At 62.6% G+C, this 56,438-nt stretch carries 53 protein-coding genes (2 of these 53 cut by a window edge); 15 read left to right on the top strand and 38 right to left on the bottom strand.

Features of this window, described 5'->3' with window-relative positions:
* Positions 1-506, top strand: the 3' portion of a protein-coding gene (locus tag MESS4_RS23180; RefSeq protein WP_006336266.1) for a class I SAM-dependent methyltransferase. It extends 172 nt beyond the left edge of the window; 506 of the gene's 678 nt are visible here — the last part of the coding sequence; its start codon lies beyond the left edge, outside the window; it ends in the stop codon at positions 504-506.
* Positions 507-524: 18 nt separating this feature from the next.
* Here the strand turns inward: MESS4_RS23180 and MESS4_RS23185 are convergent, their stop codons facing one another.
* Positions 525-1,904, bottom strand: a complete 1,380-nt coding sequence (locus tag MESS4_RS23185) for a serine hydrolase (protein ID WP_006336267.1) — start codon at positions 1,902-1,904, stop codon at positions 525-527.
* 226 nt (positions 1,905-2,130) lie between these two features.
* Between MESS4_RS23185 and MESS4_RS23190 the strand changes: the two genes are divergently transcribed.
* Together MESS4_RS23190 and MESS4_RS23195 are read left to right on the top strand one after the other, a co-directional pair.
* Positions 2,131-2,925 carry a GH25 family lysozyme gene (locus MESS4_RS23190; RefSeq protein WP_006336268.1) on the top strand — a complete coding sequence of 265 codons (795 nt, stop codon included), beginning with the start codon at positions 2,131-2,133 and terminating at the stop codon, positions 2,923-2,925.
* A gap of 111 nt (positions 2,926-3,036) precedes the next feature.
* The gene (locus tag MESS4_RS23195; protein ID WP_006336269.1) at positions 3,037-4,215 is read left to right on the top strand and encodes a lytic murein transglycosylase; all 1,179 of its coding nucleotides are present in this window, start codon (positions 3,037-3,039) and stop codon (positions 4,213-4,215) included.
* 155 nt (positions 4,216-4,370) lie between these two features.
* Here MESS4_RS23195 and MESS4_RS23200 read toward each other — a convergent pair whose 3' ends face one another.
* Positions 4,371-5,591 (bottom strand): alanine racemase, encoded by a 1,221-nt coding sequence (locus tag MESS4_RS23200; protein ID WP_006336270.1) that lies wholly within the window; start codon positions 5,589-5,591, stop codon positions 4,371-4,373.
* A 315-nt stretch (positions 5,592-5,906) separates the two neighbouring features.
* On the opposite strand from MESS4_RS23200, the gene MESS4_RS23205 reads away from it, so the two are divergent.
* Entirely contained in the window at positions 5,907-6,851 is a 945-nt protein-coding gene (locus tag MESS4_RS23205; protein WP_006336271.1) for a DMT family transporter, read from the top strand.
* A gap of 435 nt (positions 6,852-7,286) precedes the next feature.
* Here MESS4_RS23205 and metF read toward each other — a convergent pair whose 3' ends face one another.
* Positions 7,287-8,204, bottom strand: a complete 918-nt coding sequence (gene metF, locus MESS4_RS23210; protein WP_006336273.1) for a methylenetetrahydrofolate reductase [NAD(P)H] — start codon at positions 8,202-8,204, stop codon at positions 7,287-7,289.
* Positions 8,204-9,226: a metalloregulator ArsR/SmtB family transcription factor gene (locus MESS4_RS23215; RefSeq protein WP_006336275.1), complete on the bottom strand. Its 1,023-nt coding sequence runs from the start codon at positions 9,224-9,226 to the stop codon at positions 8,204-8,206. The genes metF and MESS4_RS23215 overlap by 1 nt, the downstream gene beginning before the upstream one ends.
* A 166-nt stretch (positions 9,227-9,392) precedes the next feature.
* On the opposite strand from MESS4_RS23215, the gene tsaA reads away from it, so the two are divergent.
* A complete protein-coding gene (gene tsaA, locus MESS4_RS23220) occupies positions 9,393-9,953 on the top strand; it encodes a tRNA (N6-threonylcarbamoyladenosine(37)-N6)-methyltransferase TrmO (RefSeq protein ID WP_036241923.1) in 561 nt (186 codons plus the stop codon).
* Positions 9,950-10,264, top strand: a complete 315-nt coding sequence (locus MESS4_RS23225; RefSeq protein WP_006336286.1) for a DUF2293 domain-containing protein — start codon at positions 9,950-9,952, stop codon at positions 10,262-10,264. Before tsaA ends, MESS4_RS23225 begins: the two co-directional genes overlap by 4 nt.
* Before the next feature lie 30 nt (positions 10,265-10,294).
* Here MESS4_RS23225 and MESS4_RS23230 read toward each other — a convergent pair whose 3' ends face one another.
* From MESS4_RS23230 to ettA, 7 genes are all read right to left on the bottom strand, one after another.
* Positions 10,295-10,912, bottom strand: coding sequence for an MOSC domain-containing protein (locus MESS4_RS23230; RefSeq protein ID WP_006336287.1), 618 nt, complete (start codon positions 10,910-10,912; stop codon positions 10,295-10,297).
* Positions 10,913-11,298: 386 nt separating this feature from the next.
* Positions 11,299-12,420 (bottom strand): beta-ketoacyl-ACP synthase III, encoded by a 1,122-nt coding sequence (locus MESS4_RS23235; protein ID WP_006336289.1) that lies wholly within the window; start codon positions 12,418-12,420, stop codon positions 11,299-11,301.
* A gap of 121 nt (positions 12,421-12,541) precedes the next feature.
* Positions 12,542-12,877 carry a hypothetical protein gene (locus MESS4_RS23240; protein WP_006336290.1) on the bottom strand — a complete coding sequence of 112 codons (336 nt, stop codon included), beginning with the start codon at positions 12,875-12,877 and terminating at the stop codon, positions 12,542-12,544.
* Positions 12,878-12,994: 117 nt separating this feature from the next.
* Complete coding sequence (gene tam / locus MESS4_RS23245) at positions 12,995-13,783, bottom strand: trans-aconitate 2-methyltransferase (RefSeq protein ID WP_006336291.1); 789 nt, start codon at positions 13,781-13,783, stop codon at positions 12,995-12,997.
* Positions 13,780-14,046, bottom strand: a complete 267-nt coding sequence (locus MESS4_RS32585) for a type II toxin-antitoxin system RelE/ParE family toxin (protein WP_081609833.1) — start codon at positions 14,044-14,046, stop codon at positions 13,780-13,782. The genes tam and MESS4_RS32585 overlap by 4 nt, the downstream gene beginning before the upstream one ends.
* On the bottom strand, positions 14,043-14,291 hold the full coding sequence (locus MESS4_RS23250; protein WP_006336292.1) for a DUF6290 family protein: 249 nt from the start codon (positions 14,289-14,291) through the stop codon (positions 14,043-14,045). The genes MESS4_RS32585 and MESS4_RS23250 overlap by 4 nt, the downstream gene beginning before the upstream one ends.
* A gap of 60 nt (positions 14,292-14,351) precedes the next feature.
* On the bottom strand, positions 14,352-16,001 hold the full coding sequence (ettA, locus tag MESS4_RS23255) for an energy-dependent translational throttle protein EttA (RefSeq protein WP_006336293.1): 1,650 nt from the start codon (positions 15,999-16,001) through the stop codon (positions 14,352-14,354).
* A 261-nt stretch (positions 16,002-16,262) separates the two neighbouring features.
* Here ettA and MESS4_RS23260 point away from each other — a divergent pair, with 261 nt between their 5' ends.
* Complete coding sequence (locus tag MESS4_RS23260) at positions 16,263-17,558, top strand: GGDEF domain-containing protein (protein ID WP_036241925.1); 1,296 nt, start codon at positions 16,263-16,265, stop codon at positions 17,556-17,558.
* Between the two features lie 23 nt (positions 17,559-17,581).
* On the opposite strand, the gene MESS4_RS23265 is transcribed toward MESS4_RS23260, so the two are convergent.
* On the bottom strand, positions 17,582-18,595 hold the full coding sequence (locus tag MESS4_RS23265) for a ribonuclease (RefSeq protein WP_036241926.1): 1,014 nt from the start codon (positions 18,593-18,595) through the stop codon (positions 17,582-17,584).
* A gap of 182 nt (positions 18,596-18,777) precedes the next feature.
* On the opposite strand from MESS4_RS23265, the gene MESS4_RS23270 reads away from it, so the two are divergent.
* The 3 genes from MESS4_RS23270 (at position 18,778) to MESS4_RS23280 (ending at position 22,942) form a co-directional block, all read left to right on the top strand.
* The gene (locus tag MESS4_RS23270) at positions 18,778-19,710 is read left to right on the top strand and encodes an alpha/beta hydrolase (RefSeq protein WP_006336297.1); all 933 of its coding nucleotides are present in this window, start codon (positions 18,778-18,780) and stop codon (positions 19,708-19,710) included.
* 410 nt (positions 19,711-20,120) lie between these two features.
* Complete coding sequence (locus tag MESS4_RS23275; protein WP_006336298.1) at positions 20,121-21,296, top strand: CaiB/BaiF CoA-transferase family protein; 1,176 nt, start codon at positions 20,121-20,123, stop codon at positions 21,294-21,296.
* Positions 21,293-22,942 carry a thiamine pyrophosphate-binding protein gene (locus MESS4_RS23280; RefSeq protein ID WP_006336299.1) on the top strand — a complete coding sequence of 550 codons (1,650 nt, stop codon included), beginning with the start codon at positions 21,293-21,295 and terminating at the stop codon, positions 22,940-22,942. Before MESS4_RS23275 ends, MESS4_RS23280 begins: the two co-directional genes overlap by 4 nt.
* Before the next feature lie 27 nt (positions 22,943-22,969).
* Here MESS4_RS23280 and MESS4_RS23285 read toward each other — a convergent pair whose 3' ends face one another.
* From MESS4_RS23285 to MESS4_RS23310, 5 genes are all read right to left on the bottom strand, one after another.
* Positions 22,970-23,413, bottom strand: a complete 444-nt coding sequence (locus MESS4_RS23285) for a CHRD domain-containing protein (protein ID WP_006336300.1) — start codon at positions 23,411-23,413, stop codon at positions 22,970-22,972.
* A gap of 179 nt (positions 23,414-23,592) precedes the next feature.
* Positions 23,593-24,564, bottom strand: a complete 972-nt coding sequence (locus MESS4_RS23290) for an ABC transporter substrate-binding protein (RefSeq protein WP_006336305.1) — start codon at positions 24,562-24,564, stop codon at positions 23,593-23,595.
* A 39-nt stretch (positions 24,565-24,603) separates the two neighbouring features.
* A complete protein-coding gene (locus MESS4_RS23295; RefSeq protein ID WP_085987833.1) occupies positions 24,604-25,722 on the bottom strand; it encodes an ABC transporter permease in 1,119 nt (372 codons plus the stop codon).
* Between the two features lie 14 nt (positions 25,723-25,736).
* Positions 25,737-26,615, bottom strand: coding sequence for an ABC transporter permease (locus MESS4_RS23300; protein WP_006336307.1), 879 nt, complete (start codon positions 26,613-26,615; stop codon positions 25,737-25,739).
* 403 nt (positions 26,616-27,018) lie between these two features.
* On the bottom strand, positions 27,019-27,810 hold the full coding sequence (locus tag MESS4_RS23310) for an ABC transporter ATP-binding protein (RefSeq protein WP_006336309.1): 792 nt from the start codon (positions 27,808-27,810) through the stop codon (positions 27,019-27,021).
* Positions 27,811-27,923: 113 nt separating this feature from the next.
* On the opposite strand from MESS4_RS23310, the gene MESS4_RS23315 reads away from it, so the two are divergent.
* A complete protein-coding gene (locus MESS4_RS23315) occupies positions 27,924-28,328 on the top strand; it encodes a cupin domain-containing protein (RefSeq protein WP_006336310.1) in 405 nt (134 codons plus the stop codon).
* Positions 28,329-28,345: 17 nt separating this feature from the next.
* On the opposite strand, the gene hydA is transcribed toward MESS4_RS23315, so the two are convergent.
* From hydA to MESS4_RS23340, 5 genes are all read right to left on the bottom strand, one after another.
* Positions 28,346-29,797: a dihydropyrimidinase gene (hydA, locus tag MESS4_RS23320; RefSeq protein ID WP_006336311.1), complete on the bottom strand. Its 1,452-nt coding sequence runs from the start codon at positions 29,795-29,797 to the stop codon at positions 28,346-28,348.
* 83 nt (positions 29,798-29,880) lie between these two features.
* Complete coding sequence (locus MESS4_RS23325; RefSeq protein WP_244441190.1) at positions 29,881-30,261, bottom strand: endonuclease domain-containing protein; 381 nt, start codon at positions 30,259-30,261, stop codon at positions 29,881-29,883.
* Positions 30,262-30,505: 244 nt separating this feature from the next.
* On the bottom strand, positions 30,506-31,756 hold the full coding sequence (locus tag MESS4_RS23330) for a Zn-dependent hydrolase (protein ID WP_036241927.1): 1,251 nt from the start codon (positions 31,754-31,756) through the stop codon (positions 30,506-30,508).
* Positions 31,757-32,197 carry an endonuclease domain-containing protein gene (locus tag MESS4_RS23335; protein WP_036241928.1) on the bottom strand — a complete coding sequence of 147 codons (441 nt, stop codon included), beginning with the start codon at positions 32,195-32,197 and terminating at the stop codon, positions 31,757-31,759. It abuts the gene before it with no gap.
* Positions 32,198-32,309: 112 nt separating this feature from the next.
* On the bottom strand, positions 32,310-33,638 hold the full coding sequence (locus MESS4_RS23340) for an aspartate aminotransferase family protein (RefSeq protein WP_036241929.1): 1,329 nt from the start codon (positions 33,636-33,638) through the stop codon (positions 32,310-32,312).
* A gap of 254 nt (positions 33,639-33,892) precedes the next feature.
* Between MESS4_RS23340 and MESS4_RS23345 the strand changes: the two genes are divergently transcribed.
* Positions 33,893-34,522, top strand: coding sequence for a TetR family transcriptional regulator C-terminal domain-containing protein (locus MESS4_RS23345; RefSeq protein ID WP_006336323.1), 630 nt, complete (start codon positions 33,893-33,895; stop codon positions 34,520-34,522).
* Positions 34,523-34,763: 241 nt separating this feature from the next.
* Here MESS4_RS23345 and MESS4_RS23350 read toward each other — a convergent pair whose 3' ends face one another.
* From MESS4_RS23350 to MESS4_RS23375, 6 genes are all read right to left on the bottom strand, one after another.
* Positions 34,764-35,117 carry a DoxX family protein gene (locus MESS4_RS23350; RefSeq protein WP_244441191.1) on the bottom strand — a complete coding sequence of 118 codons (354 nt, stop codon included), beginning with the start codon at positions 35,115-35,117 and terminating at the stop codon, positions 34,764-34,766.
* Positions 35,118-35,212: 95 nt separating this feature from the next.
* On the bottom strand, positions 35,213-35,671 hold the full coding sequence (locus MESS4_RS23355) for a carboxymuconolactone decarboxylase family protein (protein ID WP_006336325.1): 459 nt from the start codon (positions 35,669-35,671) through the stop codon (positions 35,213-35,215).
* Between the two features lie 19 nt (positions 35,672-35,690).
* Positions 35,691-36,209 carry an Rrf2 family transcriptional regulator gene (locus tag MESS4_RS23360; RefSeq protein ID WP_006336326.1) on the bottom strand — a complete coding sequence of 173 codons (519 nt, stop codon included), beginning with the start codon at positions 36,207-36,209 and terminating at the stop codon, positions 35,691-35,693.
* Between the two features lie 389 nt (positions 36,210-36,598).
* Complete coding sequence (gene preA / locus MESS4_RS23365; protein WP_036241930.1) at positions 36,599-37,912, bottom strand: NAD-dependent dihydropyrimidine dehydrogenase subunit PreA; 1,314 nt, start codon at positions 37,910-37,912, stop codon at positions 36,599-36,601.
* Positions 37,913-37,914: 2 nt separating this feature from the next.
* Complete coding sequence (locus MESS4_RS23370) at positions 37,915-39,279, bottom strand: NAD(P)-dependent oxidoreductase (RefSeq protein ID WP_006336328.1); 1,365 nt, start codon at positions 39,277-39,279, stop codon at positions 37,915-37,917.
* Positions 39,280-39,394: 115 nt separating this feature from the next.
* Complete coding sequence (locus tag MESS4_RS23375) at positions 39,395-40,114, bottom strand: gamma-glutamylcyclotransferase (protein WP_006336330.1); 720 nt, start codon at positions 40,112-40,114, stop codon at positions 39,395-39,397.
* A gap of 192 nt (positions 40,115-40,306) precedes the next feature.
* Here MESS4_RS23375 and MESS4_RS23380 point away from each other — a divergent pair, with 192 nt between their 5' ends.
* Entirely contained in the window at positions 40,307-41,083 is a 777-nt protein-coding gene (locus MESS4_RS23380; RefSeq protein WP_006336334.1) for a VOC family protein, read from the top strand.
* A gap of 103 nt (positions 41,084-41,186) precedes the next feature.
* Here MESS4_RS23380 and MESS4_RS23385 read toward each other — a convergent pair whose 3' ends face one another.
* Positions 41,187-41,807: a hypothetical protein gene (locus MESS4_RS23385; RefSeq protein WP_244441192.1), complete on the bottom strand. Its 621-nt coding sequence runs from the start codon at positions 41,805-41,807 to the stop codon at positions 41,187-41,189.
* 66 nt (positions 41,808-41,873) lie between these two features.
* Between MESS4_RS23385 and MESS4_RS23390 the strand changes: the two genes are divergently transcribed.
* The gene (locus MESS4_RS23390) at positions 41,874-42,266 is read left to right on the top strand and encodes a DoxX family protein (protein ID WP_006336339.1); all 393 of its coding nucleotides are present in this window, start codon (positions 41,874-41,876) and stop codon (positions 42,264-42,266) included.
* Between the two features lie 22 nt (positions 42,267-42,288).
* On the opposite strand, the gene MESS4_RS23395 is transcribed toward MESS4_RS23390, so the two are convergent.
* Positions 42,289-44,730 carry an FAD-dependent oxidoreductase gene (locus MESS4_RS23395; RefSeq protein WP_006336341.1) on the bottom strand — a complete coding sequence of 814 codons (2,442 nt, stop codon included), beginning with the start codon at positions 44,728-44,730 and terminating at the stop codon, positions 42,289-42,291.
* 73 nt (positions 44,731-44,803) lie between these two features.
* Positions 44,804-46,342 (bottom strand): trimethylamine methyltransferase family protein, encoded by a 1,539-nt coding sequence (locus tag MESS4_RS23400; protein ID WP_036241942.1) that lies wholly within the window; start codon positions 46,340-46,342, stop codon positions 44,804-44,806.
* Positions 46,343-46,559: 217 nt separating this feature from the next.
* Here MESS4_RS23400 and MESS4_RS23405 point away from each other — a divergent pair, with 217 nt between their 5' ends.
* Positions 46,560-47,150: a transglycosylase SLT domain-containing protein gene (locus MESS4_RS23405; RefSeq protein ID WP_036241933.1), complete on the top strand. Its 591-nt coding sequence runs from the start codon at positions 46,560-46,562 to the stop codon at positions 47,148-47,150.
* 91 nt (positions 47,151-47,241) lie between these two features.
* On the opposite strand, the gene MESS4_RS23410 is transcribed toward MESS4_RS23405, so the two are convergent.
* The 7 genes from MESS4_RS23410 to MESS4_RS23440 form a co-directional block, all read right to left on the bottom strand.
* Positions 47,242-47,679, bottom strand: a complete 438-nt coding sequence (locus tag MESS4_RS23410) for a TA system VapC family ribonuclease toxin (RefSeq protein WP_006336346.1) — start codon at positions 47,677-47,679, stop codon at positions 47,242-47,244.
* Entirely contained in the window at positions 47,676-47,903 is a 228-nt protein-coding gene (locus MESS4_RS34060) for a hypothetical protein (protein ID WP_006336361.1), read from the bottom strand. The genes MESS4_RS23410 and MESS4_RS34060 overlap by 4 nt, the downstream gene beginning before the upstream one ends.
* A 167-nt stretch (positions 47,904-48,070) precedes the next feature.
* On the bottom strand, positions 48,071-50,275 hold the full coding sequence (locus tag MESS4_RS23420; RefSeq protein WP_006336362.1) for an ABC transporter ATP-binding protein: 2,205 nt from the start codon (positions 50,273-50,275) through the stop codon (positions 48,071-48,073).
* Positions 50,276-50,323: 48 nt separating this feature from the next.
* Positions 50,324-51,481, bottom strand: coding sequence for an ABC transporter permease (locus MESS4_RS23425; RefSeq protein ID WP_006336363.1), 1,158 nt, complete (start codon positions 51,479-51,481; stop codon positions 50,324-50,326).
* Between the two features lie 12 nt (positions 51,482-51,493).
* Positions 51,494-52,528: an ABC transporter permease gene (locus MESS4_RS23430; RefSeq protein ID WP_081609834.1), complete on the bottom strand. Its 1,035-nt coding sequence runs from the start codon at positions 52,526-52,528 to the stop codon at positions 51,494-51,496.
* Positions 52,529-52,697: 169 nt separating this feature from the next.
* Positions 52,698-54,350 carry an ABC transporter substrate-binding protein gene (locus MESS4_RS23435; RefSeq protein ID WP_006336365.1) on the bottom strand — a complete coding sequence of 551 codons (1,653 nt, stop codon included), beginning with the start codon at positions 54,348-54,350 and terminating at the stop codon, positions 52,698-52,700.
* A 302-nt stretch (positions 54,351-54,652) separates the two neighbouring features.
* Positions 54,653-56,438 carry the 3' end of a translocation/assembly module TamB domain-containing protein gene (locus MESS4_RS23440; protein WP_006336366.1) on the bottom strand. It continues 4,265 nt past the right edge of the window, so 1,786 of the gene's 6,051 nt are visible here — the last part of the coding sequence; the start codon falls outside the window, past its right edge; the stop codon is at positions 54,653-54,655.

The following is a 56,438-nucleotide window of genomic DNA, read 5'->3' on the forward strand; positions in this document are numbered from 1 at the left end:
TGCTCGAACTCGGCTGCGGCACCGGCCGCAACATCGTGCTTGCCGCCCGCCGCTATCCCGAAGCCCGTTTCTTCGGCCTCGATATTTCGGCCGAAATGCTGGAGACGGCCAACGCCGCCGTGGCCCGTGAAGGCCTGTCCGGTCGTGTCATGCTGGGGCGCGGCGACGCCACCGATTTCGATGCGAAGGCGCTGTTCGGCCTGGCTAGCTTCGACCGCATCTTCGTGTCCTATTCGCTGTCGATGATCCCCGGCTGGGAGAAAACAGTGTCGGCGGCGCTTGCCGGCCTTTCGCCAGGCGGCTCGCTGCACGTCGTCGATTTCGGCCAGCAGGAGGCCCTGCCCCGCTGGTTCCGCACGCTGCTGCGCGGCTGGCTGAAGAAATTCCATGTCGAGCCGCGTGAGGCGCTGCGCGATGTCCTGGAATCGGAATCTGCAAGAGTTGGCGCAAGCCTCCGGTTCAGAACGCTTTATCGCGGCTACGCCTGGTTGGCGGTCGTCGGATAGCAACGCCTTTTTCCGACGCTATTTTAGCGCCTTCACCAGCGCCGCCACCATCGTCTGCGGCCTATATCCAAGCTTGGCCGGCGTCAGGCCGAGCCGCACCACCACAAGCTTCTCTGAGGGGATGATGGCGACCGACTGCCCGTCATGCCCCTCCATCCAGTACGTATCCTGGGGCAGGCCTGCGGCAACACCGGCGCCGGGGCTCTCCTCGTCGCCCGGACCCTCGATCCACAATTGACCCTTGCCATAGACTTTCGTGGCGGGCGCCTGTTCCCGCATCCAGCCGACGAAGCCGGCCGGCAGGATCTCCTTGCCGTTCCAGACGCCGTCCTGCAGCAGGAACTGGCCGAAGCGCGCCCAGTCGCGCGCCGTGGCGTAGAGATAGGACGAACCGACGAAGGTGCCGCGCTCGTCGGCCTCGAGCACCGCGCTCTGCATGCCGAGCGGATTGAACAGGGCGACCCTTGGCCATGCCAGCGCCTGGTCCCTGTCGGCTATCGCATCCTGCCAGAGCCTGGACAGCATCACCGCAGTCCCGCTCGAATAGGAGAACACCTTGCCGACGTCACCGGTCAGTGGCTTGGATTCGGCAAAGCTCGCCATATCGGGTTCGAGGTAGAGCATGCGCGTCACATCGGCGACGTCGCCATAGTCCTCGTTGAATTCGAGCCCGCTCGACATAGCCATCATGTCGGCGAGGCTGATGACGGCGCGGCCATCGGCTTTCCAGGGTCCGAAAAGGCCGCTATTCGTCATCGCGATCTTGCCGTCCTTCACCACTGTGCCGACAATCGCGGCGTTCACTGTCTTGGTCATCGACCAGCCGAGCAGCGGCGACTTCTCGGAAAAGCCGTCGCCATAACGCTCGGCGACGATGCGGCCGTTCTTGACCGCCACCACGGCGCGCATGCCGGGGCCGGTCAGCGCCGCATCGTCGAGGATTTTCGCGATCTCGGGGTTCTGCGAGGCGTCGACCCTGTCGCCTTCCGGCCAGAGTGCGCCAGGCGGCGGCGCCGGCGTCAGCGCCGCCCCGGTGACGGCCTTCGCGGCGGCGATGTTGCCGTCCGGCACCACGGCGCAGCCGAGACCGTCGCGGACGACCGCGACGCTCTTGCCAAACACACCGAACAGCCCCGCCGAAACCGTGCCCTTCTCCTTGTCCACCGATACCTGCATCAGCCTCAACAGCGGATGGCCCGGCGCCTGCACGTCGACGCCAAGCACCTCGTCGGCATCGCGTCCGGCGATGAAGACATTCGAGCAGACGATCTTGGCCGAATAGCCCGAGCCGACGCGGATCAGTTCCGGCGGCGCGACATAGAGCCAGGCGGCGAGTGCGATGACCGCCAGCACGACCAGCCCCAGCAGCCACTTGACGATCTTCGCAACGATCCGCATTTTCCGCTTTCTGGGTCCGGCACGAGACTTATGTCATCGATTTGCCGCCATTGCTTCCGCAAATCGTGCTTCTTGTCGAGCGCCGTCAACCTGTTATCAACCATGATCGGCGATCACGGGATAGACCGGGCGATCCTGTGGGGTGATCGTCCGGCAGGGGCCAGACGGAGGGGGCACCCAGGAAACGACCCATCAGCGGCCGGCTGAAACCGGCTCAGGAGTAGTGATGCGCCGTTTCGCGGTCCTCATCATGCTTGCGCTGCTTGGCGCCTGCTCGACAATCGACGATCTTGCGCCGCTGTCCTCATCCAGCGCCCCCACGGTTGCGGTGCGCGCGCCCCGTTTCGCCGACTCCGATCCTCATGAGTGGGTAAGCGGCGCGCCGTGGAACTATGCGGTTCACGGCACCGACGTCTCCAAATACCAGACCTCGGTCGACTGGCCGGCGGCCAGGGCCAGCGGCATCTCCTTCGTTTTCATCAAGGCGACCGAAGGTGGCGATCGCTTCGATAACTTTTTTGACGAGCATTGGAACAGCACGAAAGCGGCCGGAATTCCGCGCGCGGCCTATCATTTCTACTATTTTTGCACTCCCGCCGCCACGCAAGCGCGCTGGTTCATCCGCAACGTGCCCAGAGACCGGTCGGCGATGCCTCCTGTTCTCGACATGGAATGGAACCCTCAGTCGCCGACCTGCAAGCTGCGTCCAGACGCTGCGACGGTGCGCAGCGAGATGAGCATTTTCCTGGATATCCTCGAGAAACATTACGGCAAGAAGCCGATCATCTACACCTCGATCGATTTCTTCGACGACAACAATTTGTCGACCTTCCGTGGCTATCCCTACTGGCTGCGTTCGGTGGCTGGCCACCCGCGCGAGAGATACGGCAGCCACCCCTTCACCTTCTGGCAGTACACAGGAACCGGCATTGTCCCGGGCATCCCGGGCAAGGCCGACATCAATGTCTTCAACGGCACGGAGGCCGCCTGGAACAAATGGCTGCGGCAGAACACCCGTTGACACCGGGCTTGCCGCCTGCTTTCGACACGGCCGCGAGCGGATTTCTGCGACGCCCCGTCCTGGAAGACTGCACTTGTCCCGGAAGCTCGCTCTTGTCTCGAAAGGATCGCGATGCGATTGCGCTTTGAAATTCTCGCGGCGCTGTTCCTGACCGCTTCGGCCTTGCCGGCGGCGGCGCAGCAATGTGGCGGCGATTTCGAGGCTTGGAAGCAGGGCGTGGCGGCGGAAGCCAGGGCGGCCGGCGTCGGCATCGCCGGCCTCGATGCGCTGGAGAAAGCCAACCTCGACGACAAGGTGCTGGCGCGCGACCGCGCCCAGGGCGTGTTCACGCAGACTTTCCTCGAATTCTCGAACCGCATGATCTCGTCCCATCGGCTGAAGCAGGGCGCGATCAATCTGAAGAAGTATGCCGATGTCTTTGCCCGCGCCGACGGCGAATTCGGCGTCCAGGCGCCGGTCATCGCCGCCTTCTGGGCGCTGGAAACCGATTTCGGCGCCGTGCAGGGCGATTTCCACACGCTGAGCGCGCTGGTGACGCTCTCGCATGATTGCCGCCGCCCGCAGCTGTTCCGGCCGCAGATCGCGCCGCTGCTGACGCTGATCGACCGCGGCGTCCTGCCGGCCGACGTCACCGGCGCCTGGGCCGGCGAGATCGGCCAGACTCAGATGCTGCCTTCCGACTACCTCGCCCGCGGCGTCGATGGCGACGGCGACGAAGTGATCGACCTGCGCGGCAGCGCGCCCGATGTGATCATGACCACGGCCAGCAAGATCAGGTCGCGCGGCTGGAAGCGCGACCAGCCCTGGATCGAGGAAGTCCGCGTGCCCGACGACATGCCGTGGGACCAGACGGGGCGCACCAACAAACTGCCGCTGACGCAATGGACTCAATGGGGCGTCACCAATCCCGACGGCACGCCACTTGTCGACAACGGCCTGAAGGCGGGTCTGGCGCTACCCATGGGCCGCAAGGGACCGGCCTTCCTCGCCTACGACAATTTCGACGTCTATCTCGAATGGAACCAGTCCTTCACCTACGCGCTGACAGCGGCCAATCTCGCTGCCAGGCTGGCGGGCGCCCCGCAAATCGACCCACGCAATCCCGAACCCGGCCTCATTGGCGACCAGATGAAGGCGCTGCAGACCAAGCTCGAGGCCAAGGGCTATGACGTGGGCTCGGTCGACGGCATTCTGGGCACCAACACCCGCGAGGCGATCCGCAAGGAACAGAAGCGGCTCGGATTGCCCGTCGATGGCTGGCCAACGCCTGAGCTTTTAGGGAAGTTGTGAATGGTGAATGGTGAATGGTGAATGGTGAATGGTGAATGGTGAATGGTGAATGGTGAAAATTCACCGAAGTGCACGGAACGCAAGAGTTACTTCTATTCACTATTCACTATTCACTATTCACTATTCACTATTCACTATTCACTATTCACTATTCACTAATCCGCCATCGTCTCCAGGCTCGCAAACCCTTGCGGCGCGTCGCCCTCGTCGAATGGCGTCGTCACCTCGACGAACGTGTCGGGATAGAAGCCGTTGAACCGTGTCCTCAGCGACAGCGAATAGGCGCCGATATGGCCGATCTCGATCCAGTCGCCGGTGTCGACGGTTTCCGGCAGCCAGAATGGCCTGGACAGGATATCGACGGAATCGCAAGTCGCACCGCAGACCTTGAACGGCACGATGTTCTTTTCCTCGCCATTGCGCGAGCGGATCGCCGGATCGGGGATGAAGCGCGCCGGCAGCGTGATCTTGCCGGTCCATGAATCCGACAGCGACGCCCAGATGCCGTCATTGATGTAGAGCCGCTTGCCCTTGCGCAACAGCACCCGCACGATCAGCGACAGGCAGCGCGCCACGATCACCCTGCCCGGCTCCGCCACCAGCGGCATCTGGTCGAACTGATACTCCTTGAGATCGCCTGCCAGCCGCGACATGATCTGGCCGAGCGACGGCATTTCCGGCTTGCGGCTGTTGGGATCATGGCCATATTCGGCGGGAAAACCGCCGCCGACGTCGAGCCCGGCAATGTCGAAGCTGACGCGGTTGCGCACCCAGTCGGCCGAGGCCAAGGCCCGCTCATAAGTGTCGGGATCCTCGATCTGGCTGCCGACATGGAAGCAGAGGCCGACCTTGTAGCCGGTCCGGTTCAGCCGCTCGGCGAGTTCCACCGCATAGGCCGGTCCGGCGCCGAACTTCTTCGACAGTTCATAAGCCGCCGATCCCTTGGTCTGGATGCGCACAAACACGGTGATCGCGCCGGGATCGATGTCGAGCGCCCGCACCACACGCGTCAGCTTGGTGATCTCGTCCTCATGGTCGACCGAAATGACACGGATGGCGTATTTCTCCAGCGCCAGCTTGATGTCCGACTGCGCCTTGACCGGATGCATGTAGAGCATTTCGGCATCGGGCGAGACCGCGCGCACGGCGGCGAACTCGCCCGGCGAGGCCACGTCGAAGGCGCCGACGCCGGCTTCGACCAGCGCCTTCAGCACGATCTGCTCGCCATTGGTCTTGACCGCATAGGCGGTCTTGCCGGGAAACATGCCCATGAACTGCCTGGCGTCGGCCTGCAGCACCTGCGGGCGAAAGCAATAGACCGGATCGTCCGGGCGAAGCGCCAGCGCCGCTTCGCGGGCATTTTCGAATCGCTGCATGGACGAATCCCTTGACTGAGGCTGCGCACAATTAATCCAAGCTATGCGCGAATGAAAACAATTCTGTGTCTCGCACCGCTGACGCTGCGGCGCTAATGCATGTCGCGCAAAAGTGCGCAGCGGTTTTGCAATAACGACATGCATGAAAACAAGAACCTGAAGCGCGTCGCATGAATCCGTTCAAACGCGACGCGCTTTAGACCTGACGGAGGAGTTCTAAGCCAACAATCGGGTTTCGGGTGGCTCTTGTCGCGGAACCCGCTATTGGCTTCAGCCTGACTGGGTCCGAAGAGTCGTCTGGGAGGGACAATTCACATGGCGATAGCTGCCAACACAGCCACGACACGCGGACCCATGGTGCTCAAGGACTGGGGGCAGCTTCTGCTGCTCGGCGCGATCTGGGGCGGCTCGTTCTTCTTTGCCCGCATTGCGGTTGCCGAGCTTCCTCCCCTGGTGCTGGTGCTGTTTCGCGTCGCCATCGCGGCAATGGCGCTACAGCTTTATCTCGCCCTGCGCGGTCCCTCCTTCCGCCTTGCCTTGCCGCATGCCGGCCTGTTCTTCCTGCTGGCGCTCGCCAACAATGTCATCCCCTTCTCGCTGATCTTCGCCGGCCAGACCGAGCTTGGCGCCGGGGTCGCCTCCGTGCTCAATTCGACGACGCCGTTCTGGACGCTGATCCTTGCCAACGCGCTGACATCAGACGAAAAACTCTCCTGGAACAAGCTCGCCGGCATCGCGCTTGGCATCGCCGGCACCGCGATCATGATCGGCCCCGGCCTGCTTGCCGGGCTCGGCGGCCCGGTCTGGGCGAAATTCGCGCTGATCGGTGCATCGATATCCTATGCGATCGCCCTGATGATCGCCCGTCGCTTCAAGGGCGTGCCCTCGCCGGTCATCGCCACCGGGCAATTGACCGCCTCGACCATCATCATGATCCCGGTCGTCCTCGTCGCTTACGGCCCGACCGGCCTGTTCGCTGCCTCGCCGCCGATCTGGGCGGCGGTGCTGGCGCTGGCATTGCTGTCCACGGCCTTTGCCTACATCCTCTATTTCAACCTCGTCGCCTCGGCCGGCGCCACCAACGCCTCGCTGGTCACGCTGATCGTACCGGCCAGCGCCATTCTGCTCGGCATCCTGTTTCTCGGCGAACGGCTCGAATTGTTCGAGCTCGGCGGCATGGCGCTAATCGCATTCGGCCTCGTCACCATCGACGGGCGTCTGTTCGCCATGCGTCGAATTGGACGGACTCCAGCATCTTGAATCGTCGCGTCGGCCCGAAAATCGATTCTGATTTCGGCCAGGCCAGGGCTGTCATCCTCAATATGGCCTAGGCTTCGCCACAATTTATTCACAGGGCTTAAGCGGGATTTTGCCGAAGAGTTTCAAGGCTTAAGGGCAAAGAGCGGGTCGTAAATTCCACAATCTCGTCGCATTGCAGCACATTTTCCGCTTGCCTGTGGCACAAATGAACCTAGTCTCTCAGACATAGCTCTTTAAGAGGAGGCTATGGAATGGGACTCACGAGGCCAATCAACGCACTGATGATTTGTGCTGCGTTTGCCTTCATCGGAGCCCTCATTATGGGCTTTCTTCCGTAGACCCGCCAAAGCGGGGAGAGACCAGCACTTATAGTCTAAATTATTGAAAGGCCGGGTTTTTACCCGGCCTTTTTGCATTCTCCTCGGTTCGGCGAGCTTATGCCGCCGCTGAGCCCGCCGTCTCCACCTCATGCGAACGGATGCCGATCATGTGGCAGATGGCAAAGACCAGGTCGGCGCGGTTCATGGTGTAGAAGTGGAAATCGCCGACGCCGCGCTCGACGAGATCAAGCACCTGCTCGGCCGCCACGGCCGACGCCACCAGCGCATGCGTCTGCGGGTCGTTCTGCAGCCCGTCGAAGCGCTCGGCCAGCCATGCCGGCACCAGCGCGCCGCAGCGCGCCGAGAAATTGGCGACCTGGGTGAAGTTATGCACCGGCAATATGCCCGGCACGATCGGTATGTAGATGCCGGCCCGCCGCGCCCGCTCGACATAACGCTCATAGAGATCGTTGTCGAAGAAGAACTGGGTGATCGCCCGTGTCGCGCCATTGTCGGCTTTGCGCTTCAGCATGTCGAAGTCGGTGGCGAAATCCGGGCTTTCCGGATGTTTTTCCGGATAGGCGGAGACCGAGATGTCGAAATCGCCGATCCCCTTCAACGCCCCCACCAGCTCGGCGCCATTGGCATAGCCGTCCGGATGCGGCCGGTAGGCCGCGCCGACGCCCTCGGCCGGGTCGCCGCGCAGAGCGACGAAGCGCTTGACGCCCATATCGGCGAATTCCTGGACCACCGCGTCGACCTCGTGACGCGCGGCGTTGACACAGGTCATGTGCGCGGCCGGCGTCAACACCGTTTCGTTGAGGATGCGCTTGACCGTGCGGGCCGTGCGCTCGCGGGTCGAGCCGCCGGCGCCATAGGTGACGGAGACGAATTTCGGCCTGAGCGGCTCCAGCCGGGTGACGGTGTCCCACAGCCTGGCTTCCATCTCGTCGTTCTTCGGCGGGAAGAACTCGAACGAAACCCTGACCTTGTCGCCGATGTCGGGACGGCGGGAAAAGCGGAACTGGTTCATCAGGCGGTTTCCCCTATTGGATATGCATTGACCGGTTGTCGGTCGTTGGAAGGATCGGCAATCAGCATGCGGCGGTCGCGGCCCAGCCACAGTTTCACCGTGAGCCTAGCCTCATTGCCGCCGCGCGGTTCGAACTCCTGGCTGTCCTCGAGATCGAGCCCGGCCTCGGAAAACCAGTCCGCGATCTGCCGGTCGGAAAAGCCGAGCCGCACATGGGCATGCGCGTCGCGCAGGAATTCCAGCGTGTGCGGCGCGAAATCGACGATCACCAGCCGGCCGGCCGGGCGCAGCAGCCTTGCCGCCTCGCGAATGGCGCGGGCGGGATCGTCGAGATAGTGCAACACTTGGTGGATGGTGACGAGATCGAAGGCATCGCGCTCGACCGGCGGCGCAAAAATGTCGCCCTGCCGCACCTGCGCGTTCGAAATGCCGGCCTTGTCGAGATTGGCGCGCGCCACCGTCAGCATCTCGCGTGACATGTCGATGCCGACGCCGCGCCGGTAGAGCGGCGAGAAGATTTCGAGCAGCCGCCCGGTGCCGGTGCCGAGATCCAGCATCGACTGGAACGGCCGCTTGCCGACGAGCTTCAGCATGGCTGTTTCAACGGCGCGATCCGGCACATGCAGCGAGCGGATTTGGTCCCAGCTTGCGGCGTTTTCGGAGAAATATCCGGCGGCGCGGTCCTGCCGCTTGCGCTTGACCGAAGCCAGCCGTTCGAGATCGCGCTCGACCTGCGGGTCCGCGCCACGGATGCCGGAGACCAGCCCGAGCACGAAATCGCGCGCCGCATCCGAATCCGACAGCCGGAAGAAGGCCCATGAACCCTCCTGGTAACGGCCGATCAGCCCGGCCTCCAGCAAAAGCTTCAGGTGGCGCGACACGCGCGGCTGCGACTGGCCGAGGATTTCAGTGAGATCGGAAACGGTGAGATCGCCGCGCGACAACAACGCCAGGATGCGCAACCGGCTGGATTCGGCCGCCGCCTTCAACGTATCCACCATCGTGTCGAGTGCGACATGCATCGGCGTATTCTCTTTGAAAAAGATATAAACATATGTTTATGTCGATTTTCACCGCCTTGCAAGCACTATGTCGCTTTCTGACAAAAAAATGGCGCATGCGTGATCCTGCCAACCCGGACCGGTTTTCCGACAGGGAACCGGTTTTCGGTCACCGTCGGCGAGAAACATGATAGAGGCGAAAACCATGTTCGAGACGCGCAGCGGTGAAAGGCTTCTGGAAACCGACCCGGCGGATATGCCGCCGGATGGCCATGTCGTCTTCATCGGCCGCATCGCCTCGCCGTGGATGACGCGGGAGACCTGTCCGAAGAATATGAGGGCGGCGCGGGAGGCCGGCCAGCCGGCGATGCTGATGATCGACCAGCCCTACCGCGACGGCCTGCTCGGGCTGGAGCGCGCCAGCCACATCGTCGTCCTGTCCTGGCTGCACCACGCGCCGCGGCGACTGATTGTGCAGAAACCGCGCCATGCCGCTGAACCGAAAGGTGTTTTTTCGCTGCGCTCCCCTGCCCGGCCGAACCCTGTCGGGCTGCATGTCGCCAGGCTCGTCGCCGTCGATATCGAGACCGGCCGCATCGATATCGACGGCATCGATGTGCTCGACGGCACGCCGGTCATCGACATCAAGCCTTACTTCGCCTCGACCGATGCCTTTGCCGAGGCGACCATTGCCGGACGGGACGAGCCCCCTGGACGGGACGAGCCATCCAGACGAGATGGGCAATGAGCGCGCCGACCGGCCGCCGCCGCGCCATCGCCAAGGCGCTGACCGCGCTTTTGCCGCTGGCGCCTTATGCCGACATGGAAAGGATCCGCGCGGATGCCGGCGCGGTGCATATGAAGACCTTGCCGCCGACGATTGCCGTGTGGCTCGCGACCATTGCCCATATCCGCCACGCCCACACCGATTACGAAAAGCTGCTGGCCGAAAGCTACGACCGCGACTCGGCGCGTTTCTTCGTCATCGAACAGACCAACATCGTGCTGACCCGCTGGCGCGCCACCCGTCTGCTCGACGACGACGATGATGGCAAGTGAGGCGCCGAGGCGGGCTGCCCTGGCCGCGCTTTATGCCTGGTAGATCCACTGCTCGGGCACCCGCACCGAAATCTCTTCGCCGGCGACAATGCGGCCTGGCTTTTCGACCCAGGCGACGAGGCCGCGCAGCCGCTTCGCGGCTTTCGGGAACGCCAGCGCGCCGGCCTCATGGTCGGCCATGTCAGCATGTTCGGCGACCGATCGTCCGGCGATGCGGCAAGGCCCGTTCTGCGCGTCGACCTTGATGGTGACGCCGCCCTTGAAGAACAGCAGCGTGCCGGACGGCAACATGGAGAGATGTGGCAGGCCTTGGATCAGAAGATTGGCGCCGATCCACTCCGGCTTGATCTCCGCCAGCCCCATCCGCTCGGCGACGACAGCAAGCTCGTCCGCTGCAACGATCGACAATTGCCGCTCGTTGCGCATCTCGGTGCCGCGCGGATACCAGGGCTCGCGCCCGCCGGAGCGCCGCGTCGCACCGGCGTGGAAATCGCCGTCGATGCCGTCGAAACCGAGCCGCAGCTCACCCACCGCACGCGTCTCGAAATGATCTGATGGCGCTACATAGAGCGCCGTCACCTTCGCTGCGAGTTTGCGCGCCGGGACGATTTCGACCGGGTTTTCGGCCTCGGGGAAGAGATCCAGCATGGCTTTCATTCCTTGCGTGATGCGGCGCAATTAGTTGGAGTCAATTGATCGGGTCCAGTCGAAAGCATTGATGCTCCAAATCAAGACGACTGATGCGTGATCACGATCTTCTTACCACGAACCGGGCGTCCTTTTCGCGCTACGCCGCATTGTCGCCGCGCTGCGCCAGCGTGATGCCGGCACCCGCAGGAAAGGTTTCATCATGCATCCCGAATCTGCAGGATCTCAGACCAAGGTCGTCTATTCCTTGACGGAGAGCGGAGCGGCGCTCAATGCCGGAGCAGAGGGATTATGCCTTTGGGGTGAGAAATTCCCTTCCCGTGCCGATGCTCAAGAGGGCACCCAATTCGCCCGCTAGACTCGCGTCGGGATGGTCAGGCTCTGGATCAGAGCATACGCAACAAGGCGCCGCCGATCGAATAGCCGGCGCCGAAGGCGCAGAGCAGGCCAAAATCGCCGGGCTTCATATCGGCGTGGTTCTCCGACAGCGCGATGATCGCGCCGGCGCCCGCGGTGTTGCCCAGCCGTTCCAGCACCATCGGCGCACGGTCATGGCCGACCTCATGGCCAAACGACAGCTTCAGGATCATGGCGTTCATGCGCGCATTGGCCTGATGCAGCCAGAAACGCCGGATCGCTTCTGGCGTCAGCCCGTGCTCGGCCAGGAATTCGACGATGAATTTGTGGCCGGCGACGGTGACTTCCTTGAACACCTTGTTGCCGACCTGCTTGATCAGATTGCCTTCCAGGTTGATCATGTAGGGATCGTCCTGCGCGGTGCGGGTGTGGTAGCCGAGATTGGTGCGGATGTTGTTGGACATCTGCGTCCAGATACGCGTGTCGAGCACCTCGAAACGTCCCGGTCGCTTGTCGCCCTTGGCGAGCCCCTCGACGATCATCGACACCGATGCATCGCCGAAGATGAAATGCGTTTGCCGGTCGCGGAAATTCAGATGCCCTGTGATGATCTCGGGCGTCGTCACCAGGACGCGCTTGTGCGCGCCCGAGCGCACCAGATTGACCGCCATGTGCAATGCCGCCGCCGCCGACGAGCAGCCAAGCCCCATGTCGAAGCCAGCTCCCTTGGTGCCGAGCGCCTCCTGCATTTCAATGGCGATCGCCGGATAGGGCCTTTGCTGATGCGAGGACGAGCAGATCACCAGGTCGATATCGGATGGCTTCAGACCGGCATGGTCGAGCGCTTTCCTCGCCGACGCAATGCCGAATTCGGCCTGCAGCGACAGCGCATCGTCCGGCCGCGCCGGAATGCGCGGCGCCATGCGGGTCGGATCGAGAATGCCCTCCCGCTCGATCACATGGCGGGTCTGCACGCCCGAGGCATGGACGATAAAGGCGCTGTCCGACTTCGCCAGCGGCGCCTCGCCCGAAGCCTGGCGACGCACATTTTCCGTATCGACCCAGGCATTGAAGCTTGCGACCAGTTCTTCATTGGTGATCGAAGGCTCGGGGATTTCAACGCCGAGGCCGCTAATGATGACGCGATGCATTTCCAGTCCGTCCCCGTGCGCAGGCGTTGCGGCTCTCATTTGGGCGCCACGAAGGCTCGGCGCAACAGTTTTCGTACCTGGTCGGTTTACGCCGGCTTCAATCGAGTGCCTGAGTTGGCCGTTACCAGGCGCAGAGCTTGGTATTGGTCTGCGGATTGTTCCAGCACGCGCCATCGTCGCGGCTGCGCACGAACTGCCCCGGCAGCGGCACATTGCGGCGCCCGAGATTGACATAGCCATAGGCAAAGCCCGGCCCGTCAACCTCCAGGACGTAGGTCGGATATCCCGGCGCCGATATGCGGAAGCTGCCGTCGCTATCCAGCGACCGGTAGTTGCAGGAGAAATAGCCGTCGTCGGTGGTGAAGCAGCGCGCCCGCTTGGCCTCCACCGCCATGGAGAAGGCAAGTGTGGCAGCCATGCAAACGCTGCCGCCGAAAACCATCTTTTTCAGTGTCATCGTCCACCCCATAAGCCCGTTGGCGGGCAAAAAAGACCTCGCACCGCTGAAATGCGCATGGTGACGAAACCGGGTCAAGCACCGGCTGGCACGGCCTTTCGGCGTGGCTAAAAGTTTCTAAGCAGCCCGCTTGGCAACAATAAAGAGGCGGGGGAAGCGCAGCAGCACCTTGCCATTCGCTGTCTCTGGATAGGCTTCCGCGATCCTTGCCGTGTAGCGCTGAAGGAAAAGCTGCCGCTCATCCTCTTCCAGCGGATCGAGGAACGGCTTCAGCCCGGTCGACTTCACCCATTCGACGATTGCCCCCGCATCGGCCAGCGGATGGTTGTAGATGGTGTGCCAGATGTCGAGCCGGTCGGAAAATGGCGACAGGAGATCGTAGTAGAACGGGACCGGCGGCAGCGGTGCGCGGGCCGCTCCTTCGAGCTTTTTCTTGAACGGCGCGTCCGCCGCAGTCTCGCGCATCAGCCGATGCGAATCCTCGGCCATATTGTCGGGCATCTGCACGGCAAGCGCGCCGCCGGGCTCCAGGAAGCCCATCAGCCGCTGGAAGATCGCCGGATGCTCCGGCAGCCACTGGAACACCGCATTGGCGAAGATCACGTCGACCGGCTCCGCCGGCTGCCACGCCGCCGCATCCGCCAAGGCGAAGGTGACGCCGGGCAGGCCCGCCCTCGCCTTCTCGATCATGTCGGGCGAGGTGTCGAAGCCGCTGACCTGCGCGCCGGGCCAGCGCTCGACCAGAAGCTCGGTCGAGTTGCCGGGGCCACAGCCGATGTCGACGACCCGGCGCGGTGCCGTCACCGGCACCTGCGCGACCAGATCGCGCGCCGGCCGCGTGCGCTCGTCCTCGAATTTCAGATATTGGGCGGCGGACCAGTCAGGCTTTGTGGCTGTGCTGTTCATCGATAGACCTCTCGGCGGTTGCCGATCTCCACGACCAGCACAACAAGCCGGCTATCCCAAAACTGGGTGATAATCCTGTAGTCCCCGACGCGAAAACGCCAAGCTTCTTCCTTGGTCCCAGTCAGCCGTTTGGCAAGTGCCCTTGGATTGGGGTGCGCTGAAACTCTTTGATGCAGGAACTCGAGAATACGTCGTTGGTCTTTCGTTGAAAGACGTTCGATATCCCTTTCGGCTCGCGGCGTGAACTCGACACGCCAACTCATTCAGCGGCAGGTTTCTTGCGGCGCTCCTCAGCTTCACGAAGTTCAAGCTTCCGGATCATTTCCTCCAGCGGAATGCGCGCACCGTCGTCGTCCTTCAGGCGTTCCTCAGCTATTTTGGCATCCTGCCAATCCTCGATGGCCTCAAGGATCGCTTCGGCTGCAACCTGGTCGGTCGTGCGGCCGCTGGCCTTGGCCATATCGACCAGCAGCTTTTCGGCTTTCTGCGGCAATTTGACTGTGATCATGGAAAGCTCCATTCGATCAATTTAGGTCAAACGACGGTCGCTAGCAACGGATCGCTGTTCCTACCTTGTCAGCCGCTTATAGGTCATCCTGTGCGGATTGACCGCTTCCGGCCCGAGGCGGCGGATCTTGTCCTGCTCGTAGTCCTCGAAATTGCCCTCGAACCATTCGACATGGCTGTCGCCCTCGAAGGCCAGGATATGCGTCGCCAGACGGTCGAGGAACATGCGATCGTGCGAGATGATGACCGCGCAACCACCGAAGTTCTCCAGTGCGTCTTCGAGTGCCGCCAGCGTTTCCGTATCGAGATCGTTGGTCGGCTCGTCGAGCAGCAGCACATTGCCACCGGTCTTCAGCATTTTCGCCAGATGCACGCGATTGCGCTGGCCGCCGGAGAGGTTGCCGACCTTCTGCTGCTGGTCGCCGCCACGGAAGTTGAACGACGCGCAATAGGCGCGGGTGTTGGCCTCGAACTTGCCGAGCTTGACCACTTCGGCGCCACCCGAAATCTCTTCCCACACCGTCTTTGACGGATCGAGCGCGTCGCGGCTCTGGTCGACATAGCCGAGCTTCACCGTCTCGCCGACGCGGACCGTGCCGGCATCCGGCTTTTCCTGGCCGGTGATCATGCGGAACAACGTCGTCTTGCCGGCGCCGTTCGGGCCGATGACGCCGACGATACCGCCGGGCGGCAGCTTGAATTCCAGACCCTCGATCAACAGCGTGTCGCCAAAGCCCTTCGACAGGCTTTCCGCCTCGATCACCACATTGCCGAGCCGCTCGCCATGCGGAATGACGATCTGCGTGTCGCTCGGACGCCGCTTGTCGGCCGCATCCAGCAGATCCTGGAACGCCTGGATACGCGCTTTCGACTTGGTCTGCCGGGCCTTCGGGCTGGACTGGATCCACTCGCGCTCACGGCCGATCGCGCGCTGGCGGGCGTCGTCCTCGCGGCCCTCCTGCTTGAGTCGCTTGGCCTTGGCTTCGAGATATTTGGTGTAGTTGCCCTCATAGGGAATGCCGCGGCCGCGGTCGAGCTCGAGGATCCAGCCGGTGACGTTGTCGAGGAAGTAGCGATCGTGGGTGATGATCATCACCGCGCCCGGATAGGCGCGCAGATGCTTTTCCAGCCACGCCGTCGTTTCGGCGTCGAGATGGTTGGTCGGCTCGTCGAGCAGCAGAAGGTCGGGCTGGCGCAGCAGGAGCTGGCACAGCGCGACGCGGCGGCGCTCGCCGCCCGACAGCTTGGTGACCTCGGAATCCTTGGGCGGACAACCCAGCGCCTCCATCGCCATCTCGACCTGCTGCTCCAGGTCCCAGAGGTTCAGCCGGTCCATCTCGTCCTGCAACTTGGCCGACTCGTCCGCCGTCTCGTCGGAATAGTTCATCATCAATTCATTGTAGCGTTCGATGACGGCGGTCTTGGCGGCGACGCCTTCCATGATGTTTTCGAACACGGTCTTGGCCGGATCGAGCGCCGGCTCCTGCGCCAGGTAGCCGACGGTGGCGCCCTCGGCCAGCCACGCCTCGCCGTTCCACTCCTTGTCGAGCCCGGCCATGATCTTGAGGATGGTCGACTTGCCCGAGCCGTTGGGGCCAAGGATGCCGATCTTGGCGTCCGGGTAGAAGGACAAATGGATGTTCTCGAGCACCTTCTTGGTGCCATAGGCCTTGTTGAGGCCGGCCATGTGATAGATGAACTGGCGTGCCACGCGCGCTTTCCCTGAAAAGTCGACTGGAATGTCGGATTGAGTGGAAGTTGCGCGCTATGTAGGCGATGCCGCGCCGAACGGCAAACGGTTTTGGCGCATCAATCCTGCGCTCGGCCCGCAAGCATTCATTGAAGTGGCGACGTTTTCGGTTCACCGCACAGCCCAGCGCAAGCACTGGTTAACCATTCCGCGTCAAAACGGTGTTGGGTGGGGGAAATCGTCGCGAGCCGCGATTTCCGGAGAGGGATCGGGTCGAAGGCGTTGCTGAACAGTTTCCTGCTGCTTGCCGAAGCGGTTCTCTATTTCGGCGTCATGACCACGCTTTTCCGGTTCAGGCACCGCATCGGCCTCGGCGTGTTCGTCTGCGCGCTCGGCGTCATGCATTTTCTGGAAACCTATCTCGCCAGCGTGTTTTACGTCGCGCTGCCCTTCGGCATGGTTTCGCCAGGTTCGGCAGTGCTGTTTTCCGGCAAGCTGGTGATGCTTCTCCTGCTCTACATCAAGGAGGATGCGGCGACCGTCCGCCAGCCGATCTACGGTCTGTTGCTTGGCAATGCCCTGATGATCGGCCTTGTGCTGATCCTGCGCATGCATGCGATTTCGCCGCTCCCCAGCGGCAAGCTTCCCGACATCGGCTTCATCGACCAGATGGGCTGGCTGATGGTGTGGGGCACGACGCTGCTGTTCATCGACGCCATCCTGATCATCCTGCTTTATGAAAAGCTCGGGCGTTATCTCCGCAAGGCGCTGTTTACCCGCATCCTGATCTCCGTCGCTTGCGTGCTGACCTTCGATCAGGCGGGATTTTTCACCGCGCTGCATTTCGTCACCGGCGCGCCGATCGCGGTTTTCTTCGGCGGCTGGTTCGCCAAGATGGTGGCCGCCCTTGCCTACGCCACCATGCTCGTCGCCTATCTCAGATGGTTCGAGGCGCGGCAGGTCCCGGCGCCGCGTGGCCTTTCCGACATTTTCGACACATTGACCTATCGCGAGCGTTATGAGGCGCTGGTCCAGCATGTCGGCCGCGACGGCCTCACCGGCCTGCTGCACAGGGGCCGCTTCGACAGCGACGGCGAAGCCGCCGTTGCCGCCAGCCTGCGGACGGCAAAGCCGCTCAGCCTCCTGATCATCGATGTCGACCATTTCAAATCGATCAACGACCGTTTCGGCCACGCCGAGGGCGACAAGGTGCTGAGATCCATCGCGGCCCTGCTCGGCGAGATCGCCGGCCCCGAGGACCAGGTGTTCAGGATCGGCGGCGAGGAGTTCGCCATTCTGTGTTCACGTCCGCATTCGCTCGCCAGGCTGCTTGGCGAAAGCATCCGGCATGCGGTCAAGGCATCCGCCGGCACCAGCCGGTTCGACATCACCGTCAGCGCCGGCATCGCCACCGTCAGCGAGACAACCCGCTGCCTCGCCGACCTTTTCGCACTGGCCGACCAGCGTCTCTACAAGGCCAAATCGACCGGACGCGACCGCGCCGTCGGCGAGCCGGGGGGCCACGAGGCCGATAGCCTCAAGCCGTGGACCAGGTCAGGGCGCGGCGCCGGCGCATAGCTCCCGGCTTACTGGCTTGCTTGTTACTGGAACCCTACGGAATCGATCACGCCCTTCGGACAGCCGGCATTGTTTGTCGGTGCGGCAGACTGCATCAGGTCGCCGAGTGTACTGTTCGGACCGATCGAGCCGCTCAGGCCAAGCGTCAGTTCACCGATCAGCCGCCTGCCGTCCGACGGATCGACCAGGCAGGAGACGCGGACCCGCTCGCCTGCCCCCGCGCCAAAGGCGCTGTCGAAGGCGCTTCGAATCTGATTTGACGTCAGCTGCTTGCCGACATTCTTTGCGAACAGATCGCGCACCGGCGAAGCATTCACCGCGCGCATCAGCTTCAGCGCATCGGAAAAATAGTCCTGCTGGCTCTTGCCGTAGCAGGTGCCGTGCTTGATCCATTCATGCCTGTCCAAATCGGATGCGGTGCCCGGCATCACCTGGTCGAGTTCCGATCGCGTATTCGCATCGAGCTCGACCGGCGGCAGGTCCTGCCAATGGGCCGGATTGTCGTTGGCCTTGTCGGCCGCTGCCACCTGGCAGTAGAAATTCCCGTTCGGCTGCGGCCACAATCCATGCAAGGTGAAATGCGTCGCGTCAAAGCCGCCAGCGGTCTGCGCCTTGCACTCGGTCTTGCCGGACTTGGTCTCGCAGAAGGCCGGCTGCCAGCTCAACGCGAAGACATATTCGGGTTTTCCCGAGGCCGCGGGCTTGTCCTGATCGGCCGGCGCGGGTGCGGCCGGCACAGTAGACGCGCCACTGCCCGAAACATGACCGCAACCAACCTTCACCCAGCGGCGCTCCGGATCCGCTCCCGGCACACGGATCAGATAATGCGTCGGCGCATCCTTGTTGCCGGCCAGCAGATCGTAGCTCTGTCCGGCGCCGGTCGAGATATCGCCGGGGTTCTTGCCGCTCTTGATGGCCTGCGTGGCCGGACAGGCGGAATCGGCCACGAAGGCGCCGCTCAGCTTCACCTCGGCGCGCGCGGCACCCGTCAGCGACACGGCTAAAAGCGTCAATCCGAAAGCAAGACCTGTCCGCATAAGAATTCCCCGATTAAAGATGCTTCGACAGCAGACTGCAGCTGTCTCCATGTCAGAATTGCGATACCGCGCGTTGCGAAGCAAGAACGCTGCGGAAAACGACGCCGTCGGATTGACGCAGGATAGGCGCCGGCACACAACGCTTTACAAGCGTGAAAAACGCGTTGGGAACGAAGCGGGAAATGTCATTCAGCCAACAGCGCGTGCTGCGATCGCCGACCGGGGCCGAGCTCAACCTCTATGTCAAACGCGCCGAGGCCCGCCCGCGCGCCGTGGTCCAGATCAACCACGGCCTGGCCGAGCACGCCGCGCGCTATGTCCGCTTCGCCACCTTTCTGGGTCAGCGCGGCTTCCATGTCTACGCCCATGACCATCGCGGCCATGGCGCAACCAGGGCGTCCGATGCCCCGCTCGGCAGGTTCGCTCAAACGGATGGCGGCGCCAAGGTCATCGCCGATGTCGCCGCCGTGCACGATCTGATCGCCAGCGAACATCCCGGTCTTCCGGTCATCCTTTTCGGCCATTCGATGGGTGGCCTCGTCGCCCTGAATTTCATGCTTGCCCATTCGAACCGATTGCACGCCGCCGCCATCTGGAACGCCAACTTTTCCACTGGGCTCGCCGGCCGTGCCGCCCTGGCCATCCTGGGCTGGGAAAAATTCCGGCTGGGTTCCGACATGCCGTCGCGCATGCTGCCGAGGCTCACTTTCCAGGCCTGGGGCAAGGCTGTCCCCGATCGCCGCACGCCATTCGACTGGCTGTCGCGCGACGCGGCCGAAGTCGACAAATATGTCGCCGATCCGCTCTGCGGCTGGGACGCCTCGGTGTCGATGTGGCGCGACGTGTTCGGCTTCATCTTCCACGGCGCCGCCGATGCCAATTTTTCCGCTGTCCGCAAGACGCTGCCGATCTCACTGGTCGGCGGCGAAAAGGACCCGGCCACCGATGGCGGCAAGGCGGTCAGCCACCTTGCTGGGCGTATGCGCAGGATGGGCTTTTCGAATCTCGTTTCAAAGGTTTACGCCGAGACCCGCCACGAAAGCCTGAACGAGGTGAACAGAGATATCATCATGAATGATTTCGCCGCATGGGCCGTCGGCGTCCTGAAAGCCTGATGGGTTGGCCCATCGCAAGGCTCGTGACAGCGGCACGCGGGGTTGCTAGTTCCTCTGCGCAGAGGTTTTGACGGGTCTCTTGCGTTGGCGAATCACATGCCTTGGAGATTAACCGAAACGCTCATCGCCTCGTCATCCTGGGGCGGAGCAAGGAGCGAAACGACGCGGCGCAGACCCCAGTTGCCATGCCGTGACTTCAGAGTGCCGCTGCGGCGCAGAATTCTGCTCCGCTGCACTCTTCGACTAAGGTTACGGCATGGATCCCAGGGTCTCCGCGACGGAGCTGCGCTCCTGCTTCGCCCAGGGATGACGAAGTTGGGGAGGCCTCGGCCAATCCCGAATGTTTATGATGGTCTGACATGCATAAAACAGAAATCCAGGCTGCGCTTCCGATCAACCTGTGGTGATCCATGACTGAGCCTCCGCTGAAAGGCGTCCGCGTCATCGAACTCGCCCGCATCCTGGCCGGGCCATGGGCCGGTCAGTTGCTGGCCGATCTCGGCGCCGACGTCATCAAGGTCGAGAGCCCGGATGGCGGCGATGACACCCGCAAATGGGGGCCGCCCTTCGTCATGAGCCATGACGGCGAGAACCTGTCGGCCGCCTATTACCATGCCTGCAATCGCGGCAAGCGCTCCATCGCCGTCGACTTCTCGACACCGGAAGGCGCCGAGACGATACGCCGGCTGGTCGCGACAGCGGACGTGCTGATCGAGAACTTCAAGCTCGGCGGCCTCAGGAAATACGGCCTCGATCATGACAATCTGCGCAAGATCAACCCGCGCCTGATCTACTGCTCGATCACCGGCTTCGGCCAGGACGGACCCTATGCGCCACGCGCCGGCTATGATTTCATCATCCAGGGCATGGCCGGCATGATGTCGATCACCGGCGAGGCCGGGCGCGAGCCGCAAAAGGCTGGCGTCGCCATCTCCGATATCTTCACCGGCCTCTATTCGGTCATCGCCATCCAGGCCGCCCTTCGCCATGCCGAGAAGACCGGCGAAGGCCAGCATATCGACATGGCGCTCTACGACAGCCAGATCTCGGCGCTCGGCAACCAGAACCTCAATTATCTGGTCTCCGGAAAATCGCCGGTGCAGATGGGCAATGCGCATATGAACATCGCGCCCTATGAAGTGCTGCCAGTCAGGGATGGTCACATAATCCTGGCTGTCGGCAATGACGGCCAGTTTGCCAAATTCTGCGCCACGGTCGGGCTCGATGAATTGCCCGCGAATCCCGATTTCGCCACCAATCCAGCCCGCGTCGCCAACCGGGTGAAGCTGCGCGAACGCATGATCGACACGCTGAAGGCATTCGATCGCGATCCGTTGCTGGCCAAGCTGGAAGCCGCAAGCGTGCCGGCCAGCCCGATCAACAATATCGGCCAGATGTTTGCCGATCCGCAGACGATTGCGCGCGGCATGCGGCTCGACCTCGACGACGGCCACGGCAATATCTTGCCTTCGGTGCGCGCGCCGATGGTCATGTCCGGCACGCCGCTCGTCTATGAGCGGCCCTCGCCGCGTCTGGGCGAACACACCGAAGAAATCCTTGCCGAGCTGGAGAGATCAGGAAAATGAAGACCGGCGGACAACTGATCGTCGATGCGCTCGAAGCCAACGGCACCGACCGCCTCTATTGCGTGCCGGGAGAATCTTATCTGGCGGTGCTCGACGCGCTGCACGATTCGCCGATCCGCACCATCGTCTGCCGCCAGGAAGGCGGTGCTGCGATGATGGCCGACTGCCATGGCCGCCTCACCGGCAAGCCCGGCATCTGCTTCGTTACCCGCGGCCCCGGTGCCACCAACGCCTCGGCCGGCATTCACATCGCCATGCAGGATTCGGTTCCCGTCATCCTGTTCATCGGCCAGGTCGCCAGCCACGCCAAGCAGCGCGAGGCCTTCCAGGAAGTGGATTACGTCAGGTTCTTCGGCGACATCGCCAAATGGGTGGTCGAGATCGACGATGCCTCGCGCATTCCCGAATTCATCACCCGCGCCTTCGCGGTGGCGACCTCGGGTCGCCCCGGACCGGTGGTCATCTCGCTGCCCGAGGACATGCTGACCAGCATGGCCGAAGCGCCCGCAGCCTTGCACTATACGCGTGTCGAAACCTCGCCCGGTGAAGCCGAACTCGACCGGCTCGAAGCGCTGCTCAATGCCGCGAAACGCCCGTTCGTGATCCTGGGCGGCACGCGTTGGGATTCCAATGCCGTGCAGGAAATGCAGCGCATCGCCGAAGCCTGGTCGCTGCCGGTCGGCTGTTCCTTCCGCCGCCAGATGCTGTTCGATCATCTCCATCCGAATTATGCCGGCGACGTCGGCATCGGCATCAACCCGAAGCTCGCCACGGCCATCAAACAGGCCGATCTGGTGCTGCTGATCGGCGGCCGCATGGGCGAAATGCCATCCTCCGACTACACGTTGCTGAAGAGCCCCTACCCCGACCAGACGCTGGTTCATGTCCACGCCGACGCCGGCGAGCTCGGCCGCGTCTACCGGCCAACGCTGGCGATCAACGCCTCGCCTTCCGCCTTCGTGCGGTCCTTCGCCAGGAGAAAAGGACAGGCGTCGCCGAGCTGGGCCCGCGAAACCGAACGCCTGCATGCGGCGTACCTCGATTGGTCGACACCGCCGGAAACCGGCCCCGGTCCGGTGCAGATGGGCCTGATCTTGAACTATCTCGGAACGGTGCTGCCCGACGATGCGATCCTTACCAATGGCGCCGGCAATTATGCCACCTGGGTGCATCGCTTCTACCGCTCCCGCCGCTTCGCTACCCAGGCGGCACCCACCTCCGGCTCGATGGGCTACGGCACGCCGGCCGCGGTCGCCGCCAAGGAATTGTTCCCGGATCGCGACGTCATCGCCTTTGCCGGCGACGGCTGCTTCCTGATGAACGGCCAGGAGTTCGCCACCGCCGTGCAATACAATCTCCCGATCGTCGTCATCGTCGTCAACAACGGCATTTACGGCACCATCCGCATGCACCAGGAGCGGGAGTATCCCGGCCGCGTCGTCGCGACCGATCTCAAGAATCCTGACTTTGCCGCCTTGGCCCGCGCCTATGGCGGCCATGGCGAAACGGTCGACAAAACAGCGGATTTCGCGCCCGCCTTCGAGCGCGCGCGAGCCAGCGGCAAGCCCTCGATCGTAGAGATCAAGCTCGACCCAGAGGCCATCACGCCGACCCGCACGATGACCCAGATTCGCGACAAAGCCTGACAAACAGGGCGGCTGCCCTGTTTGCCGCTATTCGGCCTTCTCGATCTGCCCGCGGATCTCGCCGTCCTTATGAGCGGCGGTGTGGATGTTGATGTAATATTTGCCGGCCATCAGGTCGGCGGCCTGCGCGTCCGTCAGTTCCGCCGACCCCTTGAACGGGCTTTTCGGGGCCCCCTTGAACGGGATGACGACGTCGGCATTTTCACCCTTTGCCGCCGGGCCGTGAATATGTTCGGCCGTTGCCGGCCCGCTGAGGCCGGCATATTTTACCGCCCAGCTGAGCCGCTTGGTGGCGGTGTCGAAGACGAGCGCGGCCGAACCCTCGCCCTTCGTGGTGACCGGCGGGCTCTGCTGAGCGCCATCAAGCGTCGCCTTCATCTTCACCATGTCGGCCAGGGCCGGTGAAGCACACAGGATGGAGGCCGAGAGGGCCAGCGCCGAAAGCATCGGCGAAAAGGATTGCATGCGCATGGAAATCTCCATTGTCCGGTAGCATCCGCCAAGCTGGATACTACCGCCATAACGCCTGCGCGAAACGGATGTTTCCTTGGGGTAACGCCTATTTTACGTCGCAGCAAAAAGGGGCGGTCGCCCGCCCCTTTTCGAATTGCCGACCCCAACGCTTGTTGATCGGTCCTATTTGATCGCCCCTATTTGATCGCCTTGTCGGTAATGGCGGTCGTGTAGGCGCCGGTCGGCACCTTGGTGATGATCTTCTGGTCGAGCAGCGCCTTGGCGGTGCGCTCGTAGGTCGTCGGATCGAGCTTGCCGTCGGCATTGTCGATCAGCTTGGCGACTTCGCCCATCATGCGCTTCTGGTGGTTCTCGTCCTGGCCGCCATTGTCCATGACGATGCCGGCCGCCTCGTCCGAATTGTCGACGGCATATTTCCAGCCCTTCATCGAAGCACGCACGAAGCGCACCATCTTGTCCTCGAAGGCCGGATCCTTGAGCTTGTCCTCGGACGCGTAGAGCCCGTCTTCAAGCAGGTCGTTGCCCATGGCCGAATAGTTGAACACGGTCAGCTCTTCCGGCTTGTAGCCGGCGTCGATGAGCTGCCAGTACTCGTTGTAGGTCATCACCGAGATGCAATCCGCCTGCTTCTGGATCAGCGGCTGCACGTCAAAACTCTGCTTCAGCACGGTGACGCCGTCCGGTCCGCCCTCGGTCTTGAGGCCGAGCTTGTTCATCCAGGCGTAGAACGGATATTCGTTGCCGAAGAACCAGACGCCGAGCGTACGGCCCTTGAAGTCCGCTTCGGTCTTGACCGGACCGTCCTTCGGGCAGACCAGCTCCATGCCGGCCTTCTTGAACGGCTGGGCGATGTTGACCAGCGGCACGCCCTTTTCGCGGGCGGCCAGCGCGCCGCCCATCCAGTCGACGATGACGTCGGCGCCGCCGCCGGCGATCACCTGCTCCGGAGCGATATCGGGACCGCCGGGCTTGATATCGACGTCGAGACCCTCGGCGTCGTAGAAGCCCTTGGCCTTGGCGACATAATAGCCGGCGAACTGGGCCTGTGTGACCCATTTCAGCTGCAGCGTCACCTTGTCGGCGGCCAGCGCCTGGAAAGCGGCCAGCGACATCGCGCCGGCCAGTACAGGAATAACAAGTCTTTTCATATTTTTACCCTCTGAAGTTAGTGCCCTAAAACCCACCGCCTATCCACCACGGACAGAGGGGTGCCAAAACGTGACGGCTCTCTCAAAAAGAGCGACCACGCCATAAAAGACCGAACCCGCAAGTGCTGCAACTGCGATTTCGGCCCAGACCATGTCGATGTTCATCCGCCCCACCTCGGTCGAAATGCGGAATCCCATGCCGACGACAGGCGTGCCGAAGAACTCGGCGACGATGGCGCCGATCAGCGCCAGCGTCGAATTGATCTTCAGCGCGTTGAAGATGAAGGGGGCCGCCGCCGGCAGCCGGAGCTTGAACAGCGTCTGCCAATAGCCCGAGGCATAGGTGCGCATCAGGTCGCGCTCCATGTGCCCTGACGCGGCCAGCCCGGCGACCGTATTCACAAGCATCGGGAAGAAGGTCATGATGATGACGACCGCCGCCTTGGACTGCCAGTCGAAGCCGAACCACATCACCATGATCGGCGCCACGCCGATGATCGGCAGCGCCGAGACCATATTGCCGATCGGCAGCAGGCCACGGCGGAAGAACGGCACGCGGTCGGCAAGGATGGCGGTGAGAAACCCGGCGCCGCTGCCGACGACATAGCCAAAAATCACCGCCTTGAAGATGGTCTGGCGCACATCGGCCGCCAGGATCGGCAAAGAATTGGCGATGCGCGCACCGACGGCGCTTGGCGGCGGCAGCAGGATGAACGGGATGCCGGCGCCCCTGGTGATCGCTTCCCAGAGGATCAGTACCCAGGCGCCGAAGATCGCCGGGATGATCAGGCGCAGTGCCGCCCGTGCCCACTTCTCGGTGGGGCGCAATGAGGACAGCAACGCCACGCAACGCCAGGCGAGCAACCAGGCTGCGGCAAGCAGCAGGAAGAACGATATGCGGGCGGTGCCCTCGTTTCCCGCCAGCCCATGCAGCAGCGCCCAGACCGCGCCATGCGCACCAATGAACAGGCAGGTCGCCGCGATTGCGGGTGGAAATCGATCCATCTGGATCGCAAACAGCAGCAAAATGAAGATCAAAGCCAATGTCGCGATCTCATAGCCGGGCGTGGCAGTGACAAGCGGCCCCGAAAAAAGGGCGCCGACAAGGAGCGCAAGCGCGGCAAACCCCTGCCAGGAACGAGGCGTGATCGACGCCAGGCTCGGAAGTGAACTCATGCCGGCCTCCCGCCCATCGCGCGGTCGACGAGGCGGCCGGCGATGCCGACCACCATCACCAGCAGCGCCGCCACCACCGAGCCGGCGACAAGCGCCGACCAGATGTCGATGGTCTGGCTGTAATAGGCGCCGGCGAGCAGCTTGGCGCCGATGCCGGCGACGGCACCGGTCGGCAACTCACCGACGATGGCGCCGACCAGGCTCGCCGCCACCGCCACCTTCATCGAGGTGAACAGGAACGGCACCGAAGCCGGCACGCGCAATTTCCAGAAGGTCTGCGCGCGGCTCGCATTATAGGTGTGCATCAGGTCGAGATGCGTGAGTTCGGGCGAGCGCAGCCCCTTCACCATACCGACCGCCACCGGGAAGAACGACAGATAGGTCGAGATCAGCGCCTTCGGGATCAGCCCGGTGATGCCGATCGCCGCCAGCACGACGATGATCATCGGCGCCACCGCCAGGATCGGAATGGTTTGCGAGGCGATGATCCACGGCATCAGGCTGCGGTCGAGCGTCGCCACATGCACGATACCGACGGCAATCACGATGCCGAGCGCGGTGCCGAAAGCGAAGCCGAGCAGCGTCGACGACAGCGTCACCCAGGCATTGTAGACGAGGCTGCGGTTCGAGGTGACGCTGCGCAAAAAAGTGTTTTCGAAGAAGTTCACCGCCACCTGATGCGGCGCCGGCAATGTCGGTTTCGGCTGCGCCATCGTCTTGCCGATGAATTCGACAACGCCTGGTGTCTCGTTGGCGCGACGGTCAAGATCGCGCTGGAACGGCGTGTTGAGGATGACGGCAAAGACATACCAGACCATCACGATGCCCACGAGGATCGAGGTCACGGGGATAAGCTTGTCGCGAAAGCTATCCATCTAGCAGGCCTCGCCAGTTCGGCACGCTCTGTGCGACGCGAGAGGCGACCACGCTTTCGTCATCCTAGGGCGGAGCACCCGCGAAGCGGCGTGCGTAGACCCTAGGATCCATGCCGTGACGTTGGCCGAAAAGCCCAGGCGGTTCAGAATGTCTGCGACGCGAGTCCCGACGGTCGACGTTGCCTTCGGATCGGGATCACTGTTCCGCACCGTCGCAAAGCGGAGAGGTAACGGCATGGATCCTAGGGTCTGCGCCGCGTCGCTTCGCTCCTTGCTTCGCCCTAGGATGACGAAGGCGTGTTTGGTTGCGCCCTCGATGCACGCCGCTTCGCGGCTGCTCCGCCCTAGGATGACGAAGTCATGAAACGCCTCCCCGACGGGGAGAGGAGGGAGTTCGTCCCGCTCAATCCTCATAGCTGTGCCCCGCGTGAAGGCCATCGCGCACGCGCGCCGCGATCGCCAGGAACTCCGGCGTTTCGCGGATATGGAGCGGTCGCTGCTTGGGCAGCGACGATTCGATGACGTCGCTGACGCGGCCCGGTCGCGGTGACATGACGACAATCCGCGTCGACAGATAAACCGCCTCGGGAATCGAATGCGTTACGAAGCAGATCGTCTTGTTGGTGCGCTCCCATAGCTCCAGCAGCTGTTTGTTGAGATGGTCGCGCACGATCTCGTCGAGTGCGCCGAACGGCTCGTCCATCAAAAGCAGATCGGCGTCGAAGGCGAGCGCCCGCGCGATCGAGGCGCGCTGCTGCATGCCGCCCGAAAGCTGCCAGGGATACTTCTTCTCGAAGCCCGAGAGGTTGACGAGGTCGAGCGTGCGCTTGATACGTTCCGCCTGCTCCGCCGTGGAGAGACCCATGACCTCCAAAGGCAGCGCCACATTGCGCTCGATCGTGCGCCAGGGGAACAGGGCCGCCGCCTGGAAGACATAGCCGTAAGCGCGCTTTTCGCGGGCCTGCTCCGGCGTCATGCCGTTGACGGAGATGGTTCCCGAGGTCGGTTTCTCCAGATCGGCGATCACCCTGAGCAAGGTCGTCTTGCCGCAGCCGGACGGGCCGATGAAGGAGACAAATTCACCCTTGCCGATGGTCAGGTCGACATCTGTCAGCGCCTGCACCGGGCCATCATTGGTGCTGAAGGTAAGGCCGAGCTTGCTTGCCGAAACGACGGCTGGCGAAGTTCCCGTCATCGGCGGCGGCCTGCCTTGCCGCACTGATACGCTGGATGAAATGCGGTTGTTTTTGCGTTTGCGTTGATGTCCATTCGTCTCGCCCAATCGACCCGTCAAACGGAAGGTCTCCGATGTCGTCCAAACCCACTTGTCATCTTATCCGTCCTGAAAGCACTTATGAAGGCAAGCAGGGACTGACCTATTTCGCCGGCATCGCCACTGAGACCGTCGGCTCTTCCGGCATCTGCATGCACATTCTCACCATGCCGCCCGGCGCCCGCGCCAGGGCGCACATGCATGAAAGCCATGAAACGGCGATCTACGTGCTCTCCGGCGAGGTCCATACCTGGTATGGCGACCGGCTCGAACAGCATATTGTGGTCAAGGCAGGCGACCTCTTCTACATCCCGGCCGGTGTCCCGCATCTGCCCGCCAATCTGAGCGACAGCCCCTCTTCGGCGGTCATCGCCCGCACCGATCCCAACGAACAGGAAAGCGTTGTCCTGCTGCCGGAACTGGATGCGCTGGTCGCCTGAGGCGAAAACCAAGCAGCTCAAACCCCGGTCGCCGGAATGCCTGTGCGTTCCACCTTGCGCGGCGCGGAAATCTCCTTCCACGTCGACAGCGCCCGGTTGACCGCGGCATTCGGCTCGCGGCCGACGAATTCGCCATGGCCGGGCTTTGCCTTCACCTCGGCTTCCTGGATCGCCAGTTCGCCGCGCGAGAAGACGAAGCGCGGCAGGCCGGTCACCTCAAAGCCTTCGAAGACATTATAGTCGATCACCGATTGCTGCTTCTTGGCCGTGATCTTCTTCTTGCGTTTCGGGTCCCAGACGACGATGTCGGCATCCGCGCCTTCGACGATGGCGCCCTTCTTCGGATACATGTTGAGGATCTTGGCGATGTTGGTCGAGGTCACCGCGACGAATTCGTTCATCGTCAGCCGGCCGGTGTTGACGCCTTTCGTCCATAGCACCGACAAGCGGTCCTCGAGCCCGCCAGTGCCGTTCGGGATTTTCGTGAAATCGCCGACGCCGTTGCGCTTTTGGCTAGTGGTGAAGGCGCAATGGTCGGTCGCCACCACTTGCAGCGATCCGGCCTGCAGGCCGGCCCACAGCGAATCCTGATGCAATTTGTTGCGGAAGGGCGGGCTCATGACGCGGCGCGCCGCATGGTCCCAGTCCTTGTCGAAATATTCGCTCTCGTCGAGCGTCAGGTGCTGGATCAGCGGCTCGCCGAACACGCGCATGCCCTTTTGCCGCGCGCGACGAATGGCTTCGTGGCTCTGCTCGCAGGAGACATGCACGACATAGAGCGGCACGCCGGCCATGTCGGCGATCATGATGGCGCGGTTGGTCGCCTCGCCTTCCACTTCCGGCGGTCGCGAATAGGCGTGTCCTTCGGGGCCGTTGTTGCCGGCGGCCAGAAGCTTTTGCGACAGGGCGGCCACCACGTCGCCATTCTCGGCATGGACCAGCGGCAGTGCGCCGAGATCGGCGCAGCGCTGGAACGACGCATACATTTCGTCGTCGTCGACCATCAGCGCGCCCTTGTAGGCCATGAAGTGCTTGAACGAGGTGATGCCCTTGTCGACTACGGTCGCCATCTCGTCGAACACCTGCTTGCCCCACCAGGTGATCGCCATGTGGAAGGAATAGTCGCAGGACGCCTTCGAGGTCTTGTTGTCCCACATCTGCAGGGCTTCGAGCAGCGACTGCTGCGGCGACGGCAGGCAGAAATCGACCACCATCGTCGTGCCGCCGGAGAGTGCCGCGCGCGTGCCGCTCTCGAAATCATCGGCCGAATAGGTGCCCATGAACGGCATTTCGAGATGGGTATGCGGGTCGATCCCGCCCGGCATCACATAGCAGCCGGTGGCGTCGAACTCATGGTCACCGTGAAGGTTCGAGCCGATGGCGACGATCTTGCCGTGCTGCATGAGCAAATCGGCCTTCCATGTGCGGTCGGCGGTGACGATCGTGCCGTTTCGGATGACTTTGGTCATTTTTCTGTTCCCTTGTGCTGTCGCGCTTCTTGTGAGCGTCTTGCTTGATCGGGCCGGTTCAGGATCGAGAACCTGAACGGCCTCTACATGACTCCAACTTCCCGCAATATCTCCTCGACGCAACCATCGAAGGAATTCGCCAGGTCTCCCGTCGAAAACCGCAACACACGATAGCCCTGTCGCCCAAACCATGCATCGCGTATTCGATCCTTCTCCATTTGCTCAGGCGTGAAGTGATGCTCTCCGTCCACTTCGATGACGAGGTTCTTCTCATGCAGAACGAAGTCCGCGACGTAAGGTCCGATCGGCGCCTGCTTTCTGGCATGCAGGCCGTAAAGGCGACGGAACTCTTTCAATTCAGACCAGAGCTTGCGTTCGCCATCCGTCATGTTTCGGCGCAACAACCTTGCGCGCTTGATGGCTGCTGGATCGATCGCGCTCGGTGCCAAGACGAGTACCCCCACCCTCAATCTCTTCCCGCAAAGGCAGAGAAATCGCATATGAATTCTTTGCGAAGAGGGACCCCCACCCTAACCCTCCCCACGAGGGGGAGGGAATGCTGCCGCGCAAACAGACTTACGACCTTGGCGCTCGAAACGTTGGTAATTTGCCGCAGATCGGCGCTGACAGGAGTTCCCTCCCCCTTGTGGGGAGGGTTAGGGTGGGGGTCCCTCTTCGCAAGAATCCATCTGGTCCAGCCCAAACCTCTCACCCCACGATCCCCGCCGTCTCCACCACCGCATGGAACAGCACGTCGGCGCCGGCTGCTGCCCATTCCTTGGTGATTTCCTCGGCCTCGTTGTGGCTCAACCCATCGACGCAGGGACACATCACCATCGCCGTCGGCGCGACGCGGTTGATCCAGCAGGCGTCGTGGCCGGCGCCGGAGACGATGTTGCGGTGCGTGTAGCCCAGGCGCTCCGCCGCATCCCGCACAGCCTTGACGCAGCCCGCGTCGAAAGTAACCGGATCGAAATGGCCGACCTGCTCGATCTTGTATTTGATGTCGAGCGCATCGCAGATCGTGTCGATGCCTTCACGGATACGACCGTCCATCGCGTCCAGCACTTCCTTTTCCGGCGAGCGGATGTCGATGGTGAAGACGGTGCGGCCGGCGATGATGTTGCGCGAGTTGGGATAGACCTCCATATGGCCGACCGCGCCGACGGCGTCCGGCTGGTAGTCCATGGCGATCTCGTGCACCAGTTCGATCACACGCGCCATGCCGAGCCCGGCATTGCGGCGCTTGGGCATCGGCGTCGAGCCGGTATGGGCTTCCTTGCCGGTCAGCGTCACCTGCAGCCATTTCAGCCCCTGGCCGTGGGTGACGACGCCGATGTCGATGCCCTCGTCCTCGAGGATCGGCCCCTGTTCGATGTGCAGTTCGAAGAAGGCGTGGATCTTGCGCTCGCCAACCTTCTCAGTGCCTTTCCAGCCGATGCGTTCCAGCTCCTCGCCGAACTTCTTGCCGTTCTTGTCGACATGCTCATAGACGTCGGCCTGGTCGAGCACGCCGGCGAAGACGCCTGAGGCCATCATGGCGGGGGCGAAGCGCGCGCCCTCCTCGTTGGTCCAGTTGGTGACGACGATCGGATGCCTGGTCTTGATGCCGAGATCGTTGAGCGAGCGCACCACCTCCAGCCCGCCGAGCACGCCGAGCACGCCGTCATATTTGCCGCCGGTGGGCTGGGTGTCGAGGTGGCTGCCGACATAGACCGGCGGCAGGTCGGGGTCGGTGCCCTCGCGGCGGGCAAACATGGTGCCCATCTCGTCAAGGCCCATTTCGAGCCCGGCCGCCGCGCACCAGCGCTTGAACAAATGCCGGCCCTCGCCGTCCTCGTCGGTCACGGTCTGGCGATTGTTGCCGCCGGCAATGCCGGGGCCAATCTTCGCCATCTCCATTATCGAATCCCACAAACGGTCTGAATTCACTCGCAGATTCTCGCCGGGGGCAGCCATTCAAAACCTCATCGTTTGCGCGGCGTCCCCCTCCCCCTCGAGGGGAGGGTGGCCGCGAAGCGGTCGGGTGGGGTCGCCGAACATGCGCGCGACCTTCTCCTTGACCACCTGCGCGACATGCCAGGCGCTGTTTATGACATCAGGCTCATCGACGCGAAAGATATCGAACCCGAGCGATCGCAGATAGGCATCGCGGACGGCGTCGTGCCGTTTGCCCCTCTCCTGTTCGTGCAAATCGCCATCCACTTCCACCACCAGCTTTACAGCAAGGCAAGCGAAGTCGACGATATAAGGTCCGATCGGGCACTGGCGGCGGAACTTGATGCCGGCCGATTTCAGCTCGCGCAGCTCATACCACAGCAAGGATTCTCCCTTGGTCGCATGAACTCGAAGCGCGCGCGCCTTTTGGCGCATTTCGAAGCTCACGCCGGTACGGGGCATTAGAAGCAACCTCGCAACGAGAGATCAGGTCGGCGCGCGGCACCACCGACCCCACCCGACCGCTTCGCGGCCACCCTCCCCTCGAGGGGGAGGGAAAGCTGCGGCCAGGTCTTCAATCTATCGACCTCAGCACATCACGCACGTGGTCGATCAATTCGTTGATCTGGCCCTTGGTTATGATCAGCGGCGGCGATAGCGCGATGATGTCGCCGGTGGTGCGGATCAGCGCGCCGCGCTCGAACGCCTTGACGAAGGCCGAGAAGGCCCTTTTGGTCGGCTGCCCGGCGATCGGCGCCAGCTCGATCGCGCCGATCAGGCCGATGTTTCTGATATCGATGACGTTGGGCTCGCCCTTCAGCGAATGCAGCGCGTCTTCCCAATAGGGCGCCAGCTCCTCGCCGCGGGTCAGCAGCCCCTCTTCCTTGTAGGTGTCGAGCGTACCGAGCGCCGCCGCGCAGGCGATCGGATTGCCCGAATAGGTGTAGCCGTGGAAGAACTCGATCATGTGCTCGGGGCCGGTCATGAAGGCGTCGTGGATCTCCTTCTTGACGAACACCGCGCCCATCGGGATGACGCCGTTGGAGACGCCCTTGGCCGTCGTCATGATGTCGGGCGTGACGCCGAAATAATCGGCGGCGAACGGCGTGCCGAGCCGGCCGAAACCGGTGATGACCTCATCGAAGATCAGAAGAATGCCGTGCTTGGTGCAGATCTCGCGCAGCTTCTGCAAATAACCCTTCGGCGGCAGGATGACACCGGTCGAACCGGCGACCGGCTCGACGATGACGGCCGCAATGGTCGAGGCGTCATGCAGGGTAACGATACGCTCCAGCTCGTTGGCCAGTTCCGCGCCATGCTCCGGCACGCCCTTGGAGAAGGCATTCTTCTCCGGCAGATGCGTGTGCGGCATATGGTCGACACCGCCGAGCAACGTGCCGAACATCTTGCGGTTGCTGACGATGCCGCCGACCGAAATGCCGCCGAAATTGACGCCGTGATAGCCGCGCTCGCGGCCGATCAGGCGGGTGCGCGAACCCTCGCCTTTGACGCGGTGATAGGCGATCGCCATCTTCAGCGCGGTGTCGACCGATTCCGAACCGGAATTGGTGAAGAACACGTGGTCCATGCCTTTCGGCGCGATGTCGACCAGGCGGTTGGCCAGTTCGAACACGATCGGGTGGCCCATCTGGAAGGCCGGCGCATAGTCGAGCTCGGCCGCCTGGTGCTGGATCGCCTCGGTGATTTTCGGGCGGCAATGGCCGGCATTGACGCACCACAGCCCAGCAGTGCCGTCGAGAACCTTGCGGCCGTCGCTGGTCGTGTAGTGCATGTCCTTGGCGGACACGAACATGCGCGGCGCCTGCTTGAACTGCCGGTTTGCCGTGAACGGCATCCAGAATGCGCTGAGATCGTTCGGCGTGACTTTCAGCCGGTTGGACATGACCAAGACTTCCCCTTGTAACCTGTTTCGGTGCGGCTAACGCTTGGTCTTCCCGACATTTGGTCTTCGCTGCGTTTTCGTGCTACGCAAATTTTGACCGATTGGACAAACGTTAGCACCGCCGTGTCGGCGGTCAAGGGACTACTAGCGGAAATGCGGCATCGGAAGCGCGCTCCACAGGCCGGGGAAAAACTGGTCCAGAGAATTGGTCCAGATGGGCCTCAGCGCGGCGGCGCGCAAGGGTGACGGACGCCATGGAAGGCTCAGCTCCTCGCCGCACCCGCATCCAGCAGGAAAAGCGCGAACTCATCCTGGAAGCCGCGCTCGAAGTCTTCTCCACCAACGGGTTTCGCGGCTCCACCATCGACCAGATCGCCGAAGCCGCCGGCATGTCGAAGCCGAACCTGCTCTACTATTTCCGCCGCAAGGAAGACATCCACGAAACGCTGATGGAGCGACTGCTTGCGACCTGGCTGGCGCCGCTGCGCGAGCTCGACGACATCGGCGATCCCATGACCGAATTGCGCAGCTACATCAGGCGCAAGCTCGAAATGGCGCGGGATTTCCCCAGGGAAAGCCGGCTGTTCGCCAACGAGATCCTGCAGGGCGCGCCGCGCATCATGCCGCTGCTGGAAGGCGAGTTGAAGACGCTGGTCGACGAGAAGGCCACAGTCATCAAGGGCTGGATGCGGGCCGGCAAGATCGCCCGCACCGACCCCTGGCACCTGATCTTCTCGATCTGGGCAACGACCCAGCACTATGCCGATTTCGACGTCCAGGTTCGCGCCGTGCTCGGCGCCGACCGCGGCGGCGACGGCCGCTTCGAGGATGCCGCGAGGTTCCTCGAGCAACTGTTCATCGACGGGCTGAAGCCGAAAAACTAGCGGCAGTGGAGACTGGCCGAAGCACTCGTCGCTTCGTCATCCTGGGGCGTAGCAAGGAGCGAAGCGACGCGCGCAGACCCCGGGATCCATGCCGTGACCTCAGAGCGCTGCTGGGGTACAGAATTCTGCTCCGCTGCATTCCTCGGTTGAGGTCACGGCATGGATCCCAGGGTCTCCGCAACGCCGCTTCGCGGCTGCTACGCCTGGGATGACGAAGCTGAGGGGCTGCGGCCAACCAACGTTACGCGCTACGCAGCTCTTGCGGCATCGCATCGAGCAAATGCTGCGCAACATTGCCGACAAAGCCGTTGATGCGGGACGCGCGATCCAGACCTTGATGGTCCCGGAAATTGTGGAACATCGGCGTGGCAACGATCAGGAACAGCACGAGTGCCGCACAAGCGGTTGCGGTCCAGAACCCGGCTATCACCATTGCCCCGGCAACGACCTGCAGGACGATGCCGAGCCATAGCATGAGCCGTGCCTGCGGCACGCAGCGCATGGCCATGAGTTGGGTCAGAAAGGCTGCGTTCTGGATGTTGCGCACGCCGGCGAAAACAAAGGCGCCGCCGAGCAGCAGGCGGCCGAGAAACATCAAGGCCGAAGCCGTGTCCTCAATCATGGAAGCCTCCCTTCCAAAACGATTGGAGCGCGGCCTTGTCGGCGGCGCTCCAGTACACTGTCGGTCGATCAGGCGGCCTTGGCCGACGGCATCGGATGAAGGGCGTGGAACGGGACGCAAAGCCGGTTCCAGGTATTGATCATGCCGATCGCCACCGACAGCTTGACCAGTTCCTCTTCCGAGAAATGCTCCAGCGTCCTTGCATAGAGTTCGTCCGAAACACCGTGGTCGGCGATCTTCGTCACCGCTTCGGTCCAGGCGAAGGCCGCGCGTTCGCGCTCGGAAAACAGCGGCGATTCCTTCCAGGCAGAGACCAGATAGAGCCGCTGCTCGGTCTCGCCGTCGCGCCCAGCCTCGCGGCTGTGCATCTCGACGCAATAGGAGCAGCCATTGATCTGCGATGCCCTGAGCTTGATCAGATGCAGCAGGCTCACCTCGAGCCCACATTCGTCGACCGCCTTGTTGAGCGCCGACACCCCCTTCATGATCTCCAGCGCCTTGGCGAAAAATTGCAGCCTCTGTTTCATCGTCTTTCCTTTCACATACTCATGCTTGCTTGGTTGAACTGGATTTCTGCCGCCGTTGGTGGCGTGCAACGAAGGCGCAGCTCGCGGCAAACGATCTGGGATCGCCTTCTTCAGCGTAATTCGCCACGATGTCGGACAGCCTGGTTTCGGCAAGCGCTGCCCGATAGGCGCGCTCGGCCTTCAGCATCGCGGCATTGATGCCGCAGCGCTTGACATAGGCCGAGGCATCGATCCTGAGCGGGCCGTTGCGGCGAATTTCGCTGCAGCGAAATGCCGGTTCGCGCCCTTCGATGGCCAGCACGATGTCGAGGAGCGTGATGCGTTCCGCCGCCCGCGCCAGCCTGTAGCCACCCGCCGGACCCGGCACCGATTCCAGGATGCGCGCTGCTGTCAGCATGTTGAGATGTTTCAGCAGATAGCTCGGCGACAGGCCGAAAGCCTCGGCCAGCGCCGCGCCGGGCATGGTGCTGTTGCCATCGACGCTCGCCAGCGTGGCCGCGCAGTGGATGGCCGCTTCAACGCCCTCGCCCAGCCTCATGATGCCGATCTCCTATTCATGGATATTTTTTATCGTGGATAGATTTTATCTGCAATAGGAAAGTGGAGTATCTCCACATGTTCGCGATGGCCACGCGAGTGAGGTTTCCGAGGCGCAAAGGTCCAGTGGTTTTCGGCACGCTGCGCAGGAGTTCCTCGCCCCCGCAAGCGGGGGAGAGGTGGCCCGGCGAAGCCGGGACGGAGAGGGGGGACGACCTTCGCGAAGTCAGAAGCGCAGGGGAAAGGCACGAGCAAGATAAAAGGCCATCAGGACTTTGGGCAGTTCCCAGTCGTCCCGAAGGCCCCTCTCCGTCCCGGCTTCGCCGGGCCACCTCTCCCCACTTCGTACCCACTTCGTGGGGCGAGGAACCCAAATTCTGCGAAGGCAGCCTACTCCGCCGCCACCTTGGCCATCGGGTTGTTCGGATGCGTCGTCCAGTTGGCGTAGACCGGCGATACCGGCTTGCCGGTGCGCTGGTCCATCACGCCCACCGCCAGCGGCTCCATGGTGATGCAGTTCTCCACCGGGCAGACATTGACGCAGAGATTGCAGCCGACGCATTCGGCCTCGATCACCTCGAAATGCCTGACGCCGTCGACCATGTTGGTGATCGCCTGGTGAGACGTGTCCTCGCAGGCGATGTGGCAGCGGCCGCATTTGATGCAGGCCTCCTGGTCGATATGCGCCTTGGCGATGTAGTTGAGGTTGAGATACTGCCAGTCGGTGACATTGGGCGTGGCGCGGCCGATGATGTCGTCGAGCGAGGCATGGCCCTTCTCGTCCATCCAGTTTTCCAGGCCGGCAATCATCTCCTGCACGATCTTGAAGCCATAGGTCATCGCCGCCGTGCACACCTGCACATTGCCGGCGCCGAGCGCCATGAATTCGGCGGCGTCCCGCCATGTCGTGATGCCGCCGATGCCGGAGATCGGCAGGCCATGCGTTTCCGGATCGCGGGCGATCTCGGCCACCATGTTCATGGCGATCGGCTTCACCGCCGGACCGCAATAGCCGCCATGCGAACCCTTGCCGTCGATCGTCGGCTCTGGTGCGAAACTGTCGAGATTGACGCCGGTAATCGAATTGATGGTGTTGATCAGCGACACCGCATCGGTGCCGCCGGCAAGGGCCGCACGCGCCGGCTTGCGCACATCGGTGATGTTGGGCGTCAGCTTGGTAATGACAGGCATGCGGGTGTTGGCCTTGCACCAGCGCACCACCATTTCGATGTATTCCGGCACCTGGCCGACGGCGGCACCCATGCCGCGTTCCGACATGCCGTGCGGGCAGCCGAAATTGAGCTCGATGCCGTCAGCCTCGGTCTCCTCGACCACCGGCAGGATCGCCTTCCACGCGTGCTCCTCGCACGGCACCATCAGCGAGACGACGATGGCGCGGTCGGGCCAATCCTTCTTGACCTGCTTGATCTCGCGCAGATTGACCTGCAGGGCGCGGTCGGTGATCAGCTCGATGTTGTTGAGGCCGAGCAGGCGGCGGTCGGCACCCCAGATCGCGCCGTAACGCGGACCGTTGACGTTGACCACCGGCGGCCCTTCTTCGCCGAGCGTCTTCCACACCACGCCACCCCACCCTGCCCTAAAGGCGCGGATGACATTATAGGCCTTGTCGGTCGGCGGCGCCGAGGCCAGCCAGAACGGATTGGGCGATTTGATGCCGACGAAATTATTTCTGATGTCTGCCATGCTCATGCCCTCCCGTTCGAGGTCAGTGCCCGGTGGATCGATTCCGCCGCATCGCGGCCTTGCGCCACGGCCGAGACGGTCAGGTCGTCGCCGCCAAAGATGCAGTCGCCGCCAGCCCAGACGTTGGCCAGCGAGGTGCGCCCATCGGCATCGACCTTGATGCGGCCGGCTTCCAGCGCGAACGAGGCCCCGCTGCCGTTGAGCGCCGAGGGAATAAAGCTCTGGCCGATCGCCTTGAACACCTGATCGGCGGTAAGCGTCAACCGCTCGCCTGTGCCGACGAGTTTCTCGCCCTTCATCGCCGTGTATTCGAGTTCGATGGCACTCACCTTGCCGCCTTCAGCGATGACGCGCTTCGGCTGCAGCCAGTGACGGATGGTGACACCGTTGGCGGCCGCCAGATCCTGTTCGAACGCAGAGGCATTCATGTGCTCCTGGCCGCGCCGGTAGCAGATCGTCACCTCCTCGGCGCCGAGCAGCTTCGACTGCACCGCCGCGTCGATCGCCGTCATGCCGCCGCCGATGACGACGACGCGCCGGCCGACCGGCAGACTGGCAAGATCGCTGGCCTGGCGAAGCTCCGCGATGAACTCCACTGCATTGGTGACGCCTTGCGCCTCCTCGCCATCGGCGCGCAACGCATTGACGCCGCCAAGCCCCATGCCGAGAAACACCGCATCGTAATTCCTGATCAGGTCCGACAGCTGGTAGTCGCGGCCGAGCGCCTTGCCGTTCTGGATGTCGATGCCACCGATCGAGGTGACATAGTCGACCTCGGCCTGGGCGAAATTATCGATGCTCTTGTAGGCGGCGATGCCGTATTCATTGAGGCCGCCGGCTTTAGGACGGGCTTCCAGAATGGTCACGTCGTGACCATGGCGGGCAAGCCGATGCGCGGCGGCAAGCCCCGCCGGCCCGGCGCCGACCACGGCGACCGTCTTGCCGGTCGAGGCGGCGCGCGGATAGAATTGCTTGTTCTGCGCCATGGCGACATCGGTGGCGTAGCGCTGCAGCCGGCCGATCTGCACCGGCTTGCCTTCCGCCACTTCGCGCACGCAGACCTCTTCGCACAGCGTCTCGGTCGGGCAGACGCGGGCGCACATCCCGCCCAAAATATTCTGGTCGAAAATCGTCTTGGCCGAGCCGATCGGATTGCCGGTGGCAATCTGGCGGATGAACAGCGGGATATCGATCGAGGTCGGGCATGCATTCATGCACGGCGCGTCGTAGCAGAAATAGCAGCGGTCGGATTCGACCAGCGCCTCATGATGATCGAGCGGCGGATGCAGGTCGGAAAAATTATCCGCATATTGTTCGGGCGAAAGCCGGCCGCCGGCAATGCCCTGCTTGAAATGACCAGTCGCCATTCCTCTTCCCCTTGTTTTCGTTTTGGGGAAGGCTAGCACGTTTTATTTTTTTATCAATTGGTCAATTTTCAACGCAAGCCACTGAAAAGCCTCGATAAAAACATGATATTTTTACTCATGTTATTGAGTTCGGCATGCCGGCCTCAGGGGTGCTGCCATGGATCGACCGGATCTCGTTTGCGACCAAGTCCTGCAGCCGCCACAGATTGCGGTCGCGAATGCCGAACGCTTCGAGGTGACTGACCGTGTTGTAGAGATATTCCGCACCCGATCCGACATGCCCGCACGCCCTGGCCAGCACCTGAGCCACACTCTCCAGCGGCTGCCTGAGCGAGGTGCCTCTGCCGGTCACGCCGACCCAGAAGCCCAACGCCCGCAGCGACCCTTGAGCAGTGCGCACAGGAAGCCATCTGACCGTGGCGACACTCTCGTGATCATCGATTTCGCGCCGCAACAGTGTTTCGATCTGGGCCGGCTTTTCGCCTTCGGGCAATCGGTAGATCACGCCATTACACCGCCCGCCCCGCTCCAGCGCCATCATCAGGCCCGGCTGTGCGACACTGCCGCGCCAGCGCGCAATGTCGAGACAGAAGGAGCGGTGCCAGCCGAAAGCGGTGGCGCGCTGCTGTTCGACGGATTCGAAGGCCGGCTTCCAGATCAGCGAGCCATAGGCAAACACCCACAGCGAACCTTCGTCGGCCTCGCCCGACAGCCGCAGGGCAAGCGTCCGGAAATCCTCGTCGGTCAGTTGCGTCCAGCTGCCATCGGGACCGGGATCTGCCTCCTCCCGATGACACAATGCGACAAGCTCCGGCGTGAGCGACATCAAGCGCATGGATCGACCCCCGTTGAAGGTAAACAAAGTCGAAAACCGCGACACGCGCAAGATTGCGAACGAGGGGCACCTTGCCGCCATCGATTTCTGGTCCAGTTGTCGGATTTCCGTCGCCAAGATCGTCCTAGGATGGATCGAACCGCAATCCACAACTGGAAACCGCCCACGACTGGAAACATAAGGAGCACGACAATGCCGGAGTCCCCCATGCCCTTCTTCTGGTACGAGCTGATGACCACCGACCTCGACGCCGCCGAGGCCTTCTATACGGCTGTGGTCGGCTGGACAGCCCAGCCCTTCGACGCCGGACCAGGCATGCCGCGCTACATCGTCATGAATGTCGGCGAGCGCGGCGTCGCCGGGCTGATGACGCTGCCTGAGGACGCCGCCAAGATGGGCATGCCGCCGGCCTGGCTCGGCTATATCCACACCAGGGATGTCGACGCCTCGACGCAATCGTTGAAGAAGGCCGGCGGCACGGTTCACCGCGAACCCGACGACATTCCGAGCGTCGGGCGCTTCGCCGTCGTCGCCGATCCGCAAGGTTCGACCTTCATGTTGATGCAGCCGACCGGCCCCGATCAGCCAACTGTGCCGGCCACCACGCCAGGCCATATTGGCTGGCATGAACTCTATACATCGGACTGGAAGGCAGCGTTCGATTTCTACGCCGGGCAGTTCGGCTGGGAGAAGGGCGATGCGATGGACATGGGGCCGATGGGCATCTACCAGACCTTTTCCGCCGGCCCCGAATCCGGCGGCGGCATGATGAACAAGCCGGAGCAGATTCCAGTGCCGGTCTGGATGTTCTACTTCAACGTCCCGGCCATCGATGCGGCCGCCAAGCGCGTCACCGATAATGGCGGCAAGGTTCTGATGGGTCCGATGGAGGTGCCGACCGGCCAATGGATTGTGCAATGCCAGGACCCGCAAGGCGCGCATTTCGCGTTGCTTGCGCCTGGGCGGTAACTGGCGGGCATCGCGTTAAGGCGCAAAGTTTGCGATCCTTCGCGCCCCTCTGTCCTACCGGACAGAGGGGGCGCTGTCACTCCGACCTCACGCTCCTTGAGAGTCATTCCGGCGCCAGCACAGCAATCTTGAGGGTCTCTTTCTTGGCGCCGCTGAGCTGGATGGTCGCCGGGCCGGCGGCCAGCTTGAAGCGCACGCTCTTGCGGATCCCCGGACAGGTCTTCATACCGCTGAAAGCCGCCAACTTTACGGCTTTGCCGTCCTGAACGACATCGATCCAGGCCTCATCGGACAGGCTGATCTGGAGCTCTCCCTCCAGGGGCACGGCCACGCTTGCCGTCGCGCCGAATGTACCGGCTGCCGGCGCGCGTTCCGGCGGAACGGTGAAGCTGATCGTGTCGACCGGCGCCAACGCCACATCCGCAGCCTCGCCGACCGAAAGGTCAGTGCCGGACTGCGCGACGGGCGCCGCCGCAAACAGGGCCTCCTCGCGCGTCACCGGCCATTTGAAAGCAGCACAGCCGGCGTCGTCGGCCATGGTGACGCTGGTGCCTGCGAGGATGGCGAATAGGCTAACGACGACTTTTCTCATGGCAAACGGAACCCACATGGTTTGGAGTGTCTGGATATCAATACAACCATAGCGATTTTTATACAACCCTAGCGAGAAAAATATTAAAGAACGAGGAGCATTTCCAATCACCGATTGTTGATGGCAGGCCATGCGAAGTGAATGGTCCCTTGCCGGGCGATAATCTATGGCCGGTTCGGGGGTAAAATGGAGTTTTGGATGAAGCTTTTTTACGGTCTTGCCAGATATCAGCCGCAGGCTCTGGCCGCATTACGCATCATGACGGCGCTGCAATTCATCGAACATGGCACGCAAAAACTGTTCAATTTTCCCGTCAGCGACCATGCCGGTGCCCTGAGCGGGCTGACGCTGACCGCGGGCATCCTCGAATTCGCCGGCGGCATTCTCCTGGCGCTTGGGCTCTTCACCAGGCCGGTGGCCTTCCTCCTGGCCGGCGAGATGGCGATCGCCTATTTCATGGCGCACATGCCGCGCGACTTCTTCCCCATCAACAATGGCGGCGATTTGGCAATCTCGTTCTGCTTCATCTTCCTCTATCTGGCGGTTGCCGGTCCCGGCGCCCTCGCCCTGGACAACCGCCGCAACGCTTGAGGCGTCAACAGGCAACGCACCTTCATCCGCGCATCCGCTCGAAATTGGCGTCGAACAGCGGCGTGGCCTGCATGCGCGCGGCATGACGTTTTCCCAGGAGCTCGATCTCGAAACCGTCGGTCTCCTCGGCGATCTCCTTCGGCACATAGCCCATGGCGACGGATTTCTTCGAATGATGCGCATAGCCGCCTGACGTGACCCAGCCGCGCACGGCGCCGTCATGCCAGATCGGCTCGTCACCGATGACATCGGCATCAGCGGCATCGACGACAAAGGCGCGCAGCCTGAGCTTGCCGCCCTGCTTGCGCTCGGCAAGCGCGCCGGCCTTGCCGATGAAGTCGGCGTCCTTGCCATAGGCGACGAAACGGTCGAGCCCAGCCTCCAGCGGCCCGTAGATCGGACGGTATTCGCGCGCCCAGGAGCCGTAGTTCTTTTCCAGCCGCAACGCGTTGAGCGCGCGCGAGCCGAACAGGCCGATCGAAAATTCCTCGCCGGCCGCCATCAGGGCCTGGAACGCGGCGCGCTGATATTCCGCCGCCACCCACATCTCGTAACCGAGATCGCCGGTGTAGCTGACGCGCCCGACCAGGCACGGCGCCATGCCGATATCCATCCTGGCGATGGCCATGAATGGAAACGCCGCATTGGAGACATCCGCCCGCGTGACCTTTGCCAGGAGTTCCCGGGCTTTCGGTCCAGCGATCGACAGCCCTGTCAGTTTCGGCCCGAGCGCCTCGATACGGACCGAGCCGTCGTCGGGCAGATGCGCCTCGAACCAGCGCATATGGTATTGCTCGGCGACGCCGGAGCCGGCGAGGAACCAGCCTTCTCCGTTGGAATTGAGGCCGCCGAGATTGGCGAGCGTGAAGTCGCCGATGAGCCTGCCATCGTCCTTCAGCATCGGCGCCAGCGTCATGCGGCCCGGCTTCGGCAATTTGCAGGCAAGCAGACGGTCGAGCCATGCGGCGGCCCCCTCGCCCGTCACCTTGTATTTGGCGAAGCTCGAAATCTCCGCCAGGCCGACGCCTGAGCGAACCGTCTTCACTTCCCTTGCGACATGCGTGAAATCGCTCGAGCGCCGCCACGAGAACTCGTCCCTGACGCCCTCCGGCGCGTACCACAGCGGCACTTCCAGCCCATAGGCCACGCCCCACTGCGCGCCCTTGGCCGACAACAAATCGTAGACCGGCGTCGTCTTGAGCGGCCGCCCGGCAGGCAGCTCCTCGTTGGGGAAGCGGATCGAAAACCGCCGCGAATAATTCTCGCGCACCTTGGCGTTGGTATAGGCCATCGTCGCCCAGTCGCCATAGCGCGAGACGTCCATGGCCCAGATGTCGGCGCCGGGATCGCCCTCGATCATCCAGTTCGACAAAGCGAGACCAACGCCGCCGCCTTGCGAAAAGCCGGCCATGACGCCGCACGCGACCCAGAAGCCCGGCAGGCCGCGCACCGGCCCGACCAGCGGATTGCCGTCGGGCGCGAAGGTGAAGGGTCCGTTGATGATCTGCTTGATGCCGGTGTTCTGGAAAGCCGGGAAGTGCCGGAAGCCGACTTCCAGCGACGGCGCGATGCGGTCGATATCCGGCTCCAGCAATTCATGGCCGAAATTCCATGGCGTCTGGAACTCGGACCATGGCTTGTTGGCCTTCTCGTAGGTGCCCATCAGCATGCCGCCGCGCTCCTGGCGCAAATAGAGCTCACCGTCGAAATCGACCGCGTGGATGATCTCCGTGCCGGTCTTTTGGTTCCAGGCGGCGACCTCCGGCATATCCTCGGTGATCAGGTACATGTGCTCCATGGCCAGCACCGGCAGTTCCAGCCCGACCATGCGGCCGACCTCGCGCGCCCACAGGCCGCCGGCGTTGACGACATGCTCGGCCACCACCTCGCCCTTGTTGGTGATGACGCGCCACAACCCGTCGGCGCGCCGCACGATGTCCTCGACCTTGGTGAAACGCTCGACCTCAGCACCGAGCTTGCGTGCGGCCTTGGCATAGGCATGGGTGACGCCCGATGGATCGAGATGGCCGTCCTCCTTGTTGCGCACCGCGCCGACGAACTGCTTGGGGTCGATGAGCGGCATCAATTCGGCCGCCTCATCAGGCGAAATTTCCTCGAGGTCGATGCCGAGATAGCGGCCCTTGGCGACGACGCCGCGCAGCCAGTCGAGCCGTGCTTCGGTCGCGGCCAAAAGCACGCCGCCGGTCAGATGCACGCCGGTCGCCTGGCCGGACAGTTCCTCGATCTCCTTGTAGAGCGAGATCGTGTATTTCTGCAGCTTGGCGACGTTGGGATCGCCATTGATCGTATGCATGCCACCGGCGGCGTGCCAGGTCGATCCGGAAGTCAGCTCATCGCGCTCCAATAGAACGACATCGGTCCAGCCATGGCGGGCGAGATGGAACAGCACGGAGCATCCGACGACACCGCCACCAATGACCACGACCTTTGCATGCGATTTCATGGGTTTTTCTCGTTATTTCAGTGAGTTGGATGGTTGAGTGGATTCAAGATGGGAGGAATTGGCAAGAGCAGCATCACGGCTCGCCCTGCCCGATCGCTTCCTTGCGCTCGGCAACATACGCTTCCAGGGCTTCGCGCACGGCAATATCCGTCACCGGCTCGACATAGTCTTCCAGCGCCTTCTTCCACAGTCGCGTCGCGCGCGCCGTGGCGTCGAGCCCGCCGGCCTCCTGCCAGGCTTCGTAGTTCTGCCAGTTGGACAGCATCGGCTGGTAGAAGGCGGTGGCGTAACGCTCCAGCGTGTGCGGCTCGCCGAAGAAATGGCCGCCGGTCGGCACCGCCCCCAGCGCCTCGACGGCAAGCTCGGCCTCATTGACCTCGATCGGGCGCAGGAACTCCATCATGTGCTGGATCATCTCGACATCGATGATGAACTTCTCGAACGACGCGGTCAGCCCACCCTCCTGCCAGCCGGCGGCGTGATAGACGAGATTGCCGTGGCCGAGCACTGCCCCCCACAACGCCATCAGCGTTTCATAGGCGCCTTGCGCGTCGGCGGCGTTGGAGGCCGAGCCCGGCGTCGTCCGGTAGGGCAGATTGTAGCGCCGCGCCAATTGCCCCGAGGCGATGTTGGCCTTAGTGTTTTCGGGCGTGCCGAAGGCCGGCGCACCCGACTTCATGTCGACATTGGAGGTGAAGGCGCCATACATGACCGGCGCGCCGGGACGCACGAGCTGCGTCAGCACCACGCCGAACAGCGCCTCGGCATTCTGCTGTGCCAAAGCGCCGGCAAGTGTCACCGGGCTCATCGCCCCCATCAGCGTGAATGGCGTCACCGCCACCGACTGGCCGAATTCGGCCATGGTCATCAATCCCTCGGCCATCATCTCGTCGAAGCGGCGCGGCGAGTTGACCGAAATGATGGTGGTAATGCCGGGATCGTCGCGCATCTGGTCCAGCGTCAGCCCGCGCGAGATCGCTATCATCTCGATGCCGTCAAGCGCCCTGCCCCGGCCGATGGCCGAGACGTGAAAGCTTTTGTCGGTCAGCATCAGATTGGCAAAATATGTATCGAGATGGCGCGAATTGGCCGGCAGTTCGACAGGTGCGCAGACCTGGTTGCCGAGCATGTGGATGCAGTTGAAATGCTGCGCCAGCCGGACGAGATCTGAATAGTCGCGCAAGTTTCCGGCACGGCGGCCGCGCTCCATGTCGTGCACATTGGGCGGCCCGGCAACCAAAGTGAAATTGATCGTGTTGCCGCCGAGATGGACGGTGTGGGCGGGATTGCGCGGCGTCAGCGTGTAGTTCGACCGAGTCGTCTTCAGCACTTCCTCGATCATGCCCCGGTCGATGCGGACATTCATCGACGCATGATCGACCTTGGCGCCCCCTTTCTCGAACAGCGAAAGCGCCCGCGGGCTCATCACCTCGATGCCGAAATTCTCCAGAATGTGCATCGACGCCTGATGGATCGCCTCGATCTGATCGGCCGAAAGCATCGCCATTGGCGGATAGGGATTGGTGACGCGGCGCAACGGCAGTTGCGGAATGGCGGCCGGTCCCCTGTTGCTGGTTCGCTCGGCGCCGCGCTTGCGTCTTGGTTCAGTCATGCGCGGCATCAAAGCGCCGTGGCTCAAACCAGGCTGTCAGAAATCCGCCGTCTGCGGGCGTGATTTTAGCCAAGGCGGCACGCAGGCAATTTCCGCCCGACAAAAGCGACAGGAAAGGTCGGAATATTCATCCTCGCTCGCCTGGGCCATGGCAGCGGATGAGCGATTAAGAAACGCAGCAAGATTCCTTTCATGTTTTCGGCCTATTCGTCGTCCAATGCGTAGGTCGAGTTTTAGTAAAATTGTAGCTGTCGCCGTGTTGCTGGCACTGTCGGCCTGCGCCACACCGCCAAGCCATATCAACGATGTCTGTGCCGTGTTCGACCAGAATGACGGCTGGTTCGGCAATTGGCAGGCGGCCGCCGAACGGGCCGAGCAGAAATACGGCATACCGGTCCCCGTGCTGATGGCGACGGTGCGCAAGGAATCCGGCTTCAAGAGCAACGCGAGGCCGCCGCGCACCAAACTGCTTGGTTTCATTCCGTGGAAACATGTCTCCAGCGCCACCGGCTTCTCGCAGGCGCTGGACGGCACATGGTCGCAATATCAGAGCGAGACCGGCAATTGGGCGGCGCGGCGGACAAAATTCGCCGATGCCGTCGATTTCGTCGGCTGGTATCATTCCAAGACCGCCGATACCTTCGGCGTTGCCCGCAACGACACCTACAACCTTTATTTGGCCTACTATCTCGGCTGGACAGCCTATGGCCGGGGCAACCGGAGCGATGCCGGCGTCCAGAACTATGCGCGGGCCACTGAAAAGATGGCTCGCGACTACGCTGACCAGTTAAGGCAGTGCGGCAACTGAATCTGCCGGAGCAGCTTTTTTGCAGCCAGGTGAAATCACTTGGCATTGTTGATCCAATGTTGAACTCGGATCGGGAACAGATTTCAGCGATTCACTCGGTCGGGATAATGTGAAGAACCGACTTTCCTCCCTTTACCGCCGCCGTAGACAATTTTCGATCGAAGGTTGCCAACTTACCGTCACGCGTCTTGGCAAGCGCCAGCAGATAACTATCTGTGACTTGCGCCGAGGTCAGGATCTTGCCCGCATCGATGTCGGCGGAGCCAACCAGACTGACGTCGTCCGGCCAGAACTGATGTCCGGCAAGTGTGTGCAATTTTTCGACGATCTGCGCAACGACTGCGGGCGAACCGGGAGAATTGGGGTATTTGGGATTACCCACGATCCTGATGACACCATTCTCCGTGATAGGGCTCGTGGCCCATGAGGAATGTCCGGTGTATTCGAACCATCGATGGGCATCGTCATGCGCAACATGACCGGGATCGATCAGCGCAATCAAAACATTGACGTCGAGCAGAAAGGTCACGGCAACTCGTCGCGAAGCGTATTGACCGTTTCGAGATCAACCATCGGGCTGCCGGGCCGGGATGAAAGCAATGGAATGCCGTTGCGCTCACCGCCAGCCTGAGGCCGACGCAGCGAACGGCGGACAAGGTCGGAAATGACCTCGCCAACGCTGCGATCCTGCTGCTGCGCCATGGCCTTGGCGGCAAGGAGTACATCGTCGTCGATCGCAAGTGTCGTTCTCACAATGCACCTCCTTTCTGCGCATCAGACATCACGCATCACATAGGGCTACAAACAGAAATACTCAAGGGGATGTGGCATGCCCTTCCTTGGCACATACGAGATATCGCGGCGCTTCGGAGGCAATGCGCCAACTGACCGCGCCGAGGATTTAGAGCCCCTGCCGCTCGTCAGTTCGGCTTCTTGCCGCCTGGACGCTTCGGCGGAGCACCAGCGAAGCCCGGACCACTGCCGTGCGGCGCGTCCTCCGGCACGCCCTCATGCGCGGCGTGCTCCTTGTCGAACTTGATCACCGGCTCCATTGTCGCCAGCACGTCGTCGGCAAGCCAGCACAGGCTCATATGGCCGTCGCCCAGGTTCTTCACCGGTGGAACCTTGGTCTCGCACAGATTGTCCGGCACCAGCTTCTTGTAGCCGCAGCGCGTCTGGAACGGACAGCCACTCGGCGGGTTCATCGCCGAGGGGATGTCGCCTTCCAGCACGATGTGTTTCTTCACCACGCTGGTGTCGGCGATCGGGATCGCCGAGAGCAGCGCCTCGGTGTAGGGATGATAGGGCGGCGCGAAGATCTGGTCTGTCGTGCCCTGCTCGACGATATAGCCGAGATACATGACGACGACGCGGTCGGCGATGTAGCGCACGACGGACAGATCGTGGCTGATGAACAGCATCGTCGTCTTGTTCTTGCGCTGGATGTCCATCAAGAGTTCGGTCACCGCCGCCTGCACCGACACGTCGAGTGCCGAGACCGGCTCGTCGGCCACCACCACCTTGGCGTCGCCGGCAAAGGCCCGCGCCACGCCGATGCGCTGTTTCTGGCCGCCTGAAAGCTGGCGCGGCTTGCGGGTCTCGAACGCCCTCGGCAGCTTCACCAGGTCGAGAAGTTCCAGCATGCGCTTGCGGCGGTCGGCGACGGAGTTGCCGACATTGAACTTTTCCAAGGTGCGGATGATCTGCGAGCCGACCGAGTGGCTGGGATTGAGGGTGTCGAACGGATTCTGGAACACCATCTGGATCGACGATACCGTCTCGACGCTGCGCTTCTCGACGCCGGTCGACTGGATCTCCTTGTTGCCCAGCGTCACGCTGCCGGAGCTTGCCGTCTCCAGCCCGAGCAGCACCTTGGCCAACGTCGACTTGCCGCAGCCGGACTCGCCGACGATGGCGACGGTTTCGGATTCGCGCGCCATGAACGAGATCGTCTCGTTGGCCTTGACGACGCGGCCTTCGCTCGAACCGAACACTTCGTTGCCGCCGACCTTGTAGTATTTCCTGAGGTCTTCGATCTTGAGCACCGGCGCGCCGGGCACGACACGCTCGTTGACCTTCTTGGCGCCGGGCGGCAGCGCCTCCCAATCGATTTCGTTGAAGCGCACGCAGCGCGAGAAATGACCCTCATGGCCTTCGACAGCGATCATCGGGATTTCGGCGGCATTGCAGACGCCTTCGACGAAATGGTGACAGCGCGGACCGAAATTGCAGCCCTTCGGCCGCTCGTGCGGCAGCGGCAATTGTCCCGGGATGGAGATCAGCGGCCGCGAATTCTTGTCGGCGCCGGGCAGCGGGATCGAGCGGAACAGGCCTTGCGTGTAGGGATGGCGCATCCGGTCGAACACGTCCTTGATCTTGCCGGTCTCCACCGCTTCGCCGGAATACATGACCGTGATGCGGTCGCAGGTCTCGAGGATCAGGCCGAGATTGTGCGACACGAAGATCATCGAGGTGCCGAACTTCTCGCCAAGCCCCTTGACCAGGTCGACGATGCCCGCCTCCACCGTCACGTCGAGCGCCGTCGTCGGCTCGTCGAGCAGAAGCAGCGCCGGCTTCGACAACAGCGCCATGGCGATGACGATGCGCTGCTGCTGGCCGCCGGAAAGCTGGTGCGGATAGGATCGCATCATGCGCTCGGGATCGGGCAGCCTTACCGAGCGCACCATTTCCAGCGCGCGTTTATGAGCCTCTTCCTTCGACACCTTGTCGTGGATCAGCGGCACTTCCATCAATTGCTGGCCGACCTTCATCGCCGGGTTGAGGCTCGCCATCGGCTCCTGGTAGATCATCGCGATCTTGTTGCCGCGGATGGCGCGCAGTTCCTCGTCGGACAGTTCGCCCATGTCCTTGCCCTGGAACTTGATCCGGCCACCGACGATCTTTCCGATGTTGGAGAGGTCGCGCATGATGCCGAGCGAAACGGTCGACTTGCCGCAGCCGGATTCGCCGACAATGCCCATCGCCTCGCCGGGCATGACGGTGCAGGAAAAGTCCATGACGGCAGGTATCTCGCCCTTGCGGGTGAAGAAGGAGATGGACAGGTTCTCGATCTCGATGATCGGCCCATCGGTCGGCTTGCCGGGATTTCGAACTGCCTCATTCATGGGTCGCTCCAATCCTTGTTCTTCAAAGTAGGGTCGAAGACCCGTCCATCAATCTTTCATCGATTGTTCGCGCAGCGAGTCGGCCAAAAGGTTCAGCCCCAGCACGAACGACATCAGCGCGATCGTCGGTGGCAGCGCCGGATGGATGAAGGAGCGCAGCAGGCGGCTGGCGTCCTTGATCGCGGTGCCCCAGTCCGGGCTCTCTGGCGCCAGCCCCAGCCCGAAATAACCGAGCGTGCCGAGCAGGATCGTGGTGTAGCCGATGCGCAGGCAGGCATCGACGATCAGCGGCCCGCGCGCATTGGGCAGGATTTCCCACAGCATGATGTACCAGGGCGATTCGCCGCGCGTCTGCGCGGCCGCCACATAGTCGCGCGTCTTGATGTCCATGACCAGGCCGCGCACGATGCGGAACACGCCGGGGCTGGAGGCAAACACCACCGCCACGAAGATGTTGAGCTGGTTGGGATCGATATGGATGATCTTGAACGGATCGACATCGAAGACGAGGCCGGCATAGACCCAGCCGCCGATGATCAGCGTCAGCCCGAGCAGGATGTAAAGGCGGTCGGGCCGGTTCTTGTAGCGCGTCCAGAACAGCACGCTGAAGAAGATGATCGGGAACATGAAGAACAGCCCGGCCATGGCGTAGGGGATCGGCGTGTCCATGATGCCCGGCGTCACCAGCAGGTAGAACAGAAGGATCACCGGGAAGGCCAGCACGAGATTGGCGAGGAAGGAGAGCACCGTGTCGATCTTGCCGCCATAGTAGCCGGCCGGCAGGCCGAGCGTGATGCCGACCATCAGCGCAAACCCCGTTGCGGCCGGTGCGATGATCAGCACGATCTGGCTGCCATAGACCATGCGGCTGAACACGTCGCGCGCGAGCTTGTCGCCGCCGAACAGATAGGCAAGTCCTGATTTCGGTTCGATCCCGCCCGGCAGTGCGTCCTTCATGATCGGGATTTGGGCAAGCGGGTCGAAGGGCGAGACGGTCGACGCGAAGATCGCCGTGAACAGCCAGAACAGGCAGATGCCGACACCGACAATGCCGACGCCGCTGTCGAAGAGCTGGCCGTAGAGGCCGAGCCTCTTCTTGTAGGCGAAGCTCGCCCCCATCACCAGGACGAGCCCGATCCAGACCGGCCAGAAACGCCCAAGCACGCCAAGCACGATATTGAAGGCGCCGATATATTCAACCTGCATCCGCCCGATCCCCTACTGAACTCTGATACGCGGATTGAGGAACGCGTAGCCGACATCGGAAATGAGCTGCGTGATCAGGACGATGAACACCGAGACCAGCGAGCAGCCGAGCAACAGGTCGATGTCGTTGTTGCCGGCCGCCTCGACCAGCGTGTAGCCAAAACCCTGATAGCGGAACATCACCTCGACGATGACGACGCCGGTGAGCAGCCAGGGGAATTGCAGCATGATGACGGTAAAGGGGGCAATCAGCGCGTTGCGCAGCGCATGCTTGACCACGACGCTGCCGAAGGACAGGCCCTTCAGCCGGGCGGTGCGGATATATTGCTGCGTCATCACCTCGACCATCGAGGCGCGCGTCATGCGGGCGATGTAGCCGATGCCGTAGATCGCCAGCGTCATGACAGGCAAGGTGAAATTGTAGAAGGTGATGCCCTGGCTGGCCGAGGCCGCCGAACCGTTCAGTATGCCGAGCCACGAAGCGAAGATGACGGTGAAGATAACGCCCGACACATATTCAGGCGTCGCCGTCGAGGCGATCGAGGCGACGGACAGTGTCCGGTCGGTTCGCGAACCTTCGCGCATTCCGGCAAGGATGCCGATCAAAAGCGAGACCGGCACCATCACCAAAAGCACACAGAGCATCAGGATTCCGGTGGCGCTGAGCGCCGGGAAAAGTTTCGACGCGACTGTGGTTTTGAACTTTGTCGAGCAGCCGAAATCGCCTTGAAGTATGCCGGAAAATGTCGGCACGACCGGATCGTTGCAGAAGGAAAAACGTTGCGCGGGCTTGCCCGTCGCCGGGTCTGTGACCGGCTGCTTGGGCACGATGCCGAGCCATTGGCCGTAGCGGGCGAAGAAATTCTGTCGGTAGCCATGCCCCACCAGCCAGCTTTCGAGCTGCTCGGCCGAGGTATGCATTTCGGTCTGGCTGATCGCCAGCTTCTTCAGATTGGGATCGAGATTGATCAGGAAGAAGACGACCATCGTCAGGCACAGCATCGTCAATGCCATCGTGCCGAGACGTCTCAGGATAAAAGAAAGCATGGCGGCCCCCTGCCGGTGGGGTTGGGGTCAGGTGCTGTCAACCCTTGATTTGTCGCATGAGCCAGCTTGAAAAGTCAGCAGCCTTTTTTGCGCCGACCTCCCGTTTTTCGGATCATGTTCGAAACAGGAGGGAGGGACGAACGCCCTCCCTCCCCGTAGCTTCGATCGATCAGGCCTGATCGAGCCAGATCTTGCCGTAATCGCGCTCGTATGTCGGGTGCATGGCGTAGTTCTTAACGGCCGCAACCGAGTGGCTGTAGAGCTTGCGCCAGTAGGGCTGGATGATGATGCCGGAATCCTGCAGGATCTGCTCGATGTCCTTCATCATCTCCTTGCGCTTGGCGGCGTCGGCGACCGACAGCGCGGCATTGAGCTTGGCGTCCCAGTCCGGGTTGGACCAGGCAGTCTCGTTCCAGGCCTCACCGGTACGATAGCCGATAGCAAGAACCTGGACGCCAAGCGGCCGCATGTTCCAGTTGGTCATCGACAGCGGATACTTCGTCCAGTCGTTCCAGAAGGTCGAGCCTGGCAGCACCGTGCGCTTCACCTTGATGCCGGCGTCGCGCAACTGGGCGGCGATCGCATCGCCGGTGTTCTTGTGCCAGTCCTCGTCGACCGTGATCAGCTCATGCTCGAAATCGGCCTGTCCGGCTTCCGCCATCAGCGCCTTCGCCTTGGCGGGGTCGCGAGCGATTTTCGGCAGTTCGTAATATTCCGGATGGATCTGGCAGACATGGTGGTTTTCGGCGACGGTGCCGGCATTGCCATTGCCCAGTTGGAGCACGACAGCGTTGTCGACGCCGAGTTGCAGCGCCTGACGCACCTTCTGGTCATCGTAAGGCTTGTTGGCCACATTGGTGCGGCAGACGATGGTCGCCGCGGTGACCACCTCGTACTTCACCAGATCCAGACCGTCGAGGATCGACACGTAGTCGGCCGACGTCTCGAAATTGGTGTGGACTTCACCGGCTTCGAAGGCGCTGACCATGGCGGCCGGATCGGTGCCGTAGTCGATGAACTCGATACCGTCGAGGAAGACCTCGCCATCCCACCACTTGTTGTCTTCGCGGCGCTTGTAGACCACCTTCTGGCCGACATCGTAGGAGACGAGTTCGAAAGGACCGGTGCCGATCGGGCAGGCCTTGAAGTCGCCGCCCTTCTCGTCGAAGCTCTTGTGGACGACGAGGCCGGGATAGTCGCACATGTTCGGGATGAGCGCGATATCAGGCTTGCCGAGCTTCAGCTTGACGGTGTGATCGTCGACCTTGGTCACGGCGCCCTCGTCCAGCTTGTCATCCTTGACCAGCGTGCCGAGGCGGCCGGGCATGGAATTGCCTTCGGCTTTCTTGTCGGCCCAGCGACGAATGTTGAAGATGACGTCCTCGGCGGTGAACGGATCGCCGTTCGACCAGGTCACGCCCTTGCGCACATTCAGCGTGTATTCGGTGGCGTCGTCGTTGACGTCCCAGCTCTCCAGCAGATAGGGGCGGAACGTGTATTCGGTCGTGTACTTGACCAGCGGCTCGAGCGCCTGGCGCTCGGCATTGGCGATTTCCGACCAGTCGGATTTGCGCGGATCCTTAGGATCCTTGATCCACTGCGCGACCTTCAAGATGCCGCCCTTCTTGCCCTGCACTTCTTCCGCCTTGGCGGGCGTGGGATCGGCAAGGCCGAGCATGCCATAGGCCATCGCCGTGGACGCGCCGAAGACGCTGGCCAAGGCGAGAAATTCGCGGCGATCGACACGTCCGGCCCTGGCTTCTTCGGCCATTGCATGGATGTGATCCGGAACGCGATCGCCATTACTCTTGTAGTTTGTCATCACTAACTCCCATTGTTGGCTTTCTGCCTTTTAACATTCCGCATTCGGGCCATGATGTCAAAAACAGCACGGATTTGGAACATGCCAAGGAATGTGCAACTTTGGAAGGGAAGCGGTTCGCGCGATAACGACAGTCTTGGCGCAAAATTGCTACTGCCCGGCAGATTTCGTCGAATCTCCGGCACCGATTAAATTGAGACATTTATCAAAGTTGGACAGCACCAGCCGATCCCGAAGGTGGTGCCAAGAGCGATGCCGACCAGATAGTCAGTTTGCCCGATTCTTTTGCCGTCGGCTCGGCTTTAATATTCGCGCTCGTAGAAAATGCCGCCCTTGGCTTCGCCGGCGTCGTTGGCCTCGCCGCGCAATTTGACGCCGCGTCCGACATTGAGATCGATCGTCGCCTTGCCCGAACCCGGCTTGTCGCCCTTCTGGATCGTCACATAGGTACGGTCGTTCAGATATTTACCTGCCGAGACCGCGGTGCCGCCCTCATCGTCAGTCGTCACGTCGAGATCGTCGACGCCGATCGCGCTGCGCAGGTTCTGGAGCAGCGATGTCGAACCGCCGATGCCGGCCAGCTGCCCGGCGGCTTCCGCAAGCTGGGCGATCTGCAGCGGCGACAGGTTCGACATCGAGCGGCCGAAAATCAACTGCGCCAAAACCTCGTCCTCCGGCAGCGCCGGCACCGAGGAGAAGGTGAATTTCGGATTGGTCGCCTCGCCCGACACCACGATGGTGACGGTGGCGCTGCTCGTTGTCGATGTCGCGGTGAGGTTGAGGTAGGGCACCAGTGAGCCCGAGAAGCCGACCGTGCCTTCGGTGAAGGTCAGTCGCTTGCCGAGGATCGACAGCCGCCCGCGCCGCAAGGTGAAGGTGCCGATCGCCTGTGGCGACGCCGCCGGGCCGGTCAGCCGCAGCGAACCGCCAAGCTCTGCATCGACGCCCCTGCCCTGGATGAAGATCTGGCTCGGCGCGTTGACCGTGACATCGAGGTTGAGGCCGCTGCCGCCACTGCTGCCGCTCGCCGTCGCCGGGCGCAACGCCTTGTCCTGCGCGCGCACGGCGCCTGGCGCGTTCTTGTGCTTGACGTCGAGCGCCGCCAGCGAGCCCGGCAGCTTTTCGGGAACGGTGATGACGGTCTTGGCCAGATTGACGGTACCCGAAATCACCGGCGCCGAAGCGAGCGGGCCCTTGATGGTCAGGTCGCCACCGAGATTGGCGGTGACCACTCTGCCATCGGTATAGCGGCCGTCGACGAGCTTGACCGACAGGTCGGCCGGAAAACCGCGTGCCGGATCGATGCCGACCGTGCCGCTGGCCGACAGGCTGCCGCGTGTCGACAACGTGCCGGTCAGGCGGTTGATCCTGGCGACGCCGCCGCCGATCGCGACATCGGCGGTGATGTTGTTGATGGCAAGGCCCGAGCGCGCATCGACAAGACGGGCGCCTGCCGTGCTGACCGTGCCGCCGATCATTGGCGAGGTCGCCGGTCCGCGCACCTGCACATTGACATTGGCCGTGCCGCTCAGCGACAGGCCTTGCGCGGTGAGTGTCCGGGTCAGGAAGGCGAACGGCACCTTGCCGGAAAAGTCGAGCGCCAGCGCGGGCGTGCCGGCAGTCGTCACAGTGCCGCCGCCCTTGAGGCCGAGGCCGGCTCCGTCGCTAATATTGGCATCGAAGGCCAGCCTGTTGCTGGCGAAGTTGCCGGAGGACGAGACGCTCATGCCGCCGAAACCGGCGCCACGGGTCTGCGATGTCTGGACGCCAGAGGCATCGATCTTGAAGGCCACGGCCGGATTGGCTGGCGCGCCCGTCACCTTGACCGTGCCCGAGATCGAGCCCGCGGCATCGAGGCCCGGCGAGAAACTGTTGGCAAGCGAGGCCGGCACCCGCGCCAGCGTCGCATTGAGATCGAGCGCCTGTCCGACCTTGCCCGAAACCGTCGCCGTGCCGCCGCCGAGGTTGAGCACCAGCCTGTCCAGGCTGGTCGTGCCGTTGGCAATGGTGATGGTCGAGGCCTGGGCGATTGCCGCCTTGATCCCCTGCACCGTTGCCTGGCCGGAAGCGAGTTCGATGGTAGTTGTA

It is taken from the genome of Mesorhizobium sp. STM 4661, from assembly GCF_000359125.1.
GTDB lineage: Bacteria > Pseudomonadota > Alphaproteobacteria > Rhizobiales > Rhizobiaceae > Mesorhizobium.

Bases quoted from the DNA above. Each gene is read 5' to 3' on its own strand.
- MESS4_RS23335 (WP_036241928.1), bottom strand. From the start codon at position 32,197: ATGCCCCGTACCGGCGTGAGCTTCGAAATGCGCCAAAAGGCGCGCGCG.
- MESS4_RS23330 (WP_036241927.1), bottom strand. From the start codon at position 31,756: ATGGCTGCCCCCGGCGAGAATCTGCGAGTGAATTCAGACCGTTTGTGG.
- MESS4_RS23425 (WP_006336363.1), bottom strand. From the start codon at position 51,481: ATGCAGGTTGAATATATCGGCGCCTTCAATATCGTGCTTGGCGTGCTT.
- MESS4_RS32585 (WP_081609833.1), bottom strand. From the start codon at position 14,046: ATGAGTTGGCGTGTCGAGTTCACGCCGCGAGCCGAAAGGGATATCGAA.
- MESS4_RS23265 (WP_036241926.1), bottom strand. From the start codon at position 18,595: ATGCGGACAGGTCTTGCTTTCGGATTGACGCTTTTAGCCGTGTCGCTG.
- MESS4_RS23420 (WP_006336362.1), bottom strand. From the start codon at position 50,275: ATGAATGAGGCAGTTCGAAATCCCGGCAAGCCGACCGATGGGCCGATC.
- MESS4_RS23315 (WP_006336310.1), top strand. From the start codon at position 27,924: ATGTCGTCCAAACCCACTTGTCATCTTATCCGTCCTGAAAGCACTTAT.
- MESS4_RS23285 (WP_006336300.1), bottom strand. From the start codon at position 23,413: ATGCGCATGCAATCCTTTTCGCCGATGCTTTCGGCGCTGGCCCTCTCG.
- MESS4_RS23235 (WP_006336289.1), bottom strand. From the start codon at position 12,420: ATGCATCGCGTCATCATTAGCGGCCTCGGCGTTGAAATCCCCGAGCCT.
- MESS4_RS23350 (WP_244441191.1), bottom strand. From the start codon at position 35,117: ATGTTTCTCGGCCGCCTGCTGCTCGGCGGCGCCTTTGTTTTCGCCGGC.
- MESS4_RS23300 (WP_006336307.1), bottom strand. From the start codon at position 26,615: ATGGATAGCTTTCGCGACAAGCTTATCCCCGTGACCTCGATCCTCGTG.
- tsaA (WP_036241923.1), top strand. From the start codon at position 9,393: ATGATAGAGGCGAAAACCATGTTCGAGACGCGCAGCGGTGAAAGGCTT.
- MESS4_RS23405 (WP_036241933.1), top strand. From the start codon at position 46,560: ATGCGTAGGTCGAGTTTTAGTAAAATTGTAGCTGTCGCCGTGTTGCTG.
- tam (WP_006336291.1), bottom strand. From the start codon at position 13,783: ATGAACAGCACAGCCACAAAGCCTGACTGGTCCGCCGCCCAATATCTG.
- MESS4_RS23340 (WP_036241929.1), bottom strand. From the start codon at position 33,638: ATGTCCAACCGGCTGAAAGTCACGCCGAACGATCTCAGCGCATTCTGG.
- hydA (WP_006336311.1), bottom strand. From the start codon at position 29,797: ATGACCAAAGTCATCCGAAACGGCACGATCGTCACCGCCGACCGCACA.
- MESS4_RS23205 (WP_006336271.1), top strand. From the start codon at position 5,907: ATGGCGATAGCTGCCAACACAGCCACGACACGCGGACCCATGGTGCTC.
- MESS4_RS23385 (WP_244441192.1), bottom strand. From the start codon at position 41,807: ATGGCCTGCCATCAACAATCGGTGATTGGAAATGCTCCTCGTTCTTTA.
- metF (WP_006336273.1), bottom strand. From the start codon at position 8,204: ATGAACCAGTTCCGCTTTTCCCGCCGTCCCGACATCGGCGACAAGGTC.
- MESS4_RS23435 (WP_006336365.1), bottom strand. From the start codon at position 54,350: ATGACAAACTACAAGAGTAATGGCGATCGCGTTCCGGATCACATCCAT.
- MESS4_RS23270 (WP_006336297.1), top strand. From the start codon at position 18,778: ATGTCATTCAGCCAACAGCGCGTGCTGCGATCGCCGACCGGGGCCGAG.
- MESS4_RS23290 (WP_006336305.1), bottom strand. From the start codon at position 24,564: ATGAAAAGACTTGTTATTCCTGTACTGGCCGGCGCGATGTCGCTGGCC.
- MESS4_RS23225 (WP_006336286.1), top strand. From the start codon at position 9,950: ATGAGCGCGCCGACCGGCCGCCGCCGCGCCATCGCCAAGGCGCTGACC.
- MESS4_RS23400 (WP_036241942.1), bottom strand. From the start codon at position 46,342: ATGACTGAACCAAGACGCAAGCGCGGCGCCGAGCGAACCAGCAACAGG.
- MESS4_RS23250 (WP_006336292.1), bottom strand. From the start codon at position 14,291: ATGATCACAGTCAAATTGCCGCAGAAAGCCGAAAAGCTGCTGGTCGAT.
- MESS4_RS23190 (WP_006336268.1), top strand. From the start codon at position 2,131: ATGCGCCGTTTCGCGGTCCTCATCATGCTTGCGCTGCTTGGCGCCTGC.
- MESS4_RS23230 (WP_006336287.1), bottom strand. From the start codon at position 10,912: ATGCTGGATCTCTTCCCCGAGGCCGAAAACCCGGTCGAAATCGTCCCG.
- preA (WP_036241930.1), bottom strand. From the start codon at position 37,912: ATGGCAGACATCAGAAATAATTTCGTCGGCATCAAATCGCCCAATCCG.
- MESS4_RS23430 (WP_081609834.1), bottom strand. From the start codon at position 52,528: ATGCTTTCTTTTATCCTGAGACGTCTCGGCACGATGGCATTGACGATG.
- MESS4_RS23360 (WP_006336326.1), bottom strand. From the start codon at position 36,209: ATGAGGCTGGGCGAGGGCGTTGAAGCGGCCATCCACTGCGCGGCCACG.
- MESS4_RS23380 (WP_006336334.1), top strand. From the start codon at position 40,307: ATGCCGGAGTCCCCCATGCCCTTCTTCTGGTACGAGCTGATGACCACC.
- MESS4_RS23370 (WP_006336328.1), bottom strand. From the start codon at position 39,279: ATGGCGACTGGTCATTTCAAGCAGGGCATTGCCGGCGGCCGGCTTTCG.
- MESS4_RS23375 (WP_006336330.1), bottom strand. From the start codon at position 40,114: ATGCGCTTGATGTCGCTCACGCCGGAGCTTGTCGCATTGTGTCATCGG.
- MESS4_RS23215 (WP_006336275.1), bottom strand. From the start codon at position 9,226: ATGCATGTCGCACTCGACACGATGGTGGATACGTTGAAGGCGGCGGCC.
- MESS4_RS23275 (WP_006336298.1), top strand. From the start codon at position 20,121: ATGACTGAGCCTCCGCTGAAAGGCGTCCGCGTCATCGAACTCGCCCGC.
- MESS4_RS23240 (WP_006336290.1), bottom strand. From the start codon at position 12,877: ATGACACTGAAAAAGATGGTTTTCGGCGGCAGCGTTTGCATGGCTGCC.
- MESS4_RS23345 (WP_006336323.1), top strand. From the start codon at position 33,893: ATGGAAGGCTCAGCTCCTCGCCGCACCCGCATCCAGCAGGAAAAGCGC.
- MESS4_RS23390 (WP_006336339.1), top strand. From the start codon at position 41,874: ATGAAGCTTTTTTACGGTCTTGCCAGATATCAGCCGCAGGCTCTGGCC.
- MESS4_RS23200 (WP_006336270.1), bottom strand. From the start codon at position 5,591: ATGCAGCGATTCGAAAATGCCCGCGAAGCGGCGCTGGCGCTTCGCCCG.
- MESS4_RS23355 (WP_006336325.1), bottom strand. From the start codon at position 35,671: ATGAAACAGAGGCTGCAATTTTTCGCCAAGGCGCTGGAGATCATGAAG.
- MESS4_RS23280 (WP_006336299.1), top strand. From the start codon at position 21,293: ATGAAGACCGGCGGACAACTGATCGTCGATGCGCTCGAAGCCAACGGC.
- MESS4_RS23310 (WP_006336309.1), bottom strand. From the start codon at position 27,810: ATGACGGGAACTTCGCCAGCCGTCGTTTCGGCAAGCAAGCTCGGCCTT.
- MESS4_RS23195 (WP_006336269.1), top strand. From the start codon at position 3,037: ATGCGATTGCGCTTTGAAATTCTCGCGGCGCTGTTCCTGACCGCTTCG.
- MESS4_RS23185 (WP_006336267.1), bottom strand. From the start codon at position 1,904: ATGCGGATCGTTGCGAAGATCGTCAAGTGGCTGCTGGGGCTGGTCGTG.
- MESS4_RS23395 (WP_006336341.1), bottom strand. From the start codon at position 44,730: ATGAAATCGCATGCAAAGGTCGTGGTCATTGGTGGCGGTGTCGTCGGA.